General features: G+C 57.1%; 52 protein-coding genes, 1 other RNA gene, 1 pseudogene and 1 other annotated feature (1 of these 55 cut by a window edge). Of the genes and pseudogenes, 31 read left to right on the top strand and 23 right to left on the bottom strand.

The window, feature by feature from the left end:
* Window positions 1-401: the start of a PLP-dependent cysteine synthase family protein gene (locus HMPREF3143_RS01375; protein WP_008503308.1), read on the bottom strand. 646 nt of this gene lie to the left of the window's left edge; 401 of the gene's 1047 nt are visible here — the first part of the coding sequence; it begins with the start codon at window positions 399-401; the stop codon falls past the left edge of the window.
* Between the two features lie 115 nt (window positions 402-516).
* Here HMPREF3143_RS01375 and HMPREF3143_RS01370 point away from each other — a divergent pair, with 115 nt between their 5' ends.
* The 5 genes from HMPREF3143_RS01370 (at window position 517) to amtB (ending at window position 6436) form a co-directional block, all read left to right on the top strand.
* On the top strand, window positions 517-975 hold the full coding sequence (locus HMPREF3143_RS01370; protein WP_008503307.1) for an Lrp/AsnC family transcriptional regulator: 459 nt from the start codon (window positions 517-519) through the stop codon (window positions 973-975).
* A 30-nt stretch (window positions 976-1005) separates the two neighbouring features.
* Window positions 1006-2778 (top strand): SmdA family multidrug ABC transporter permease/ATP-binding protein, encoded by a 1773-nt coding sequence (locus tag HMPREF3143_RS01365; RefSeq protein WP_021241647.1) that lies wholly within the window; start codon window positions 1006-1008, stop codon window positions 2776-2778.
* Window positions 2771-4552, top strand: a complete 1782-nt coding sequence (locus tag HMPREF3143_RS01360; protein WP_032674264.1) for a SmdB family multidrug efflux ABC transporter permease/ATP-binding protein — start codon at window positions 2771-2773, stop codon at window positions 4550-4552. The genes HMPREF3143_RS01365 and HMPREF3143_RS01360 overlap by 8 nt, the downstream gene beginning before the upstream one ends.
* Before the next feature lie 220 nt (window positions 4553-4772).
* The gene (gene glnK, locus HMPREF3143_RS01355; protein WP_008503304.1) at window positions 4773-5111 is read left to right on the top strand and encodes a P-II family nitrogen regulator; all 339 of its coding nucleotides are present in this window, start codon (window positions 4773-4775) and stop codon (window positions 5109-5111) included.
* Window positions 5112-5146: 35 nt separating this feature from the next.
* Window positions 5147-6436 carry an ammonium transporter AmtB gene (gene amtB, locus HMPREF3143_RS01350; RefSeq protein ID WP_008503303.1) on the top strand — a complete coding sequence of 430 codons (1290 nt, stop codon included), beginning with the start codon at window positions 5147-5149 and terminating at the stop codon, window positions 6434-6436.
* 95 nt (window positions 6437-6531) lie between these two features.
* Here the strand turns inward: amtB and tesB are convergent, their stop codons facing one another.
* Entirely contained in the window at window positions 6532-7392 is an 861-nt protein-coding gene (tesB, locus tag HMPREF3143_RS01345) for an acyl-CoA thioesterase II (RefSeq protein WP_023293157.1), read from the bottom strand.
* A 203-nt stretch (window positions 7393-7595) separates the two neighbouring features.
* Between tesB and HMPREF3143_RS01340 the strand changes: the two genes are divergently transcribed.
* Window positions 7596-8123 carry a YbaY family lipoprotein gene (locus HMPREF3143_RS01340; protein WP_008503301.1) on the top strand — a complete coding sequence of 176 codons (528 nt, stop codon included), beginning with the start codon at window positions 7596-7598 and terminating at the stop codon, window positions 8121-8123.
* Window positions 8124-8155: 32 nt separating this feature from the next.
* Here the strand turns inward: HMPREF3143_RS01340 and HMPREF3143_RS01335 are convergent.
* Window positions 8156-8553: pseudogene (locus HMPREF3143_RS01335) on the bottom strand (MGMT family protein).
* A gap of 84 nt (window positions 8554-8637) precedes the next feature.
* Here HMPREF3143_RS01335 and ffs point away from each other — a divergent pair.
* From ffs to HMPREF3143_RS01320, 3 genes are all read left to right on the top strand, one after another.
* Window positions 8638-8734, top strand: an RNA gene (ffs, locus tag HMPREF3143_RS01330) — signal recognition particle sRNA small type.
* Between the two features lie 262 nt (window positions 8735-8996).
* Window positions 8997-9248, top strand: a complete 252-nt coding sequence (locus HMPREF3143_RS01325) for a hypothetical protein (protein ID WP_021241644.1) — start codon at window positions 8997-8999, stop codon at window positions 9246-9248.
* Window positions 9245-9460, top strand: a complete 216-nt coding sequence (locus HMPREF3143_RS01320) for a hypothetical protein (protein WP_023326800.1) — start codon at window positions 9245-9247, stop codon at window positions 9458-9460. The genes HMPREF3143_RS01325 and HMPREF3143_RS01320 overlap by 4 nt, the downstream gene beginning before the upstream one ends.
* 83 nt (window positions 9461-9543) lie before the next feature.
* Here HMPREF3143_RS01320 and HMPREF3143_RS01315 read toward each other — a convergent pair whose 3' ends face one another.
* Window positions 9544-10965 (bottom strand): MocR-like transcription factor YczR, encoded by a 1422-nt coding sequence (locus HMPREF3143_RS01315; RefSeq protein ID WP_059363290.1) that lies wholly within the window; start codon window positions 10963-10965, stop codon window positions 9544-9546.
* Window positions 10966-11051: 86 nt separating this feature from the next.
* On the opposite strand from HMPREF3143_RS01315, the gene HMPREF3143_RS01310 reads away from it, so the two are divergent.
* From HMPREF3143_RS01310 to HMPREF3143_RS01300, 3 genes are all read left to right on the top strand, one after another.
* Window positions 11052-11663 carry a membrane protein YczE gene (locus HMPREF3143_RS01310; RefSeq protein WP_070531483.1) on the top strand — a complete coding sequence of 204 codons (612 nt, stop codon included), beginning with the start codon at window positions 11052-11054 and terminating at the stop codon, window positions 11661-11663.
* A gap of 78 nt (window positions 11664-11741) precedes the next feature.
* Window positions 11742-12812, top strand: a complete 1071-nt coding sequence (locus HMPREF3143_RS01305; RefSeq protein ID WP_032664019.1) for a LacI family DNA-binding transcriptional regulator — start codon at window positions 11742-11744, stop codon at window positions 12810-12812.
* Window positions 12813-12915: 103 nt separating this feature from the next.
* Complete coding sequence (locus HMPREF3143_RS01300) at window positions 12916-16005, top strand: beta-galactosidase (RefSeq protein ID WP_070531480.1); 3090 nt, start codon at window positions 12916-12918, stop codon at window positions 16003-16005.
* A 39-nt stretch (window positions 16006-16044) separates the two neighbouring features.
* Here the strand turns inward: HMPREF3143_RS01300 and HMPREF3143_RS01295 are convergent, their stop codons facing one another.
* Window positions 16045-16872, bottom strand: a complete 828-nt coding sequence (locus HMPREF3143_RS01295; RefSeq protein WP_039265850.1) for a nickel/cobalt efflux protein RcnA — start codon at window positions 16870-16872, stop codon at window positions 16045-16047.
* Window positions 16873-17004: 132 nt separating this feature from the next.
* Here HMPREF3143_RS01295 and HMPREF3143_RS01290 point away from each other — a divergent pair, with 132 nt between their 5' ends.
* On the top strand, window positions 17005-17277 hold the full coding sequence (locus HMPREF3143_RS01290) for a metal-sensing transcriptional repressor (RefSeq protein WP_008499280.1): 273 nt from the start codon (window positions 17005-17007) through the stop codon (window positions 17275-17277).
* On the opposite strand, the gene HMPREF3143_RS01285 is transcribed toward HMPREF3143_RS01290, so the two are convergent.
* A complete protein-coding gene (locus HMPREF3143_RS01285) occupies window positions 17270-18835 on the bottom strand; it encodes an EAL domain-containing protein (RefSeq protein WP_046091588.1) in 1566 nt (521 codons plus the stop codon). The genes HMPREF3143_RS01290 and HMPREF3143_RS01285 overlap by 8 nt on opposite strands.
* Before the next feature lie 219 nt (window positions 18836-19054).
* Here HMPREF3143_RS01285 and HMPREF3143_RS01280 point away from each other — a divergent pair, with 219 nt between their 5' ends.
* The gene (locus HMPREF3143_RS01280) at window positions 19055-19315 is read left to right on the top strand and encodes a type B 50S ribosomal protein L31 (RefSeq protein ID WP_006176933.1); all 261 of its coding nucleotides are present in this window, start codon (window positions 19055-19057) and stop codon (window positions 19313-19315) included.
* A 2-nt stretch (window positions 19316-19317) separates the two neighbouring features.
* Entirely contained in the window at window positions 19318-19458 is a 141-nt protein-coding gene (ykgO, locus tag HMPREF3143_RS01275) for a type B 50S ribosomal protein L36 (RefSeq protein ID WP_003859006.1), read from the top strand.
* Here the strand turns inward: ykgO and HMPREF3143_RS01270 are convergent.
* Complete coding sequence (locus HMPREF3143_RS01270; RefSeq protein WP_065101748.1) at window positions 19455-20165, bottom strand: GNAT family N-acetyltransferase; 711 nt, start codon at window positions 20163-20165, stop codon at window positions 19455-19457. The genes ykgO and HMPREF3143_RS01270 overlap by 4 nt on opposite strands.
* 101 nt (window positions 20166-20266) lie before the next feature.
* On the opposite strand from HMPREF3143_RS01270, the gene HMPREF3143_RS01265 reads away from it, so the two are divergent.
* Window positions 20267-21727: a MocR-like pyridoxine biosynthesis transcription factor PdxR gene (locus HMPREF3143_RS01265; RefSeq protein WP_070531477.1), complete on the top strand. Its 1461-nt coding sequence runs from the start codon at window positions 20267-20269 to the stop codon at window positions 21725-21727.
* Here HMPREF3143_RS01265 and HMPREF3143_RS01260 read toward each other — a convergent pair.
* From HMPREF3143_RS01260 to acrA, 6 genes are all read right to left on the bottom strand, one after another.
* A complete protein-coding gene (locus HMPREF3143_RS01260) occupies window positions 21699-22166 on the bottom strand; it encodes a YlaC family protein (protein ID WP_008499285.1) in 468 nt (155 codons plus the stop codon). The two genes, HMPREF3143_RS01265 and HMPREF3143_RS01260, sit on opposite strands and share 29 nt — an antisense overlap.
* A 117-nt stretch (window positions 22167-22283) precedes the next feature.
* Window positions 22284-22835, bottom strand: a complete 552-nt coding sequence (gene maa / locus HMPREF3143_RS01255) for a maltose O-acetyltransferase (protein WP_008499286.1) — start codon at window positions 22833-22835, stop codon at window positions 22284-22286.
* Window positions 22836-23041: 206 nt separating this feature from the next.
* Complete coding sequence (locus tag HMPREF3143_RS01250) at window positions 23042-23260, bottom strand: HHA domain-containing protein (protein ID WP_008499287.1); 219 nt, start codon at window positions 23258-23260, stop codon at window positions 23042-23044.
* 27 nt (window positions 23261-23287) lie between these two features.
* Entirely contained in the window at window positions 23288-23662 is a 375-nt protein-coding gene (gene tomB / locus HMPREF3143_RS01245; protein WP_008499288.1) for an Hha toxicity modulator TomB, read from the bottom strand.
* Window positions 23663-24171: 509 nt separating this feature from the next.
* Entirely contained in the window at window positions 24172-27318 is a 3147-nt protein-coding gene (gene acrB / locus HMPREF3143_RS01240) for a multidrug efflux RND transporter permease subunit AcrB (protein ID WP_008499289.1), read from the bottom strand.
* A 22-nt stretch (window positions 27319-27340) separates the two neighbouring features.
* A complete protein-coding gene (acrA, locus tag HMPREF3143_RS01235; protein WP_070531474.1) occupies window positions 27341-28534 on the bottom strand; it encodes a multidrug efflux RND transporter periplasmic adaptor subunit AcrA in 1194 nt (397 codons plus the stop codon).
* Window positions 28535-28674: 140 nt separating this feature from the next.
* Here acrA and acrR point away from each other — a divergent pair, with 140 nt between their 5' ends.
* The gene (gene acrR / locus HMPREF3143_RS01230; RefSeq protein WP_070531471.1) at window positions 28675-29328 is read left to right on the top strand and encodes a multidrug efflux transporter transcriptional repressor AcrR; all 654 of its coding nucleotides are present in this window, start codon (window positions 28675-28677) and stop codon (window positions 29326-29328) included.
* 113 nt (window positions 29329-29441) lie between these two features.
* Entirely contained in the window at window positions 29442-32789 is a 3348-nt protein-coding gene (mscK, locus tag HMPREF3143_RS01225) for a mechanosensitive channel MscK (protein WP_023293140.1), read from the top strand.
* On the opposite strand, the gene rsmS is transcribed toward mscK, so the two are convergent.
* Window positions 32786-32968, bottom strand: coding sequence for a pleiotropic regulatory protein RsmS (gene rsmS / locus HMPREF3143_RS01220; RefSeq protein WP_023326812.1), 183 nt, complete (start codon window positions 32966-32968; stop codon window positions 32786-32788). The genes mscK and rsmS overlap by 4 nt on opposite strands.
* 14 nt (window positions 32969-32982) lie before the next feature.
* Entirely contained in the window at window positions 32983-33510 is a 528-nt protein-coding gene (priC, locus tag HMPREF3143_RS01215; protein WP_021241631.1) for a primosomal replication protein N'', read from the bottom strand.
* Between the two features lie 50 nt (window positions 33511-33560).
* On the opposite strand from priC, the gene HMPREF3143_RS01210 reads away from it, so the two are divergent.
* The 9 genes from HMPREF3143_RS01210 (at window position 33561) to HMPREF3143_RS01170 (ending at window position 42929) form a co-directional block, all read left to right on the top strand.
* Window positions 33561-33938: a DUF454 family protein gene (locus HMPREF3143_RS01210; RefSeq protein WP_008499296.1), complete on the top strand. Its 378-nt coding sequence runs from the start codon at window positions 33561-33563 to the stop codon at window positions 33936-33938.
* A gap of 151 nt (window positions 33939-34089) precedes the next feature.
* A complete protein-coding gene (gene apt, locus HMPREF3143_RS01205; protein ID WP_000127359.1) occupies window positions 34090-34641 on the top strand; it encodes an adenine phosphoribosyltransferase in 552 nt (183 codons plus the stop codon).
* Between the two features lie 88 nt (window positions 34642-34729).
* On the top strand, window positions 34730-36658 hold the full coding sequence (dnaX, locus tag HMPREF3143_RS01200) for a DNA polymerase III subunit gamma/tau (protein ID WP_039023754.1): 1929 nt from the start codon (window positions 34730-34732) through the stop codon (window positions 36656-36658).
* Window positions 35988-36052: a sequence feature (DnaX frameshifting element), on the top strand. Its footprint overlaps the gene before it by 65 nt.
* A gap of 54 nt (window positions 36659-36712) precedes the next feature.
* Window positions 36713-37045 (top strand): YbaB/EbfC family nucleoid-associated protein, encoded by a 333-nt coding sequence (locus HMPREF3143_RS01195; protein WP_003858972.1) that lies wholly within the window; start codon window positions 36713-36715, stop codon window positions 37043-37045.
* Window positions 37045-37650: a recombination mediator RecR gene (gene recR / locus HMPREF3143_RS01190; protein WP_008499298.1), complete on the top strand. Its 606-nt coding sequence runs from the start codon at window positions 37045-37047 to the stop codon at window positions 37648-37650. The genes HMPREF3143_RS01195 and recR overlap by 1 nt, the downstream gene beginning before the upstream one ends.
* 110 nt (window positions 37651-37760) lie before the next feature.
* A complete protein-coding gene (htpG, locus tag HMPREF3143_RS01185; protein ID WP_046091591.1) occupies window positions 37761-39635 on the top strand; it encodes a molecular chaperone HtpG in 1875 nt (624 codons plus the stop codon).
* A gap of 195 nt (window positions 39636-39830) precedes the next feature.
* The gene (adk, locus tag HMPREF3143_RS01180) at window positions 39831-40475 is read left to right on the top strand and encodes an adenylate kinase (RefSeq protein WP_006809841.1); all 645 of its coding nucleotides are present in this window, start codon (window positions 39831-39833) and stop codon (window positions 40473-40475) included.
* Window positions 40476-40599: 124 nt separating this feature from the next.
* Entirely contained in the window at window positions 40600-41562 is a 963-nt protein-coding gene (gene hemH, locus HMPREF3143_RS01175; RefSeq protein WP_023343508.1) for a ferrochelatase, read from the top strand.
* 62 nt (window positions 41563-41624) lie between these two features.
* Window positions 41625-42929, top strand: a complete 1305-nt coding sequence (locus HMPREF3143_RS01170) for an inosine/guanosine kinase (protein WP_021241626.1) — start codon at window positions 41625-41627, stop codon at window positions 42927-42929.
* Between the two features lie 93 nt (window positions 42930-43022).
* Here the strand turns inward: HMPREF3143_RS01170 and ybaL are convergent, their stop codons facing one another.
* Both ybaL and HMPREF3143_RS01160 read right to left on the bottom strand, forming a co-directional pair.
* Window positions 43023-44699 carry a YbaL family putative K(+) efflux transporter gene (gene ybaL, locus HMPREF3143_RS01165; protein ID WP_008499303.1) on the bottom strand — a complete coding sequence of 559 codons (1677 nt, stop codon included), beginning with the start codon at window positions 44697-44699 and terminating at the stop codon, window positions 43023-43025.
* A gap of 232 nt (window positions 44700-44931) precedes the next feature.
* Window positions 44932-46140 (bottom strand): MFS transporter, encoded by a 1209-nt coding sequence (locus HMPREF3143_RS01160; RefSeq protein ID WP_070531467.1) that lies wholly within the window; start codon window positions 46138-46140, stop codon window positions 44932-44934.
* A 169-nt stretch (window positions 46141-46309) separates the two neighbouring features.
* Here HMPREF3143_RS01160 and ushA point away from each other — a divergent pair, with 169 nt between their 5' ends.
* Complete coding sequence (gene ushA, locus HMPREF3143_RS01155; RefSeq protein ID WP_023326816.1) at window positions 46310-47962, top strand: bifunctional UDP-sugar hydrolase/5'-nucleotidase UshA; 1653 nt, start codon at window positions 46310-46312, stop codon at window positions 47960-47962.
* 90 nt (window positions 47963-48052) lie between these two features.
* On the opposite strand, the gene ybaK is transcribed toward ushA, so the two are convergent.
* The 3 genes from ybaK to copA all read right to left on the bottom strand — a co-directional run bounded on the left by ybaK (window position 48053) and on the right by copA (window position 52074).
* Entirely contained in the window at window positions 48053-48532 is a 480-nt protein-coding gene (gene ybaK, locus HMPREF3143_RS01150; protein ID WP_008499307.1) for a Cys-tRNA(Pro)/Cys-tRNA(Cys) deacylase YbaK, read from the bottom strand.
* A 198-nt stretch (window positions 48533-48730) separates the two neighbouring features.
* Complete coding sequence (locus tag HMPREF3143_RS01145) at window positions 48731-49525, bottom strand: TraB/GumN family protein (RefSeq protein WP_023293131.1); 795 nt, start codon at window positions 49523-49525, stop codon at window positions 48731-48733.
* Window positions 49526-49575: 50 nt separating this feature from the next.
* Window positions 49576-52074: a copper-exporting P-type ATPase CopA gene (gene copA, locus HMPREF3143_RS01140; protein ID WP_070531463.1), complete on the bottom strand. Its 2499-nt coding sequence runs from the start codon at window positions 52072-52074 to the stop codon at window positions 49576-49578.
* 108 nt (window positions 52075-52182) lie between these two features.
* Here copA and cueR point away from each other — a divergent pair, with 108 nt between their 5' ends.
* The gene (gene cueR, locus HMPREF3143_RS01135; protein ID WP_021241620.1) at window positions 52183-52593 is read left to right on the top strand and encodes a Cu(I)-responsive transcriptional regulator; all 411 of its coding nucleotides are present in this window, start codon (window positions 52183-52185) and stop codon (window positions 52591-52593) included.
* Here the strand turns inward: cueR and HMPREF3143_RS01130 are convergent.
* Genes HMPREF3143_RS01130 through HMPREF3143_RS01120 form a run of 3 tightly spaced genes read right to left on the bottom strand, consistent with a single transcriptional unit; the run spans window position 52590 to window position 54849 of the window.
* Window positions 52590-53042, bottom strand: coding sequence for an NfeD family protein (locus HMPREF3143_RS01130; protein WP_008499311.1), 453 nt, complete (start codon window positions 53040-53042; stop codon window positions 52590-52592). The genes cueR and HMPREF3143_RS01130 overlap by 4 nt on opposite strands.
* Window positions 53039-53953, bottom strand: a complete 915-nt coding sequence (locus HMPREF3143_RS01125; protein ID WP_008499312.1) for an SPFH domain-containing protein — start codon at window positions 53951-53953, stop codon at window positions 53039-53041. Before HMPREF3143_RS01125 ends, HMPREF3143_RS01130 begins: the two co-directional genes overlap by 4 nt.
* Window positions 53954-53997: 44 nt before the next feature.
* Window positions 53998-54849, bottom strand: coding sequence for a hypothetical protein (locus tag HMPREF3143_RS01120; RefSeq protein WP_070531461.1), 852 nt, complete (start codon window positions 54847-54849; stop codon window positions 53998-54000).
* A 143-nt stretch (window positions 54850-54992) separates the two neighbouring features.
* Between HMPREF3143_RS01120 and fetA the strand changes: the two genes are divergently transcribed.
* Together fetA and fetB are read left to right on the top strand one after the other, a co-directional pair.
* On the top strand, window positions 54993-55664 hold the full coding sequence (fetA, locus tag HMPREF3143_RS01115) for an iron efflux ABC transporter ATP-binding subunit FetA (RefSeq protein ID WP_070531458.1): 672 nt from the start codon (window positions 54993-54995) through the stop codon (window positions 55662-55664).
* The gene (gene fetB / locus HMPREF3143_RS01110) at window positions 55657-56439 is read left to right on the top strand and encodes an iron efflux ABC transporter permease subunit FetB (protein ID WP_023293126.1); all 783 of its coding nucleotides are present in this window, start codon (window positions 55657-55659) and stop codon (window positions 56437-56439) included. Before fetA ends, fetB begins: the two co-directional genes overlap by 8 nt.
* The last annotated feature ends 42 nt before the right edge of the window (window positions 56440-56481 follow it).

The raw sequence follows: 56481 nt of genomic DNA, 5'->3' as shown, positions 1-56481 counted from the left end.
GAGGCGGCGTAGATTTCGCAGGCGCTTTCCACAAAGTGGCAGCGACCGCCGTAAAATTCGATCTGTTCGATTTTGCGTTTTGCGGTGCAGGAGGGCATCACCGCAATAAACGGCAGGCCCAGCAGGCGGGCGAAATAGGCTTCGGACACCGCCGTTGAACCGGAAGAGGATTCAATGATGGTGGTGCCTTCTTTAATCCAGCCGTTACATAAACCGTATAAAAACAGCGAGCGCGCCAGGCGATGCTTCAGGCTGCCGGTAGGATGGGTGCTTTCATCTTTCAGATAGAGCTGAATGCCGTCAAATCCCGGCAGGGAAAGGCGAATCAGGTGCGTATCCGCCGAGCGCTGATAGTCGGCATTGATTTCGCTGATCGCATGTTTAACCCAGGTGCTATTCATCGTCGTTATCCGTTTGTCATTTTGTGCCTAGCATAGCGAAAAGCACAGAAAAAATTGTTGCTATCTGGCCTTTAAAATAGAATTAAGGGAGAAAAATTTTCTCTGTGAGGTGGGTATGCTAGATAAAATTGACCGCAAGCTCCTTTCATTGCTGCAAAGTGACTGTACCCTCTCTTTGCAGGCGCTGGCAGATGCCGTTAATCTGACCACCACCCCGTGCTGGAAGCGGCTTAAGAAGCTGGAAGATGACGGTATTCTGCTGGGGCGCGTCGCGCTGTTAGATCCTGAAAAACTGGGGCTTGGGTTGACGGCATTTGTGCTGATAAAAACCCAGCATCACAGCAGCGAGTGGTATTGCCGCTTCGTTACCCAGGTGTCTGAGATGCCCGAAGTGCTCGGTTTCTGGCGTATGGCCGGCGAGTACGATTACCTGATGCGCGTCCAGGTGGCCGACATGAAGCGTTATGATGACTTCTACAAGCGGCTGGTGAACAGCGTGCCGGGGTTATCGGACGTCACCTCAAGCTTCGCTATGGAACAGATTAAATACACCACAGCATTACCCATTGAATAACTTCGTAAAATACCTTCAGGAACAAACCGCGTGCGATTATTTGCCCAATTAAGCTGGTACTTTCGTCGGGAGTGGCAACGCTACCTCGGTGCAGTCGCCCTGCTTATTATCATTGCTATCCTGCAGCTGATCCCGCCGAAAGTGGTGGGCTACGTCGTGGATGGCGTCACCGAACAGCATTACACCACCGCACGGGTGTTGATGTGGGTTGGCACGCTGGTGCTGACGGCGGTCATTGTTTATCTGCTGCGCTACGTCTGGCGTGTGCTGCTGTTTGGTGCGTCCTATCAGCTGGCCGTTGAGCTGCGTGAAGATTTTTATCGCCAGCTGAGTCGACAGCATCCCGAATTTTATCTGCGCCATCGCACCGGGGATCTTATCGCGCGCGCGACTAACGACGTCGATCGCGTGGTCTTTGCCGCCGGGGAAGGGGTGCTGACGCTGGTGGACTCGCTGGTAATGGGCTGCGCGGTGCTGATCGTCATGTCAACGCAGATCAGCTGGCAGCTGACCCTGCTGGCGCTGCTGCCGATGCCGCTCATGGCGCTGGCGATCAATCGCTATGGCGAACAACTGCACGAGCGCTTCAAGCTGGCGCAGGCGGCGTTTTCGTCGCTGAACGATCGCACCCAGGAGAGCATGACCAGCATCCGCATGATCAAAGCGTTTGGTCTGGAAGACCGGCAGTCCGCGCTGTTTGCCGCCGATGCGGCCGACACGGGGGCGAAAAACATGCGCGTCGCGCGTATTGACGCGCGATTTGATCCAACGATTTATATCGCAATCGGCATGGCAAATATGCTGGCGATTGGCGGCGGGAGCTGGATGGTGGTGCAGGGCACGCTCACCCTGGGCCAGTTGACCAGCTTTGCCATGTATCTGGGGCTGATGATCTGGCCGATGCTGGCGCTGGCCTGGATGTTTAACATCGTGGAGCGCGGCAGCGCCGCCTACAGCCGTATTCGCGCCATGCTGGCCGAAGCGCCGGTGGTCAATGACGGCAGCGAAGCGTTGCCGGAAGGACGCGGCGTCATGAAAGTCGACGTCCGCAAGTTTATCTATCCGCAAACGGAACATCCGGTACTGGAGAACGTCAGTTTTACCCTTCAGCCGGGCCAGATGCTCGGCATCTGCGGCCCGACGGGCTCCGGTAAAAGTACCGTACTCTCGCTGCTCCAGCGTCACTTTGACGTCACCGAGGGCGATATTCGCTTCCATGATATTCCATTGACCAGGCTGCTGCTGGATGAGTGGCGTGGTCGCCTGGCGGTCGTCAGCCAGACGCCGTTTCTTTTTTCTGACACCGTGGCGAACAACATCGCGCTTGGGTGCCCTGCGGCAACGCAGGAAGAGATCGAGCATGTGGCGCGTTTAGCCAGCGTGCATGATGACATTTTGCGCCTGCCGCAGGGCTACGAAACGGAAGTCGGGGAACGCGGCGTCATGCTGTCCGGCGGGCAAAAACAGCGTATCTCCATTGCCCGCGCCCTGCTGCTCAATGCGGAAATCCTGATTCTGGACGATGCGCTCTCCGCCGTGGATGGCCGTACCGAGCATCAGATCCTGCATAACCTGCGCCAGTGGGGCGACGGACGCACGATAATTATCAGTGCCCACCGTTTGTCAGCGCTCACCGAAGCCAGCGAAATTCTGGTTTTGCAGCACGGCCATATTGCCCAGCGCGGGCAGCATGAAACGCTTAGCGAGCAGCCGGGCTGGTATCGTGATATGTACCGCTATCAGCAGCTTGAGGCGGCGCTGGACGATGCGCCGGAGCAGGATGAGGAGGCCGCCAATGCGTAAGCTTGGAACGATGTGGCCGACGCTCAAACGTCTGCTGGCCTACGGCTCACCGTGGCGTAAACCGCTCTCCGTTGCTGTGCTTTTACTCTGGATTGCGGCGATTGCCGAAGTGAGCGGACCGCTGCTCATCAGCTATTTCATCGACAATATGGTCGCCAAAAGCTACCTGCCGCTGGGGCTGGTGGCGGGCTTAGGCGTGGCCTACGTTGGGTTGCAGCTGGCGGCGGCAGGGCTGCACTATGCGCAGTCGCTGCTGTTTAACCGTGCCGCCGTGGGCGTGGTTCAGCAGTTGCGTACTGATGTGATGGACGCGGCGCTTCGCCAGCCGCTCAGCGAATTTGATACCCAGCCGGTCGGGCAGGTGATTTCGCGCGTGACCAACGATACCGAGGTGATCCGCGATCTGTACGTCACCGTAGTCGCGACGGTATTACGCAGCGCGGCGCTGATTGGCGCGATGCTGGTGGCGATGTTCAGCCTCGACTGGCGCATGGCGCTGGTGGCGATAACGATCTTCCCGGCGGTGCTGATCGTCATGGTGATTTACCAGCGTTACAGCACGCCGATTGTGCGTCGGGTTCGCGCCTATCTGGCCGACATCAACGATGGCTTCAACGAAGTGATTAACGGCATGAGCGTCATCCAGCAGTTCCGCCAGCAGGCGCGCTTTGGCGAGCGCATGGGCGAAGCCAGCCGTTCACACTATATGGCGCGTATGCAGACGCTGCGCCTGGACGGTTTCCTGCTGCGACCGCTGCTGAGCCTGTTCTCAGCGCTGGTGCTGTGTGGGCTGCTGATGCTCTTTGGCCTGAGCGCAAACGGTACGATTGAAGTGGGCGTGCTGTACGCTTTCATTAGCTATCTTGGACGTCTCAACGAGCCGCTGATCGAACTCACTACGCAGCAATCGATGCTGCAACAGGCGGTTGTCGCCGGTGAGCGCGTCTTTGAGCTGATGGACAGGCCGCGCCAGGCCTACGGCAATGACGAGCGACCTCTGCAAAGCGGGGCTATCACCTTTGATAACGTCTCATTTGCCTATCGCGAAGACCGTCTGGTGTTGCAGGAGATTACGCTCGATGTGCCGTCACGCGGTTTCGTCGCGCTGGTGGGCCATACCGGCAGCGGTAAAAGCACGCTCGCCAGCCTGCTGATGGGCTACTATCCGGTCACGCAAGGCGAAATCCGCCTCGACGGGCGCCCGCTCGCGTCGCTCAGCCACACGGTGTTACGCAAAGGCGTTGCGATGGTGCAGCAGGATCCGGTCGTGCTGGCCGATACCTTCTACGCCAACGTAACCCTGGGACGGGACTATTCAGAAGCGCAGGTTTGGGCTGTACTGGAAACGGTGCAGCTGGCAGAGCTGGCGCGCGGGTTTAGCGACGGGATCAACACCAAGCTGGGCGAGCAGGGCAACAACCTCTCCGTGGGGCAAAAACAGCTCCTGGCGCTGGCGCGCGTCCTGATTGAAACGCCGCAGGTGCTGATTCTGGACGAAGCCACGGCCAGCATAGATTCTGGAACCGAGCAGGCGATTCAGCAGGCGCTGGCCGCCGTACGCGACCACACGACGCTGGTGGTGATTGCTCACCGGCTCTCCACCATCGTCGACGCGGACACGATTCTGGTGCTGCATCGCGGACAGGCCGTGGAGCGCGGTACGCACCGCGAGCTGCTGGAAGCACAAGGGCGCTACTGGCAGATGTACCAGCTGCAGCTGGCGGGCGAAGAGCTGGCCGCCAGCGTGCGTGATGAAGAGTCCCTTAGCGCCTGATGCACTAAAATGAGGCGCCGCGCTAACAGTCATTCCTGTTGGTGCAAAAATGAAACGCACCCTGCACCGGCATGGTGCGTTTTTTTTCACCGGTTCATTTATCAGAACCGTGTAACGCACATCGCGCCGCGATTCCCTCACGTTTTCATTTCTGGCACATCCCTTGCAATACCTTCCGCGTAAGCTGCGGCCATTACCGAATTCTGACTGGAGGGGATCTATGAAGCTGGTTACGGTTGTAATCAAACCATTCAAACTCGAAGACGTGCGTGAAGCATTGTCTTCAATGGGTATTCAGGGACTGACTGTCACCGAAGTGAAAGGCTTTGGTCGTCAGAAGGGTCATGCCGAGCTTTATCGCGGGGCGGAATACAGCGTTAACTTTCTGCCAAAAGTAAAAATTGATGTCGCGATTGCTGACGATCAGCTTGATGAAGTCATTGATGTCATTAGCAAAGCGGCCTACACCGGCAAAATTGGCGACGGCAAAATTTTCGTTGCCGAACTGCAGCGCGTCATTCGCATCCGTACCGGCGAATCTGACGAAGCGGCACTGTAATTAACGCCTGGCACACAGTGATAGGGATCGAGAAAATGAAGATAGCAACACTTAAAACGGGTCTGGGTTCGCTGGCGCTGCTGCCGGGCCTGGCGCTGGCTGCTGCCCCTGCGGTGGCCGACAAAGCCGATAACGCCTTTATGATGATCAGCACCGCGCTGGTGCTGTTTATGTCCATTCCGGGCATTGCGCTGTTCTACGGCGGTCTGATCCGTGGCAAAAACGTTCTCTCCATGCTGACGCAGGTTGCCGTGACGTTTGCACTGGTCTGCGTGCTTTGGGTGGTTTACGGTTACTCTCTGGCGTTCGGCACGGGTAACGCGTTCTTTGGTAACTTCGACTGGGTGATGCTGAAAAACATTGAACTGACCGCGCTGATGGGCAGCTTCTATCAGTATATTCACGTGGCGTTCCAGGGCTCGTTCGCCTGCATTACCGTCGGGCTGATTGTGGGCGCGCTCGCCGAGCGTATTCGTTTCTCTGCGGTCCTGATCTTCGTGGTGGTCTGGCTGACGCTCTCCTATGTGCCGATTGCGCACATGGTCTGGGGCGGTGGTCTGCTGGCCACGCACGGCGCGCTGGACTTCGCGGGCGGTACCGTTGTCCACATTAACGCCGCGGTCGCGGGTCTGGTGGGCGCTTATCTGATTGGCAAACGTGTCGGCTTCGGTAAAGAGGCGTTCAAACCGCACAACCTGCCGATGGTCTTTACCGGTACTGCGATCCTCTACTTTGGCTGGTTTGGCTTCAACGCCGGCTCAGCAAGTGCGGCCAACGAAATCGCCGCGCTGGCCTTCGTGAACACCGTTGTGGCCACGGCGGGTGCAATCCTCTCCTGGGTGTTTGGCGAGTGGGCGGTGCGCGGTAAACCTTCCCTGCTGGGTGCCTGTTCAGGTGCGATTGCCGGTCTGGTTGGTATCACCCCTGCGTGTGGTTATGTCGGTGTCGGCGGCGCGCTGCTGGTCGGCCTGGTGTCCGGTCTGGCGGGTCTGTGGGGCGTCACCGCACTGAAACGAGTTCTGCGCGTGGATGACCCTTGCGATGTGTTCGGCGTGCACGGCGTGTGCGGGATTGTCGGCTGTATCATGACCGGTATCTTCGCGGCGAAATCGCTCGGTGGCGTGGGCTACGCAGAAGGCGTCACTATGGTTCATCAGGTGCTGGTGCAGCTGGAAAGCATCGCTATCACCGTGGTGTGGTCTGCGGTCGTCGCTTTCATCGGCTACAAGCTGGCGGACATGACGGTCGGCCTGCGCGTACCGGAAGAGCAGGAGCGCGAAGGTCTGGATGTGAACAGCCACGGCGAGAATGCGTATAACGCATGATCTGAGTGGCTTGCCGGGTGGCGGCTTCGCCTTACCCGGCCTACAACAGCACAAAACGTAGGCCCGGTAAGCGTCGCGCCACCGGGCTTTTTACATCAACCTCTGTTACGCATCACCCCTTCCTGCACCGTTGAAGCGACCAGCACGCCGTCCTGAGTATAAAACTCCCCACGTACAAACCCGCGGGCGCTGGATGCCGACGTACTCTCCACGCTGTAGAGCAGCCACTCGTTCATGTTGAAGGGACGGTGGAACCACATCGAGTGATCGATCGTCGCGACCTGCATCCCTTTTTCGAGGAAGCCGACGCCGTGCGGCTGCAGCGCCACCGGCAGGAAGTTGAAGTCAGACGCATAGCCCAGCAGATACTGATGGACGCGGAAATCTTCCGGCACGGTGCCGTTGGCGCGGATCCACACCTGACGCTTTGGCTCGGCGGTGTGGCCCTTCATCGGGTTGTGGAACTCGACGGGGCGGATCTCAAGCGGCTTATCGCAGAGAAACTTCTCTTTAACCTGCGGCGGCAGCAGATGCGCCAATGCGCGAGCGATATCCGTTTCCGATTTAAGATCGTCCGGCGAGGGGGCAGGGGGCATGACCTTCTGATGCTCGTAGCCCGGCTCCGGTGCCTGGAAAGAGGCGGTCATGTAAAAGATCGGCTTACCGTTCTGGATGGCCGCGACGCGGCGCGCGCTGAAGCTGTTGCCGTCTCGCAGAACTTCAACGTCATACACGATGGGTTTCGCGCTATCGCCAGGGCGTAAAAAGTAGCTGTGGAATGAATGCACCAGACGGTCTGCCGGGACAGTCTCCTTTGCAGCGTACAGCGCTTGTCCAACGACTTGCCCACCGAAGACCTGGCGTAAGCCTAAATCTTCGCTCTGTCCGCGAAAGAGTCCTTCCTCAATTTTTTCCAGATTCAGTAATGTCAGCAGATTGTTCAGTGCCTGACTCATAGTTGTCCTCAATAAACGCCGTAGCGAAAGATAGGCAGAGTATAACGCAGAAATGAAAGTGGTCCGATGGGTAGAATAATCTGAATATCGGGATGATTTCAGGCATTAATCAGTGAGTTGTGCCACACTTAACTACGTTATGTGATTGAAACGACATCGGATGGGATCGATCCCGCTGGTGCATTGATGATAAGGAGACTTCAATGAAACTCGTGCCTATGCTAAGTGGTGTAGCGATTGCGGTGGCGTTGTCCGCCTGTGCCGGTAAGAGCGCCCAGGTGCCAGTGCCAGCAGCTGACCCGAACGGGATTAATACCCTTTCGCAGCAGTCCATTCAGCAGCCTAACGTTTCCGGTACCATCTGGATTAAACAGAAAGTTGCGTTGCCGCCGGATGCGGTATTAACGGTGACGCTGTCTGATGCTTCCCTGGCCGACGCGCCGTCGAAAGTCGTGGCCCAGCGTGCCGTCCGTACTGAAGGCAAGCAGGCGCCGTTTAGCTTCGTGTTGCCGTATAACCCGTCGGATGTGCAGCCTAATGCCCGTATTCTGCTGAGCGCAGCGGTCACCATTAACGGTAAGCTGGTGTTTATCACCGATACGGTCCAGGAAGCGATTAACAACGGTGGAACCAAAATCGACCTGAACCTGGTGCCAGTACAGCAGACCGAAGTGCCGGTCGCACCGCAAACCAATCAGCCGTCTCTGCCAACCCCACCGACGCAGATGTAATGTGGTTATTCCCCTCTCCTTCGGGAGAGGGGTCAGTACACCCACCGGTACTTCTGTAAATCGATCTGACCCGACCCTGACACCTGCACCCCTTCTGAAAGTAACGCCTGACGCTGACGCTGGAGATCCGGCCCGGTGAGTGAGATGGCGCCATGACGGTTCACCACTCGATGCCAGGGCAGCGTACTGCCTTCCGGCAGCCGTTTCAGGACGCCTCCAACCTGTCGCGCCGCGCGCGGGGAACCGGCCAGGCGCGCGACATCACCATAGGTGGTGACATAGCCTTCCGGGATTGAAGCCACGATTTGCCATACGCGCTGTGGAAAAGAGTCCTGCTCGTCCATACCTTCACCTGCGGGGAGTTTCTGGAGAGCCATGGTAAACGAAGATCGCCTTGATTGCTGCGCCTGTTTGCGCAAGAAACCAGCATCCGGTTCCTGGCGGCTTGCAATTGGGCCTTCGCACAGGGATAATGCGCCAGCGCGTTGGTTATCAACGCTCTCAATGGGGGCTCTGTTGGTTCTCCCGCAACGCTACTCTGTTCACCAGGTCAGGTCCGGAAGGAAGCAGCCAGGGCAGACGACGTGTGTGCCGGGATGTAGCTGGCAGGGCCCCCACCCATTTCTGAGCCTCTGCGTTCTTCCCTGATTTTTGCCTCTTCCCTGGACGTTATTCCCTAATAAGATTATGCCTATAGCATGTAATATATATTTCATCGTGCTGAAATATTATTGTCATAAACTTGTAATAATAGTCGGGCATTTTATCGTTGGCCGTCTATTTTCTGGCATAACTCAAAAAAATATATATCTGGATAACATTGTTAACTTCGTGTATTAAATAAAGTACTTATTCCGAAGGGAAGTGATAAACATGGCTACAGCGGTATTAAACGTTAAGATTGATGACGCGCTAAAAGAAAGGCTTCGCCACTATGCGGAAGTGAATAACGAGAATTTAAGCGTGACGACAGAGAAACTGCTGCTGCTGGCGTTCGAGGCAGTAGAAGAGGCGGGAGTATCGGAAGAGGATATTGATAATCAGCATACGGAAGAAGAGAATGTTTCTCCATTTACTCCTAAAGAAATCAAGGCTCTACGTAAACTTCTGAAGAAGCGAAAATGAAACAACAACTGTCTACTGCCAGTGACTACAAAGAGGCCTGCGATTTGTTGCGTTCAGGCTACGTGAAGCATGTACGTCTTGGCTGGAATGTCGGAAGTGATGAGTTCTTTCGTATTGCGTCTGACTGGTGTGATACTGGCGCAAAAATAAAGAAAGACGGTGATAACTTCGTTATTTCACTGAAAGGGTTTCCTATTCCTGCTCAGCATTAATTCCGGACTGGTGAAAACTGCTGACTGTATCCATGACAGTCAGCAGTTTTTATTTTTTATGATCGGCTTCAAACTTTTTGCTATTAAATCACGCTGCGTTTTACAGGTGGCACGTTTTTATTCAGGGCGAGCCATAACGGTTTAATCCTCAGCAGCGCCTGTTCAAGTTCTGTCGGCTCGAGCGAGAAGGGCATCCGCAAATAGCGGTCAAACGCACCCGATAAACCAAACCGCGTACCGGTCCCCAGATTTATCCCCAGAATCTCAGCCCGCGCGGCAAGCTGCGTCGCCAGCATGCCGGGGAGCTCAATCCAGTATGAGAGCCCGCCCTCTGCTTCATGGAATGTCCACTCCGGGAAATGTTCACGCAGCAGTTCACCGCATCGATCGCGTCGTTCCGCCAGCATTTTGCGGCGTGCGGGTAGAAACGTCTCGCTGTTGTTGATGAGCCACAGCGCCGCTAGCTGTTCCAGCAGCGGCGAGCCTAAATCCAGCGTATCGCGCGTCTGGGCAAGCGTGGCGATCGTGCGCGAGGACGCGCGGATCCAGCCGAGACGCAGCCCGCCCCAGAAGCTTTTTCCGGCAGAACCTAAGGTGATGACGGTGGCCTGCGGGTTAAAGGAGGCCAGCGGGGGCGGAGGAGGGGCGTCAAACCAGAGATCCACCATCGTTTCATCCACCACCAGCGTCGTACGGGTTTGCGCAGCAATATCGGTAATGGCCTGACGGGTCGCGACATCCATGCAGCGCCCGGTGGGGTTATGAAAATCAGGCATCAGGTACGCCAGGCGCGGCGCGGTTTGGGCAAGCGTGGCGGCGAAACCGTCCGTATCCCAGCCCGTTTCCGGCAGCGACACCCCCACGGGCCGACACTGCGCGCCCTGAATGGCGGCAATCGCCAGCGGATAGGTGGGGTGATCGACCACGACGCGATCTCCCGGCCCGGTCATCATCCGCAGGACCAGCGCGAAGCCGCTGACGGCGCCATTGACCACCATTACTTCGTCCGCGCGGGTGGGAAGACCCCGCGCGGTGTAGCGCGCAGCGATGGCCTCCCGCAGCGTCGGGAGCCCTAGCTGATCGTAACCCGTCAGCGCCAGGTGCTGCGTAATGGCCGTGAGCGCGTGGGTATACGCCTGGTGGATTTCCGGCCCGGCATTGAGGGCGGCAGTGGAGAGATCCAGTGCGGCACTCGCCGCGGAAAGCGTGGGAACGGCGCGCGTATCCGGGAGGATCACGCGTGACCCGCTGCCGTGGCGGCTTTCAAGATATCCCTCCTCGCGCAGATGGGCGAGGGCGCTGCTGATGGTGGTCCGGCTCACGTCCAGCGCCGTGGCCAGCTCGCGCTCCCCCGGTAGCCGTGTATTCAATGCCAGACGACCGTCAAGGATTAACAGGCGCAGCGCATTGGCCAGCTGCCGCCAGAGCGGCGTGCGGGATGAGGTTTGCTGCCAGTGGCCTAAAAGGCGTACCAGCGACTGGCTTCCGAAGCGACGTGACGACATATGCAGTCCACTATTTGAAAACTGGACATTAATCATAGTGCCATTTTAGGCCAGGATGAAAGCCTGGTTCACTGGAGAAGATAAAAATGGTACGTCGTCTGCTACAACTCTATGTCGGTTTAGGGCTGTATGGCCTGTCCACCGCGATGTTTATTCGTTCCGATTTGGGTGTCGATCCCTGGGATGTTTTTCACCTTGGGGTGGGGATACAGCTGGGGATGACTATCGGAATGGTGATCATTTTAACCGGTGCTGCGGTGCTGCTGCTGTGGATCCCCCTGCGCCAGATGCCGGGCCTGGGCACCATCAGCAACGTGATTTGTATCGGTCTGGCGGCGGACGCCAGTATGGCGCTTCTCCCGGAACTGGATTCATTGGCCGTTCGCATCGCTTTCCTGGTGTCGGGCATCGTGATGAACGCGATTGCGACCAGCATGTACATCGGCGCCGGTTTTGGGCCAGGCCCGCGCGACGGCCTGATGACCGGCATTCATGCCCGGCTGGGATGGTCCATTCGCAGCGTGCGTACTTCCATTGAGGTGTCCGTCCTGCTGATTGGGTGCGTGCTGGGCGGCACGTTTGGGGTGGGAACGGTAGTGTACGCCCTGACCATTGGCCCACTTATCCAGCTCTGTCTGCCCTGGTTCCGCCAGAAGCCGAGCGTTGCTGAAATCGCGCAGCCGGAGCGGGTTGTTTAATTTTGCGAAGCGCTCACATGTTTTAACGGCGTCGCTGTGCCACAATAGTGGGCCCCGACTCACGCGATGCCACAATGCATGAAAGCTATCACTCTCTATGATGTCGCCCTCCTTGCGGGGGTTTCTTATCAGACCGTCTCTCGCGTCATTAACGACGCGGAGCATGTGTCTGCCCGTACCCGGGAAAAGGTTCAGCAGGCGATGGCGGAGCTGCACTACGTGCCTAACCTGCGGGCACAGCAGCTGGCGGGTAAACGCACCCGCACGCTGGGACTCATCACCACCGATCTGGCCCTGCATGCGCCCTCGCAGATTGTGTCGGCGGTAAAATCCCGCGCGGCGGAACAGGGGGCGAGCGTCCTTATCTCCATGGTGGAGCAACCGCAGCAGTGTCAGGCCGCGCTACAGGCGCTGCTGGCACAGCGGGTGGACGCGCTGCTGGTGAATGTTCCGCTTGATGATGAACACGCCGAACAGCTGAGGGCGCTGGCGTCGCCCGTACCGGTGCTTTTTCTTGATGTCTCGCCTTCAGCACAGGTAAACAGCCTCGTGTTTAACGCCGGGCAGGGCGCGCATCTGGGCGTTGAGCATCTGCTTTCGCTGGGGCATCAGCATATTGCTCTGCTGAGCGGGCCGGAAAGCTCGGTCTCTGCTCGGGCGCGTCTGGCGGGGTGGAAAGCGGCTCTGGCCCGCGCGGGGCATGAAGCCGCTGCGGTGGCCTACGGAGACTGGAGCGCGGCCAGCGGTTATGAGAAAGGACATGTGCTGCTGTCGGGTACCGCATTGCCGGATGCCATTCTGGTGGCGAACGATCAAATGGCGCTCGGGGTGATGCGCGCCTGCGCGGAAAAGGGGATCGCGATCCCGGGCCAGATGTCGGTGGTCGGGTTCGACGATACGGCTGACAGCGCCTGGTTTTCCCCGCCGCTGACGACCATTCGCCAGGCATTTCGCGAGGCGGGCGAGCGCAGCGTGGAGTGGCTGCTGGCCCCCACCGAAGGCGAGACGTGCTGGCAGGTTCAGCTGCCGGTGACGCTGGTTACCCGCCATTCCAGCGCGCGCCGCGCGCCGCAGCAGGCTGAACGCGAGGATCTGGCGCAGCAGCTCAGAAGCCTGGCTCTCCTGGCCGAGCAGCTTGTCCGCAAATAAGACTTTTGTGATCGGACTCGCTACCCTGCGATTGAATGCTTTACCGTCGCAGAATGCCAGGGCATGTTAACCAAAATTGTGAGCGCTTCGCAAAGAGGTTACTATGTCCAACACATCCTCGCTGACCCTCAGCGACATTCTGGCCCGTCGGGACTGGGAAAACCCCGGCGTTACCCAGTGGAACCGCCTGCCCGCACACGCGCCGTTAGACAGCTGGCGTAATGAATCTTCCGCCAGAGATGACGCTGGATCTATCAGCAGGCGCTCTCTTAACGGGATGTGGCGATTTAGCTACTTTTCTGCACCCGAGCGGGTTCCTGAGGCATGGGTCAGCGAAGATTGCGCGGATGCCGTCGCGATGCCCGTGCCGTCGAACTGGCAGATGCAGGGGTTCGACACGCCTATCTACACCAATGTCACCTATCCCATCCCCGTTAACCCGCCTTTTGTGCCGCAGGAAAACCCGACAGGTTGTTACTCGCTCACATTTGACGTTGATGACGCCTGGCTTCAGCGTGGGCAAACCCGAATTATTTTTGACGGCGTGAACTCGGCGTTCCATCTGTGGTGCAACGGGCAGTGGATAGGCTATTCCCAGGACAGTCGATTGCCCGCCGAGTTTGACCTCTCAGCGGCATTACGCCCCGGGCAGAACCGCCTGGCGGTCATGGTCTTGCGCTGGTGCGACGGCAGCTATCTGGAAGATCAGGACATGTGGCGCATGAGCGGCATTTTCCGCGATGTCTCCCTGCTGCATAAGCCGGAGACGCACATCGCGGATTATCACGTGGTCACCGATCTGAATGCGGAGCTGGACCGCGCGGTGCTGAAAGTCGACATCGCGCTGGCAGGCACTGACTACCCGGAATGCGAGGTGGCGATCACGCTGTGGCGCAACGGCGAGCGGTGTGGCAGTACTACCCAACGGCCCGGATCTGCCATTGTGGACGAGCGCGGCAACTGGGCCGAGCGGTTAACGGCGGCGATCCCGGTTACAGCCCCGGTGTTATGGAGTGCAGAAACCCCGGAACTCTATCGTCTGACGATCGCGCTTTTGGATGCGCAGGGCAACGTGCTGGAGACGGAGGCCTGCGATGTCGGCTTCCGCCGGATTGAAATCAGCAACGGCCTGCTGAAGCTCAACGGTAAACCGCTGCTGATCCGCGGGGTTAACCGGCACGAGCATCACCCGGAAAACGGCCAGGTGATGGACGAAGCGACGATGCGCCGCGATATCGAGATCATGAAGCAGCACAACTTCAACGCCGTTCGCTGCTCGCACTATCCGAACCATCCGCTGTGGTACCGGCTTTGCGATCGCTACGGGCTGTACGTTGTTGACGAAGCCAACATCGAAACCCACGGCATGGTGCCGATGAGCCGCCTTGCTGACGATCCGCGCTGGCTGCCCGCCATGAGCGAGCGCGTGACCCGTATGGTGCAGCGCGATCGTCATCATCCCTCAATTATCATCTGGTCGCTGGGCAATGAGTCCGGCCACGGTGCAAACCACGACGCGCTGTACCGCTGGGTGAAATCCACGGATCCGACGCGTCCGGTGCAGTATGAAGGCGGCGGCGCGAACACGGCGGCGACCGATATTGTCTGTCCGATGTATGACCGGGTCGATCAGGATCAACCCTTCCCGGCGGTGCCTAAATGGTCAATCAAGAAATGGATCGGCATGCCGGATGAAACGCGTCCGCTGATCCTCTGCGAATACGCCCACGCGATGGGAAACAGCTTCGGCGGATTCGCGAAATACTGGCAGGCGTTTCGCAGCCATCCTCGCCTGCAGGGGGGATTTGTCTGGGACTGGGTCGATCAGGCATTAACGAAGAAAGACGAAAATGGCAACGCGTTCTGGGCGTACGGCGGGGACTTTGGCGATAAGCCAAACGATCGGCAGTTCTGCCTCAACGGCCTGGTCTTCCCCGATCGCACGCCGCACCCGGCGCTGTTCGAGGCGCAGCGCGCGCAGCAGTTCTTCACCTTTACGCGGGTCAGCACTTCTCCGCTGGTGATTGAGGTGCAAAGCGGGTACCTGTTCCGCCATACCGATAACGAAGTGCTGAGCTGGACGGTTGCCCGGGATGGGAAGGTACTGGCTTCGGGCGAGGTGACGCTGGCGATAGCCCCTGAAGGCGTTCAGCGTCTGGAGATCGCTCTGCCGGAATTGAAAGCCGAGCCGGGAGAAGTCTGGCTGAATGTTGAAGTGCGCCAGCCGCGGGCAACGCCGTGGTCACCGACTGACCATCGCTGCGCGTGGGAGCAGTGGCTGCTTCCGTCTCCGCTGTTTGTCGCACCGCCAGCCTCTGCGGGCGAGCCGCCGGTTTTGACGCAAAACGACCGCATCCTTGAGATCGCGCATGGTCAACAGCGCTGGCAGTTCGATCGCGCAACCGGAAACCTGGCTCAATGGTGGCGAAATGGCGTGAAAACGCTGATATCACCTCTGACGGATAACGTCAGCCGTGCGCCGCTGGATAATGATATTGGGGTGAGTGAAGCGACGAAGATCGATCCGAATGCCTGGGTTGAGCGCTGGAAAGCGGCGGGCATGTACGATCTCACCTCGCGCGTTCTTTACTGTGAGGCAGCGCAGCACGCAGACGAGGTGGTGGTCACAACCCAGCACGTCCTTGCGTATCGCGGCAACGCGCTGTTTCTGAGTCGTAAAACCTGGCGGGTGGACGATCGGGGAGTACTCCACGGCGACATTCAGGTGGATATTGCGTCTGATCTCCCGGAACCCGCGCGCGTTGGCCTGAGCGTTCATCTCGCCGAAACGCCGGAAAACGTGTCCTGGCTGGGGCTGGGGCCGCATGAAAACTATCCGGACAGAAAGCTGGCGGCACAGCAGGGGCGCTGGACATTACCCCTGGCGGAGATGCATACGCCGTATATCTTCCCGACGGAAAATGGTTTGCGCTGTGATACGCGGGAGCTGGCGCTGGGAACGCATCAGCTGAACGGCCGGTTCCATTTCTCGGTGAGCCGCTACGGCCAGCAGCAGCTGCGGGAGACAACCCATCACCATCTGCTGCGCGAAGAGCCGGGATGCTGGCTCAATCTCGATGCGTTCCATATGGGCGTGGGCGGCGACGACTCCTGGAGCCCCAGCGTCTCGCCGGAATTCCTCCTGCAGACACGCCAGCTTCGCTATACCTTCAGCTGGCAGCAGAACCCTTAACTGACCCTGGAGATGCGGCCACAGAGTGTGGCCGCAGGCTTACGCCAGAATGCCGCTCAGGCCATGCAGGCTCATATAAATCCCTACCACGGTAATCAGCGCAGCGGAGATCCACGGTGCTTTACGGGAGAATTCGCTAAACCCGGGCCAGCGTTTGGTCGCGTGCTTGAGGCTCAAGGCGGCAATCGCGCCGGAAGCGACAAGCGTTAACGCCAGACCAATGCTAAAGCTGAACACCAGCGTCGCGCCGAGGGCGAAATGCTTCAGCTGCAGGCAGATCAGCAGAACGGTAATGGACGCCGGGCAGGGGATAAGCCCGCCGGTCAGGCCAAACATTACGATCTGTCCGGTGGTGACGTTTTGGCCGCTGAAGCGCCGGTTAATATCCTGCGCGTGCGCGCGCTGGTGGGCGTCCTGCCACTCTTCTTCAACCAGCGGGTGTTCGTGGTGGTGATGTTCATGATGATGGTCATGGTCATGGTCATGGTGGTGGTGATGATCATGGTCGTGATGATGATCGTGTGGCTGGCTCTCTTTCCAGGTTCGCCACGCCATCCACAGGGCGATCGCAACGATCAATACCCCTGAGATCAGCTGGAACCAGGGTTCAGACGTATGCGCATCCCATCCCCGACCAAACCATAAACCCGCCATGGCGATAATCCAGACTACTGCCGTATGCGAAAGCGTAGCGGCCAGGCCGAGCAGGACCGCCTGTTTCAGCGTGCCGCGGATAGCCACGATAAAGGCGGCCATCATGGTTTTTGAGTGACCCGGCTCCAGGCCATGTAGTGCACCGAGCAGGATAGCGCTGGGAACAAACAGCCAGGCATTACCCTGCTGCAGGAGTGAGGCGAAATCGTTCATTGAAATTTCCGGAATGGAAGCGTGCGCAAATAGTACTCCCCCCCAGTAGCTTAATACTACCCCCCAGTAGAAAAATACTCAGGGGGAGTAGAGCGTGATATGCTCTAAAAGCCAAAACTGAGGGAGACAGAGATGTCACATACCGTTCGCGACAAGAAGATGTTACTGACTCGCCTGAAGAAAATTCAGGGGCAGAGCACCGCGCTCGAAAAAATGCTCAACAGCGAACACGAATGCGCCGAGGTGTTACAGCAGCTGGCGGCGATCCGTGGAGCGGTCAACGGCATGATGATGCAGGTGATTGAAGGGCACCTTACCGATCACGTGGTGAAAGAGCCCGAAGAGGCGCAGCGTGAAGCCGATCTTGGCGTGGTGCTACAGGTGATGAAATCCTACCTTAAGTAGCGTGCGTGCCGAGGTTATTTTCTGCCCAAAGAATAAATTCCGTCTTTGGTAGCGCTTTGCTGTAGTACCAGCCCTGTCCGTACTGCACGCCGTGCTGGTGCAGCCAGGCGAGCTGCCCGGCGGTCTCGACGCCTTCCGCCACCATCGCCAGCTTCAGCGACTTCGCCATTTCAATAATGTGCGGCGTCACGTTTTTATACTCCAGCGCATCCACGAACGATTTATCAATTTTTAGCGTGTCGACATCCAGATCCTGCAGATAGCTCAGGCTGGAATAGCCCGTACCAAAATCATCAATATAGACAGGGTGCCCCGAACGGCGGAATGCGGCGATAGCCGGCGCGCTGATTTTGGGATCGGCAAAGCCGCGCTCGGTGACCTCAAGGGCGATTTGGCCTGGGTGGACCTTCCATTTGTTCAGCAAGTGACTCAGCAGCGGCGGCAGCGTGCCGGAGGTCAAATCGGCGGGCGCGAGGTTGATGGAGATATGCTGATCGGGGTGAAGATGCAGCCAGCTGCCCATATCCTCGAACACCTTTTCGATAACGAGCTGCGTCAGCTGGGAGATAAGCCCGGTTTGTTCAGCAAGAGGGATAAAAATATCAGGCGAGAGGCTGCTTCCGTCCGGCTGCGGCCAGCGCGTCAGCGCCTCTGCGCCGACAATTTTTCCGCTACAGAGCGCCACGATGGGCTGATAGTGAACCACAAAATCGCGGCTGTTAATGGCGTCGAGCAGGCGGTTGCGCGGCGACTGGATGCGACGCAGTATCCGCAGGACAAAGAGCGCGGCAAGCAGGCTTATCAGGATGCCGAAGGGCAGCCACAAAAGCAGCTGCCGGTGCCATGTTTCAGCCAGCGGTTTGAGCGTAGCCCATGCAACGACGGTAAACCCCAGTTCAGGGACGGGCTTCATAACGTACATTGAACCGTCGTACTGTATGCTGGTCATCTCCTGACCCATGATCGTGTCACGGATATGCGGATCGAGCGTATTGCTGCTGGCAAAGATGCGGCGTGTGGTATTTCCTACCAGGGCAGCATCAATCGCTATCTCGCCGAAGGGGATCACATCCACAAGCGAGGCCGGATCGACCAGGACAAGGTAATGACCTTGCCCCAGTACGGCCATGTAGCGATGAAACCCCAGATCGTTTTGCGTGGTCAGCCATGCGCTGTAACCATCTTCGGTAACGCGCATCGGCGGGGGGAAAGGGGCGGCATGGCTGGTTTGTTCAAGAGAGGAGCAGAGTGGCCTGAGGTTGTCGATATAAATCACTTCCTGCACATATCGCCACGAGAAAGCGACCCGTCGCATCTCCCTTAACTGCAGGGGGCTGCACGGCACCCCCTCAAAGGCCTGCAGATGATTGAGCGCTTCCTTCGCCTGCCCCACGACCTTGTCGGTACGTATCAGCACGCGTGAGGCATAGTTATCCAGCGCATCGACAAATTTATCTTCCGCCTGACGATGAGCCAGCCAGATGCTCAGGCAAATGGGGACCAGCACGGAAAAGATAAGTATGCCAGTCACCAGACTGACCAGATGTCGGGTTTTCATGCTGTCGTTTCCTTCCTCGTATACCCGTTCCTGAGCACTGAGTTCCCTGCCTGAAGAGAAAGATTTTACCGCGAAATGATATAGTTATAGCACGTGGGTGGCGTGGTTTTCATTTTATCTCAGGTAAACCAGAAAATATCGTCAGAAGGAAGGGGTTGTTTTTTTAACCTGGCCTGGATATTATTTTGTTATGTTATAACAAAACATAAGGGGTTTACGATGAAACCAAACATCCATCCAGCGTATCGCACCGTGGTATTCCACGACACCAGCGCGAATGAATACTTCAAAGTGGGTTCAACCATTAAGACCGACCGCGAAATTGAACTCGACGGTGAAACGTATCCGTACATTACCATCGAGGTTTCTTCAAAATCGCACCCGTTTTATACCGGTAAGCAGAAAACGTTCTCCACGGACGGCAGCGCAGCGCGCTTCCGCAAGCGTTTTGGCGGTTTTCTCAATGCGAAGCGGGGCTAACCATGCAGGTACTTAACTCATTGCGCAGTGCAAAACAGCGTCACCCGGATTGCCAGATAGTCAAACGCAAGGGACGCCTGTACGTGATTTGCAAATCCAATCCGCGCTTTAAGGCGGTGCAGGGCCGTAAAAAAAGACGCTAAACGCGCGTTTCTCGCCAGCTTTCCAGGGATCTTTTCTGTTTGCCATCGGCAGTAAAATTGTCGGTGGCAAGCCAGCTTTCAAAGGCGTTTGCCAGCGCCGGCCACTCTTTGTCGAGAATCGAAAACCAGTCGGTATCCCGGTTATGACCTTTTATGACCAGCGCCTGACGAAAACGCCCCTCAAACTGAAAACCCAGACGCAGGGCCGCTTTGCGGGAAGGCTCGTTCAAACTATTGCACTTCCACTCATAACGCCGGTAGCCCAGGGTATCGAACACATACCGCATCAGCAGATATTGCGCCTCTGTTGACATGGGCGTGCGGCTTAAAAGAGGCGAGAAGTGAACGTGCCCCACCTCCACAACTCCGTTTTTAGGATCGATCCGCATCAGGGACAGCGTCCCGACCGGAGACCGGGTCTGGTTATCGATAACGGTAAAGTGTATGGGGTCGGATAACTCGCTTACGCTCGCCACCCATTCGGCAAATTCCTCTGCGGTAGCGTCGGGTTCACGCAGCAGCCACGTCCAGCTGCGCGTATCTTCAGCGAGGGAATAGGCGGAAAACAGCGCGTTGGCATGCTCCACGCGCAGCGGTTCAAGCCGACAATAGCGTCCCTGAAGCACGACCCGGGACGGGTGCTGACGAGGCTGCCAGTTGCTAAGCGCTTCGCCTACTGGCTGTCCGAACTGATTGAATGTCTTCATCTTAATTTCCGTGACGTTGAAAAGAGTTCCAGACTAGTGAATTGCTGGTTCCTTAAAAAGAACCACTGCGCTATGTTTTGATGGTGCCACGAGGAGGCGAGATGAATATACCGGGTGATGAATTTTATACCTTGCTCAATGCTGCCCTGCAAAAACGTGGGAAAGAGACGCGCCAACGCGCGCTTTATCTTGCGTTACGGGAGGCCATACTGTGCGGAAGGCTACTGTCCGGCAGCCAGCTTCCCGGTTCGCGAACGCTGGCTCAGCAGCTCTCCCTTTCCCGCAATACCGTCAATGCGGCGCTGGACCAGCTCACGCTGGAAGGGTATTTGCAGCGTAACCGCCAGGGAACGCGGGTGGCACAGCTCGCTCACCGCTCTGTCGCCCGGACATTGCCGGACCCTGCCATCAGGCTCGCCCGGCGGGTCGGCCTGCTGCCAGCGCCCGTGCCCCGGGACACGCCGGTGCTGGCGTTTACCCCGGGAACCCCGGCTATCAACTATTTTCCGCTACCGCTGTGGCGGCGATTGTACGATCGCGTGATGCGCGAGGAGGGAAGTGCCCTGCTAGGGTATGGCGACCCGGCCGGTGAACCGTCGCTGCGGGCAGCAATTGCCCGACACCTCGCCCTGTCCCGCGGTATCGACTGCGACGCCGGCCAGATAGTGATAACGGAAGGGGCGCTTGAGGGGGTTAACCTGTGCACCATGCTGTTGAGTGAGCCTGGCGATGTCGCGTGGGTGGAAAACCCCGGCTATAGCGGGGCAAAGAGCGCGTTTGTTAAAACAGGCCTGACCATGACGGGAATCCCTGTTGATGACGAGGGAATGTGCTGGGAAGGACGGGATGCGCCTGCTCCCTCGCTGATTTTTACCTCACCTTCACACCAGTTCCCCTACGGAAGCGTGCTCAGTGCCCGGCGACGTCTGGCGCTGCTGGAACTGGCCCGGCAGCACAACGCGTGGATCATTGAAGACGATTACGACAGCGAATTCCGTTATGCCGGTGAGCCTGTTCCGGCGATGCTGGGGATGGTCAACAACGCGCCCGTGGTTTATCTGGGAACATTCAGTAAAACGCTGTTTCCGTCGCTCAGAATGGGGTTCATGGTCTTGCCGCCAGCGCTGGCGAAAGCGGCTCGCCCGGCCATCGGCTCGCTGTTGCGGGGCGGGCATCGTGCCGAACAGCGTACGCTGGCGCTGTTCATTGAAGAAGGCCACTATGCCCGTCATCTTGCCGCCATGCGTCGGCTCTATCGTAAGCGATACCGCCAGCTGCGGGAGGTGCTGGGGGCAGAGCTTCACACGCCGCACCGTATACTGGCCGGTGAAGGCGGGATGCATCTGACGCTGGCGATATACGATATTGACGACCAGACGCTGGTGGCGCAGGCGAGGGCGTTTCAGCTGGCACCCGCTGCACTGAGCGGGTATTACCTGGAGGCGAAGCAGGGGCAAACCGGTCTGGTTTTAGGTTACGGCAACACCTCTGCTTCGCAGTTTGCGCCGGGGATCCGGCGTCTGCAGGCGTTAATTACGCAGCAGCAGGGCGCGAAAGGGTAAAGACATCATAGAAAGAGAGCTGGCCTTTGGTGGAGACCATTTTCTGCAGCTTCTCTTTTTGCGCTGTTTCAACGGCCGGAGAGTGCATGATGCTGTCGATCAGCTCCGTGGGCACGAAACGTGTGTTATACCATTCACCGTTGTAGCAGACCCGAAAATCGAGAACGTCGATATCTTCGTAACGGTAGCGCGGATTCACGTCGAAAAAGAAAAAGGCGTTAAAGACCACAAACAGCACAACCAGCAGCCAGACGGAGTCCACCAGCGTTTCGGACTTCAGCATCACAATCAGCGTCGCCAGCCAGGCGGCATACATGGCGACAAACAGTCCAGGATGTTTGCGAATAAAGCTAATGCTAAAGCGCGGGCGATTGTCGCGCTTTTCGCGGAGGTTAAGATCGTCGATGGTGGCGGTAAGCAGGCGCTGTATCTCGGTCATTTTTTGCCTTCATAAGAGTTGACAATACAGGGTGTCTGCCAATTTTAGGGGAGCCATCGGGCTGAAAAAAGTAACAGTCAGGCGCTAAAAGACCATAACAGTTGGCTCCCCGCGCCCTTATAAAGTTTTGATGATTTTTGCCGGATTGCCGCCCACGACGACGTTAGCCGGGACGTCTTTTGTCACCACGGCGCCGGAGGCCACCACCACATTATCACCGATCGTGACGCCAGGGTTAATGACCGCCCGGCCACCAATCCAGACATTATTCCCAATGTTGACCGGTTTCCCAAACTCCACGCCGCTGTTCCGTTCCTCTGCATCCAGCGGGTGGGTGGCCGTATAAATGTGCACACCCGGCGCGAGCATGCAGTTATCGCCGATGCGAACAGGGCAGACATCCAGCATCACGCAGTCGAAGTTCGCGTAAAAGTTTTTGCCAAGATAAATATTGTATCCGTAGTCGCAGCGGAAGCTCGGTTCTATATAAGCGCCTTCGCTTTGCCCCAGAAGTTCCGCCAGGATATTCTGGCGTTCTGTCTTTTCATCGGGCGCGGTGTGGTTATAGCGGTAAACCAGATGGCGGGCCCGCAGTCGGTCGGCCCGTAACGTCTCATCGCCGGGGCGATAATGTTCACCGGCAATCATCTTCTGTTTTTCTACGCTCATAGGAAACCTCTCTGGAAATGATTACCGCAGGGTAATCGGAACAGGTCGAGAGGGGAACGTTCCCGAAAAGCCGATGTGACTGTCGTCACAACATTGTTGCTGATGAACACGTTTTACACGGAGACCTGGCCTGGGCACAGGGAACATAACGGGATAGGTAAAAAACTCAGAACGTGGCGTAGAACTCTACAGACACCCTTCAAAGATTAACGGACAAATTTCCATACAGAAGTAGGGATTTTGTCATACAACTTATTCATGGTCAGCTCAGCAAGACGATGGTCAGCGGCTGAATAAAATACGGCCAGTTCATTATCAGAAAGCTCGTATTTATTCTTTTCAATCACGCGTTCGAGGGTGTCAATTGACTGACAACGTCGTAAGCGCATCAAATAATCGATTTTAGTGAGTGGTTTATCAGACATAAATTCACCTTAGTAATTGTAATAATTTTAACAGGAAAGGCTAACCGGGTTAGCTCTGCTCACGTTGACGAAACAGCGGAATAGCCGGTTTCCCGATTTACGCCATTTTTGCAAATCCTGGGCGTTAATGCCGTAACTACTGAACAACATAAAGGTGTCGTCCAGGTATTCATCAATTTGCTCAATGAGCTTATTATCTTCATTGTACTTAATTTTATAATTAAGTGCGAAGGTTGCGATATGCTCTATCAGCTCATTCAACTGTAAATTGATGGCAGACGTTGGGTCGTTTACCCAGCCATGGTTGCTTTCATCAAGGTTGGCAAGGCAGTCATGGTACAAGGATTCGCAGAGAAATTTCAACTGCGCGATATCATGCCTTTTTGGCGAGTACTCGTCCATAGCGCATCCCCTTCTGAGTGATTTCTTACTCACCGAACATCATTGTCGGGATGGATACAACTGACTTAGCTACATGAGTGCTGTGTTCCTGATAACCTAACTATAAGCCACTCCTTCCTGGATTTCATCGCGCTATTACGAAAAATTACAAATAAAACCGTAGACTGCGAGCATGTACGCAATGTTCCACCCTGGACACCCCTTTTTTATCCAAATTAACGCGCTGTTTTATCGCTTCCTTACGTTTCATTGGCTTAGCAAAAATGGCGAGAAAAGTTCAGATTCGAACTCCACGTTGTCAGAACTTCTTATTAGGAATATTCCTAATAGCTTAAGCGGGGAAATGAAATTAAAAAAATCCTGAATTCACCGATTAAGTTATCAGTTAATTATGATATGTCTAATTAAGATGGCAGAAAATAAATTGAATCACAATAAGCGTAATTTATGATTTTTTCTGAAAATGAAAAAGGCCGCTAATGCGGCCTTTTTATCATGTGAAACCGGTATCAGTGAGGTTCTACCGAATGCGCGTGTTCAACATCTTCATTCTTACGGCTGAAGCGGCGGCGAACCACCACGAAGAACACCGGTACGAAGAAGATAGCGAGTACGGTTGCGGTGATCATACCCCCCATAACGCCCGTACCGACCGCGTTCTGCGCACCGGAGCCCGCACCGGAGCTGATAACCAGCGGCAGTACGCCGAGGATAAACGCCAGTGACGTCATCAGGATTGGGCGCAGACGCATACGAACAGCCTCAAGCGTCGCCTCAATAAGACCTTTGCCTTCTTTCTCCATCAGATCTTTGGCGAATTCAACGATAAGTATCGCGTTCTTCGCCGACAAGCCAATGGTTGTCAGCAGGCCTACCTGGAAGTACACGTCGTTGGTCAGTCCGCGGAACGTTGCCGCAAGCAGCGCACCGATAACCCCGAGCGGTACCACCAGCATAACAGAGAACGGAATTGACCAGCTCTCGTACAGCGCTGCCAGACACAGGAAGACGACGATCAGTGAAATCGCGTACAGGGCAGGGGCCTGGTTACCGGACAGACGTTCCTGATAGGACATCCCGGTCCAGTCGTAGCCAACACCCGAAGGCAGTTTGCTCGCCAGCTCTTCCATCAGGTTCATGGCTTCACCGGTGCTTCGGCCCGGCGCAGCCTGACCCAGGATCTCCATTGATGGCAGACCGTTATAGCGTTCCAGACGCGGCGAACCGTATTCCCAGCGTGACGTTGAGAATGCCGAGAACGGTACCATCTGACCATTGCTGCCGCGCACGAACCAGCTGTTGATATCGTTTGGCAACATACGGTACTGCGCCTCGGACATCACGTACACTTTCTTCACGCGACCGCGGTCGATGAAGTCGTTAACGTAGCTACCGCCCCAGGCGGCGCCCAGCGTGGTATTGATGTCACTGATGGACACGCCCAGCGCCTGAGCTTTCTCCTGGTCGATGTCGATTTTGTACTGCGGCGTATCTTCCAGGCCGTTTGGACGCACGCCGACCAGCAGGTCAGGGTGCTTAGCCACTTCGCCAAACAGCTGGTTACGCGCCTGCGTCAGTTTTTCGTGACCCAGACCGCCCTGGTCAATCAGCTGGAAGTCGAAGCCGGTCGCGGTACCCAGTTCAACAATCGCCGGCAGGTTGAAGGCGAACACCATCGCATCTTTAATCTGCGAGAAGGTGCCCATCGCACGGCCTGTAATGGCTTCAACCTTGTTCTCTTTGCCCGGACGTTCAGACCAGTCTTTCAGAGAAACGAAGGCGATACCGGTGTTCTGACCACGACCCGCAAAGCCAAAGCCGTTAACCGCAAACACGGATTCAACGTTGTCTTTCTCTTTGGTGAGGTAGTAGTCCGTCACTTCGTCCAGCACTTTCTGGGTACGCTCTTGCGACGCACCTGCAGGAAGCTGTGCCATCGTCAGGAACACGCCCTGGTCTTCATCCGGCAGGAACGAGCTTGGCAGACGAACGAACAGGATCGCCATCCCCGCCACGATGATGATATAGAGCAGCAGGTAACGACCGGTGCTGCGCAGGATGTTGCCCACGCTGTCGGTGTAGTGGTGCGTGCTCTTATCAAACATGCGGTTAAACCAGCCGAAGAACCCTTTATGCTCCCCATGACCGCCTTTCTGAATCGGCTTCAGCATGGTGGCACACAGCGCAGGCGTCAGGATCAATGCGACCAGTACCGACAGCGCCATCGCGGAAACGATGGTGATCGAGAACTGACGGTAAATCGCACCGGTAGAGCCGCCGAAGAAGGCCATCGGGATAAATACCGCAGACAGTACCATCGCGATACCCACCAGCGCGCCCTGGATCTGACCCATTGATTTACGGGTCGCTTCCTTCGGCGGTAGACCTTCTTCCGCCATCACGCGCTCGACGTTCTCTACCACGACGATGGCGTCATCCACCAGCAGGCCGATGGCAAGCACCATCCCGAACATCGTCAGGGTGTTTATCGAGAAGCCAAAGGCCGCGAGGATGGCAAAGGTCCCCAGCAGAACGACCGGAACGGCGATGGTTGGGATCAGCGTCGCGCGGAAGTTTTGCAGGAACAGATACATGACCAGGAACACCAGGATGATCGCTTCTGCCAGCGTTTTAACCACTTCGTGAATCGAAATTTTAACGAATGGCGTGGTGTCGTACGGATAAACGATCTTCAGGCCTGACGGGAAGTACGGTTCCATTTTCTTCAGTTCTGCACGGATCGCCGTGGCGGTATCCAGGGCGTTCGCGCCTGTCGCCAGTTTGATACCCAGACCGGAAGCCGGCTTACCGTTGAACTTCGCGATGATGTCGTAGTTCTCACCGCCCAGCTCGACTTTCGCCACGTCGCGCAGGCGAACCTGCGAGCCGTCCTGATTCACTTTCAGCAGAATTTTGCTGAACTCATCCGCGGAGGTCAGACGGGTTTGCGCGATGATCGAGGCGTTAAGCTGCTGGCCCTTCACCGGCGGCGTACCGCCTAGCTGACCGGCTGCCACCTGGGCGTTCTGCGCTTTAATGGCGTTAATCACGTCAACCGGCGTCAGCTGGAAGTTGTTCAGCTTGTTCGGATCCATCCAGATACGCATTGCGTACTGAGAACCGAACAGCTGCACGTCACCCACACCGGACGTACGGCTGATGGCGTCCTTCATGTTGGCGCCCACGTAGTCGGAAATATCCTCCTGCGTCATGGTGCCGTTGGTGTTGATAACGCCGACAACCATCAGGAAGCTACTGGACGATTTCTCGACGCTCACGCCCTGCTGTTGTACTTCCTGCGGCAGCAGCGGCATCGCCAGCTGCAGTTTGTTCTGCACCTGAACCTGCGCAATGTCAGCATCCGTACCTGACTCGAAGGTCAGGGTGATCTGAACTGTACCGGTAGAGTCACTGTTTGAGGACATGTACATCAGGTTATCGATACCGTTCATGTTCTGTTCGATAACCTGAGTGACGGTGTCCTGCACCGTTTTTGCATCAGCCCCTGGGTAGGTCGCGGAAATCGTCACCGCCGGTGGCGCAATCGTTGGATATTGCGCGACAGGCAGCTTCAGGATCGCAAGTCCCCCGGCCAGCATGATGATAATGGCGATCACCCACGCAAATATGGGGCGATCGATAAAGAAATTAGGCATGTCTTAACGGCTCCTGTTTAAGTTAAGACTTGGTTTGTTCTGACTGGCCAGCGGCCGAAGGTTGTTGTTTATCGTCAGATGTCACTTCCTGTGCTTTAACCTGCGCGCCAGGACGAACTTTTTGCAAACCAGTAACAATCACGCGATCGCCATCTTTCAGACCTTCCGTCACCAGCCATTTATCCCCAATCGCCTGGGTGGCGGTGATATTGCGCATTTCGACTTTGTTATCAGCCCCAACAACCAGTGCGCTCGCATCGCCGCGTGGCGTACGGGTCACACCCTGCTGTGGAACCAGAAGGGCGGTTGGATTCGTTCCTTCTTCCAGACGTGCGCGAACGAACATACCTGGCAGCAGATTTTTGTCAGGGTTCGGGAAAATCGCACGTAAGGTGATGGAACCGGTGGTCTGGTCGACCGTCACGTCAGAGAATTCCAGCGTCCCTTCCTGCGGGAACTTGATACCGTCGTTGGTAATCAGCTCCACTTTGGCTTTGCCGTTTTCCTGTTTCAGGGTGCCGTTAGCCAGCTCCTGCTTCAGGCGCAGGAAATCATTGCTGGACTGCGTGACGTCAACATAGATCGGATCGAGCTGCTGCACGGTTGCCAGCGCAGTGGTCTGACCGTTCTGTACCAGGGCCCCTTCCGTGACGGAAGATTTACCAATACGACCGCTGATAGGGGAGGTCACTTTGGTATAGGCCAGGTTAATGCGCGCGGTTTCGACGGCCGCTTTGGCTGCCACCACGGCGGCGTTAGCCTGCTGGGCATCCGCCAGGGCGGTATCGTAATCCTGCTGACTGATGTACTTGGTACCGAGCAGTTTTTGATAGCGGTTCAGCGTCAGCTGGGCAATTTTAGCCGCGGCCTGTGCTTTAGCCAGATCGCCTTTCGCGCTTTCATAAGACGCCTGATAGGTTGCGGGATCAATCTGATACAGAGACTCACCGGCCTGCACATCACCGCCTTCGGTGAAGTTGCGTTTCAGGATAATGCCGCTAACCTGAGGACGCACTTCCGCAATGCGGTAAGCATTTGTACGGCCGGGTAATTCGGTGGTGATTTGTAGAGGTTCAGATTTGAGCGTCACAACGCCTACTTCTGGCGCCTGCTGAGCTCCTTGTTGAGCCGGTTTGTCGTCACATCCTGTTAGCGCTAAGCTGCCTGAAAGCATCAGAACGACCGCCAGAGGCGTTAACCCTCTGTTTTTGTTCATATGTAAACCTCGAGTGTCCGATTTCAAATTGATCAAGGGTCCTGAGTCTAAAACCCATTGCTGCGTTTATATTATCGTCATGCTATGGTACATACATTCACAAATGTATGTAAATCTGACTCCTGTAAATTCACTCACCTATGGCACGAAAAACTAAACAACAAGCGCTGGAAACCCGACAACATATTCTGGATGTGGCGATACGTTTGTTCTCGCAGCAAGGTGTTTCAGCAACCTCGCTGGCGCAAATTGCTCAGGCCGCCGGTGTGACGCGAGGAGCGATTTACTGGCATTTTAAAAACAAGTCAGATCTGTTCAGTGAAATCTGGGAGCTTTCAGAGTCCAGCATTAGCGATCTCGAGAGTGAGTATCGGGCAAAATTCCCAGACGATCCACTCTCAGTATTGAGAGAAATATTAGTATATATCCTTGAAGCAACGGTAGTTGAAGAACGTCGCAGATTAATGATGGAGATTATTTTTCATAAATGCGAGTTCGTGGGCGAGATGGCGGTCGTGCAGCAGGCGCAACGAAGCCTCAGTCTGGAAAGCTATGACCGTATTGAGCACAACCTGAACCTCTGTATGGAGGCAAAACTGCTACCTTCCAATCTGTTGACCCGTCGGGCGGCGATTCTGATGCGCAGCTACATTTCTGGTCTGATGGAAAACTGGCTTTTTGCACCGCAATCGTTTGATCTTAAAGCGGAAGCTCGCAGCTACGTGGCGATTTTACTGGAAATGCTACAGCTTAGCCCGACGCTGCGCAGCGACGCGCCTTCGCTAACGGCCTGACCCCTTTCCAGGATTTATCTCAGAGGCTTACGTTCGCGCTATTCTGCATCTGACGAGCGTGATATTCTTCACGCCGGACTATTTTCGGTCATCTTCTGACATCATTCACAACTATGCTGCCCATCAATCGCTCGCAACATCCTGTTTTTGCATTGCTCTTTGCGATGCTGTTTTTCTTCGCCACGGCGCCGCTGACCTGGGCCCGCGCCGATAACAGCAACGATATTCCCACGCGTGCTGACGTTCAGTCGCAGCTCGACACGCTGAACAAACAAAAAGAACTCTCTCCTCAGGAAAAACTGACGCAGCAGGATCTGACGGAAACGCTGGAGACGCTGGATAAAATTGAACGCGTTAAGGCTGAAACCGCCCAGCTTCGTCAGAAGGTGGCGCAGGCCCCTGAAAACATGCGCAAAGCGACGGAGTCGCTGAATGCCCTGAGTGACGTTGATAACGACAACGAAACGCGCAAAACGCTCGCCACGCTCTCCTTACGCCAGCTGGAATCGCGCGTCGCCCAGTTGCTCGACGATCTGCAAACCGCGCAGTCCGATCTCGCGACCTACAACAGCCAGCTTGTCTCCCTGCAAACCCAGCCCGAGCGCGTGCAAAATGCGATGTATACCGCGTCTCAGCAGCTGCAGCAGATCCGCAACCGCCTGAACGGCACGACGGTGGGCGAAGGCACGCTGCGCCCGACGCAGCAAACCCTGCTGCTGGTTCAGCAGTCGTTGCTCAATGCGCAGATCGAACAGCAGCGTAAAAGCCTGGAAGGGAATACGGTGCTGCAGGACACTCTGCAGAAACAGCGTGATTACGTCACCGCGAACATTAATCGTCTGGAGCATCAGCTTCAGCTTCTGCAGGAGGCGGTTAACAGCAAGCGCCTGACCCTGACGGAAAAAACCGCCCAGGAGGCCGTATCCCCTGACGAAACCGCCCGTATTCAGGCCAACCCGCTGGTAAAACAGGAGCTTGAGGCTAACCATCAGCTCAGTCAGCGCCTGATACTGGCGACGGAAAACGGCAACTCGCTGGTTCAGCAAAATATCAAGGTGAAGAACTGGCTGGATCGCGCCCTGCAGGCGGAACGCAACATCAAAGAGCAGATCGCGGTCCTGAAGGGCAGCCTCCTGCTGTCGCGTATTCTCTACCAGCAGCAGCAGACGCTTCCGTCCGCCGACGAGCTGGAGGACATGACCAACCGCATTGCGGATTTACGTCTGGAGCAGTTTGACGTCAACCAGCAGCGCGATGCCCTTTTCCAGAGCGATACCTTTGTCGCCAAAATTGAAGAGGGGCATTCCAGCGACGTGAATCCGGAAGTGCACGACGCGCTGCTCCAGGTCGTGGATATGCGTCGCGAGCTGCTGGACCAGCTCAATAAACAGCTGGGTAACCAGCTGATGATGGCCATTAATCTGCAAATCAACCAGCAGCAGCTGGTGAGCGTCTCGAAAAGTCTGCAGGAGATCCTGACCCAGCAGATTTTCTGGGTAAACAGCAACAAGCCGATGGACTGGGACTGGGTTAAATCCTTCCCTGAGACGCTGAAAACGCAGATTAAGAGCATGAAGATCACCGTAAACTGGGAGAAAGCCTGGCCTGCGGTAATGATTGCTTTCCTGGCCGGTTTGCCGCTGTTGCTGATTGCCGGTCTCATCCGCTGGCGTCTGGGCTGGCTGAAAAAATACCAGGCGAAACTGGCCTCCGAAGTAGGGCAGCTGCGCAACGATAGCCAGCTCCATACGCCAAAAGCGATTCTGATTGACCTTATTCGCGCCCTGCCGGTGTGCCTGATTATTCTGGCCGTGGGTCTGATTCTGCTCACTATGCAGCTCAACGTCAGCGATCTGCTGTGGGCGTTCAGTAAAAAACTGGCGCTGTTCTGGCTGGTGTTTGGCCTGTGCTGGAAGGTACTGGAAAAAGACGGCGTGGCGGTGCGTCATTTCAACATGCCAGCGCAGCTGACCAGCCACTGGCGTCGTCAGATCGTGCGCATCAGCCTGGCGCTGCTGCCGCTGCACTTCTGGTCGGTTGTCTCTGAGCTTTCCCCGCTGCATCTGATGGATGACGTGCTGGGCCAGCTGGTCATCCTGCTGAACCTGCTGCTGATTGCGATCCTGATGTGGCCGATGTGTCGCGACAGCTGGCGTGATAAAGAGTCCCACAATATTCGTCTGGCCACCGTGACGGTGCTGGCGATCATTCCGCTGGCGCTGATGGTGCTGACGGCGACGGGCTACTTCTATACCACGCTGCGCCTGTCCGGGCGCTGGATTGAAACGGTCTATCTGGTGATCGTCTGGAACCTGCTCTATCAGACCGTACTGCGCGGCCTGAGCGTGGCGGCGCGCCGCATCGCCTATCGCCGTGCCATCGCGCGTCGTCAGCATCAGGTGAAAGAGGGGGCCGAAGGCGCTGAGCCGCAGGAAGAGCCGACCATCGCGCTGGAGCAGGTTAACCAGCAGACGCTGCGTATCACCATGCTGGTGATGATCGCCCTGTTTGCGGTGATGTTCTGGGCGATCTGGTCCGATCTTATTACCGTTTTCGCCTATCTCGACAGTATTACCCTCTGGCAATACAACGGAACCGAAGCTGGCGCGGCGGTCATGAAAAGCGTGACCATGGGCAGCCTGCTGTTTGCGCTGGTGTCGTCGGTGGTGGCCTGGGCGCTGATCCGCAACCTGCCAGGCCTGCTCGAAGTGCTGCTCCTGTCACGTCTGAATCTTCGCCAGGGTGCGTCGTACGCCATTACCACGATCCTCAACTACGTCATCATCATTGTCGGAGCGATGACGGTCTTTGGCTCGCTTGGCGTCTCGTGGGATAAACTGCAGTGGCTGGCGGCGGCCCTCTCGGTCGGTCTTGGGTTTGGCCTGCAGGAGATCTTCGGTAACTTTGTCTCCGGCCTGATCATCCTGTTCGAACGTCCGGTACGTATCGGCGATACCGTCACCATCGGCACGTTCTCGGGAACGGTCAGCAAGATCCGCATTCGTGCCACCACCATCACCGACTTCGATCGCAAAGAGGTGATCATCCCGAACAAAGCGTTCGTGACCGAGCGTCTGATCAACTGGTCGCTTTCCGATACGGTGACGCGCGTGGTGATCCGCCTGGGCGTGGCCTATGGATCGGATCTGGATAAGGTGAAAGAGGTGCTGCTGAAGGCGGCGTCTGAACATCCGAAAGTGATGCACGATCCGGCCCCGGCGGTCTTCTTCACCACCTTTGGGCCGAGTACGCTGGATCACGAGTTGCGTTTATACGTGCGTGAACTGCGTGACCGCAGCTACACGGTGGATGAGCTTAACCGCTCTATCGATCGTCTGTGCCGTGAAAACGATATTAATATCGCCTTTAACCAGCTTGAGGTTCACCTGCGTAACGAGAAAGGTGATGAGCATACGGAAGTGAAGCGCGACATTAAGGGTGACGACCCGACTCCGGCTTAATCTATTTTCCCTCTCCCCTCTCGGGAGAGGGCAGGGTGAGGGGGAAGTTTCCCCTCAAAATCCCGCCGCACAATCTCCAGCGCCTTAAGCACCGTCTCGGCGGGGATCTCATGATTCTCCAGCAGCATAATCAAATCGACGGCCAGCTTGACCTCATCGGGTGCATTTTCCAGTGACATGGGTGTGGCTCCTGTTAACGGGTCAAACGTTCTATGACGCGTTCAATGTCATCCAGCGCCTGACGGCAGCGGACGATGCGTCCTTCCAGCGCGCTAATCTCGCGCATCAATAGCTGCTGCTCTTCCAGCGTTTCGCTGTTGTTCAGACGCACCTCGCGTTCACGCTTCATCTCAAACAGCCGGCGCTCAAACTCCTGGTTCTCGAGCCGCTTGCGCTGCCATTTGCCGAGCCCCGGCGAGGCGCTGTCCCAGGCGCGCAGCGGCCAGGCGGCGATTTCGCGATGCAGTGCGGTGATCTGCTCGGTGAGATGCTCTGCAAGCCACGCCACCTGTTCCTGTTGTTCATTCTCAACCGCATGGCGAAGCTCGTCGAGGTTCGTCTGCGCTTCAGACAGGTAATCCTGAATGACGGTGCTGCGGGTACGAAAAAGCTGCCGGTCAAAGCGCGGCTTCAGCGTGGCGTGCCCCATCAGCGGCGTGGCCTGCGCCCGCAGAGCGATCAGCTGATTTTGCAGCCTCTCAAGAAGCAGTGCTGTTTTCAAGGCGCTCTCCAGTGGTAAAGTAGCCGTTCAGTTTGATAACGATTCGCATTATGCAGCGTACTATTTTAATCATCATTGGCTGGCTTGCGGTAGTGCTGGGCACGCTGGGTGTAGTATTACCCCTGCTGCCGACCACGCCGTTTATCCTGCTGGCGGCCTGGTGTTTCGCCCGCTCGTCGCCGCGTTTTCACCACTGGCTGCTCTACCGCTCATGGTTTGGCGGGTACTTACGCCACTGGCAAAAACACCGTGCCATGCCGCCCGGCGCCAAGCCGCGCGCGATCGCGGTGATCCTCATTACCTTCGCCATTTCATTATGGCTGGTGAAAATGATGTGGGTGCGGATCCTGCTGCTGATCATTCTCTCCTGTCTGCTTATCTTTATGTGGCGGATCCCCGTGGTTGATGAAAAGCAACAAAAGCACTGAAGCCTCATCATGGCTGTTGCAATTATCACGCGCAGCCAGTAAATTCGACCGTTTTCGAGCACAGGTGCGCCTGGTCAAAGGTTAAACAATTGTTGCCTTGGCCGACTCGTTGCGCGCTGTGAGTAACACTGTTTCATTTAGGCACAAACCGATGACCGCAACTGCACAGCAGCTTGAATATCTGAAAAACAGCATCAAAAGCATCCAGGACTACCCAAAGCCTGGCATTCTTTTCCGTGATGTCACCAGCTTGCTGGAAGACCCGAAAGCGTACGCACTCAGCATTGAACTGCTGGTCGAGCGTTACAAAAACGCCGGGATCACCAAAGTAGTAGGTACCGAAGCCCGTGGCTTCCTGTTTGGCGCACCGGTTGCGCTGGCAATGGGCGTGGGTTTTGTGCCGGTGCGTAAGCCGCGCAAACTGCCGCGTGAAACCATCGCAGAAAGCTACGAGCTGGAGTACGGCACCGATCAGCTGGAGATCCACGTTGACGCGATCAAGCCTGGCGACAAAGTGCTGGTGGTCGACGATCTGCTGGCAACCGGCGGCACCATTGAAGCGACCGTGAAGCTGATCCGCCGTCTGGGTGGGGAAGTGACCGACGCGGCCTTCATCATCAACCTGTTCGATCTCGGCGGTGAACAGCGCCTGGAAAAACAGGGTATTACCAGCTACAGCCTGGTACCTTTCCCGGGTCACTAATCCCGGTTTTCACAACCTCGCTCAATGGGTGAGGTTGTGATAGCATTCCCCTCCATAAATTCACCTTCCAGCGTTGCAGAGCCTGCCCATGAGTTATCAGGTGTTAGCCCGTAAATGGCGACCACAAACCTTTGCTGACGTTGTCGGTCAGGAACATGTGCTGACGGCCCTGGCGAACGGCTTGTCGCTAGGTCGCATCCATCACGCCTATCTTTTTTCCGGCACCCGCGGCGTCGGTAAGACCTCTATTGCCCGTTTGCTGGCAAAAGGTCTCAACTGCGAAACCGGGATCACCGCCACGCCGTGCGGCGTGTGTGATAACTGCCGGGAGATCGAACAGGGGCGTTTTGTCGATCTGATCGAGATCGACGCCGCTTCGCGCACCAAAGTTGAAGATACCCGCGACCTGCTGGACAACGTCCAGTACGCCCCGGCGCGCGGCCGCTTCAAGGTCTACCTGATCGATGAAGTGCACATGCTCTCGCGCCACAGCTTCAACGCCCTGCTGAAGACGCTGGAAGAGCCGCCCGCGCACGTGAAGTTCCTGCTGGCGACCACCGATCCGCAAAAGCTGCCGGTCACGATTTTATCGCGCTGCCTGCAGTTCCACCTGAAGGCGCTGGACGTTGAGCAGATCCGCGCGCAGCTCGAGCACATTCTCGATGAAGAGAACATTGTCCACGAACCGCGCGCCCTGCAGCTGCTGGCCCGCGCGGCGGACGGCAGCCTGCGCGATGCGCTCAGTCTGACCGATCAGGCGATTGCCAGCGGTGACGGCAAACTCTCCACCGAGGCGGTCAGCACCATGCTCGGCACGCTGGATGACGATCAGGCGCTGTCGCTTATCGAAGCGATGATTGCCGCTAACGGCGAACGCGTGATGTCGCTGGTGAACGCGGCCGCTGCCCGCGGTATTGAGTGGGAAGGGCTGCTGGTTGAGATGCTCAGCCTGCTGCACCGGGTGGCAATGCTGCAGCTTTCTCCCTCCGCCATTGGTGCGGATATGGCCGCCATTGAACAGCGGATGCGTGAGCTTGCCCGCACCGTGCCGCCTGCCGACGTGCAGCTTTATTACCAGACGCTGCTGATTGGTCGCAAAGAGCTACCGTTTGCGCCGGATCCGCGGATGGGCGTTGAAATGACGCTGCTGCGCGCGCTGGCGTTCCACCCGCGCATGCCGCTGCCGGAGCCGGACGTGCCCCGACAGTCTTTCGCCCCGGTTGCGCCGACGGCGGTGATGTCACCGCAGCAGGTGCCGCCGCAGCCGACGCCGCCACCGCAGCAGAACGTACCGCTGTCGGATGCCACCAGTTCGGTGCTTGCCGCGCGCAGCCAGCTGCAGCGTGCGCAGGGAGTAACCAAACCAAAAAAGAGTGAACCGGCAGCGCCAGGAAGAGCGCGGCCGGTGAACAACGCCGCGCTTGAACGACTGGCCTCGGTAACGGAGCGCGTACAGTCGCGTCCGGCACCGTCCGCGCTCGAGCAGAAAGCCCCGGTGAAAGAAGAGGCTTACCGCTGGAAGGCAACCACCATCACCGAAACGGTGAAGGAAGAGGTTGCCACGCCGAAAGCGCTGAAAAAGGCGCTGGAGCATGAAAAAACGCCGGAGCTGGCCGCGAAGCTTGCCGAAGAGTCCATTGCGCGCGACGCCTGGGCCGCCGAGGTCAGCAAACTCCAGCTGCCGAAGCTGGTCGAGCAGGTCGCGCTGAACGCCTGGAAAGAGCAGGACGGCAATCAGGTGCGTCTGCACCTGCGTCCGGGCCAGCGGCACCTCAATTCCCCTGGCGCGCAAAAGGCGCTGGCCGAGGCGCTCGCCACATTACAGGGTGCGCCGGTTGAATTGACTATCATTGAAGATGATAATCCGGCAGTGAAAACGCCGCTCGAGTGGCGCCAGGCCATTTATGAAGAGAAGCTCGCGCAGGCGCGCGAGGCGATTATTGCGGATAACAACATTCAGACCCTGCGCCGGTTCTTCGACGCCGATCTGGATGAAGAGAGTATTCGCCCCATTTGATCGTGAGTCTGACTTACGGTTGTAATCCTTAAACGTGAAAGAAGAGAGAAGCCTATGTTTGGTGGAAAAGGCGGTCTGGGTGGCCTGATGAAGCAGGCTCAGCAGATGCAGGAAAAAATGCAGAAGATGCAGGAAGAGATCGCTCAGCTGGAAGTCACGGGTGAGTCCGGTGCCGGTCTGGTCAAGGTGACCATCAACGGTGCGCACAACTGCCGTCGCGTGGAAATCGACCCGAGCCTGCTCGAAGACGACAAAGAGATGCTGGAAGATCTGGTTGCAGCCGCGTTTAACGATGCCGCTCGCCGTATCGACGAAACCCAGAAAGAGAAAATGGCCTCCGTTTCCAGCGGCATGCAGCTGCCGCCTGGCTTCAAGATGCCGTTCTGATGCAAACCAGTCCGCTGCTCACGCAGTTAATGGAAGCACTGCGCTGCCTGCCGGGCGTTGGCCCGAAGTCGGCGCAGCGCATGGCGTTTACGCTATTGCAGCGCGACCGCAGCGGCGGGATGCGCCTGGCGCAGGCTCTGACCCGCGCCATGTCAGAAATTGGTCACTGTGCGGATTGCCGCACCTTTACCGAGCAGGACGTGTGTAACATCTGTACGAACCCGCGTCGTCAGGAAAACGGTCAGATTTGCGTGGTGGAGAGTCCGGCGGACATCTACGCCATCGAACAAACCGGGCAGTTTTCCGGGCGCTACTTCGTGCTGATGGGGCATCTCTCCCCGCTGGACGGCATCGGCCCGGACGATATCGGTCTTGACCGCCTTGAACAGCGTCTCGAGTCCGAAACCATCAAAGAGGTGATCCTCGCCACCAACCCCACGGTGGAAGGGGAGGCAACCGCCAACTACATCGCCGAACTGTGCTCGCAGTATGGCGTTGACGCCAGCCGCATCGCCCACGGCGTGCCGGTCGGCGGCGAGCTGGAGATGGTCGACGGCACCACGCTGTCGCACTCTCTGGCCGGACGTCACAAGATTATTTTCTGACCAAACGGAGGCTGCGCGCGCCGCCTCCGCTTGAAAATTTCCCCCCGTATCCCCATCTCTCCCTCAACGTTTTAAAACCCCATTAAATGGCATTGTTGAGGTCGACTTAGATGAAAGGACAAGAAACCCGTGGTTTCCAGTCAGAAGTAAAACAGCTTCTGCACCTGATGATCCATTCCCTGTATTCCAACAAAGAAATTTTCCTGCGTGAGCTGATTTCCAACGCCTCGGATGCGGCGGACAAGCTGCGCTTCCGCGCGCTGTCTAACCCGGATCTGTACGAAGGCGACGGCGATCTGCGCGTACGCGTCTCGTTTAATAAAGAGAACCGCACCCTGACCATCGCCGATAATGGCATCGGGATGAACCGCGACGAGGTGATCGACCACCTCGGGACCATCGCGAAATCCGGCACCAAGGCGTTCCTGGAGTCCATGGGCTCTGACCAGGCGAAAGACAGCCAGCTGATCGGCCAGTTCGGCGTCGGTTTCTACTCGGCGTTCATCGTGGCGGACAAAGTCACCGTGCGCACCCGTGCGGCGGGCGACAGCGCCGAGAACGGCGTGCTGTGGGAATCCAAAGGGGAAGGCGAATACACCGTTGATGACATCACCAAAGCGGACCGCGGCACCGAAATCACCCTGCACCTGCGTGAAGGGGAAGATGATTTCCTGAACGACTGGCGCGTGCGCTCCATCATCAGCAAGTACTCCGATCACATCGCGCTGCCGGTAGAGATTGAAAAACAGGAAGAGAAAGACGGTGAAACCGTGGTTTCCTGGGAGAAAATCAACAAGGCGCAGGCGCTGTGGACGCGCAACAAGTCTGAGATTAAAGACGACGAGTACAACGAATTCTACAAGCACATCGCCCACGACTTTACCGACCCGCTGACCTGGAGCCACAACCGTGTGGAAGGTAAGCAGGAGTACACCAGCCTGCTGTACATCCCGGCGCAGGCGCCGTGGGACATGTGGAACCGCGATCACAAGCACGGCCTGAAGCTGTACGTGCAGCGCGTGTTCATCATGGACGACGCCGAGCAGTTCATGCCGAACTATCTGCGCTTTGTGCGCGGCCTGATCGATTCCAACGATCTGCCGCTGAACGTCTCCCGCGAAATTCTGCAGGACAGCACCGTCACCCGTAACCTGCGCAACGCCCTGACCAAACGTGCGCTGCAGATGCTGGAAAAACTGGCGAAAGACGATGCGGAAAAATACCAGACCTTCTGGAAACAGTTCGGTCTGGTGCTGAAAGAAGGCCCGGCTGAAGACATGGCGAACGTTGAAACCATCGCCAAACTGCTGCGCTTTGCTTCTACGCACACCGACTCCTCCGCGCAGACCGTGTCGCTGGAAGAGTACATCTCCCGCATGAAAGAAGGGCAGGAGAAGATCTACTACATCACCGCCGACAGCTACGCCGCGGCGAAGAGCAGCCCGCACCTGGAGCTGCTGCGTAAGAAAGGCATCGAAGTGCTGCTGCTTTCCGACCGCATCGACGAGTGGATGATGAACTACCTGACCGAGTTCGACGGTAAGGCGTTCCAGTCCGTTGCCAAAGCCGATGAGTCCATCGACAAGCTGGCAGATGAAGTGGATGAAAATGCGAAAGAAGCCGAGAAGGCGCTGGAGCCGTTCATTGAGCGCGTGAAAACCCTGCTGGGCGACCGCGTGAAAGAGGTGCGCTTCACGCATCGTCTGACCGACACTCCGGCCATTGTCACCACCGATGCCGACGAAATGAGCACCCAGATGGCGAAGCTGTTCGCCGCGGCGGGCCAGGCAGTGCCGGAAGTGAAATATATCTTTGAGCTTAATCCGGATCATCCGCTGGTGAAACGCGCGGCGGATACCCAGGACGACGCCCGCTTTGCCGAGTGGGTTGAACTCCTGCTGGATCAGTCCCTGCTGGCCGAGCGAGGCACGCTGGAAGATCCTAACCTCTTCATTAAACGTGTGAATGCGCTGCTGTTGGCGTAATTGACCACGCCTCTCCTGGTCTTCTCCCTCTCCCCGAGGGAGAGGGCCAGGGTGAGGGCACCAGACCGCACTATCCCAAATTATCTCCCCCCATTAACCGTTTCAGCCTTCCTGCCTTCCTTGAGCGATGCCCGTTCTGGTGGTATTGTTTAGCGCTTTTGAAAAATTGAAACGACTTTTGAGGGGATTTTCGCAATGCGTATTATTCTGCTTGGCGCTCCGGGCGCGGGTAAAGGAACTCAGGCTCAGTTCATCATGGAGAAATACGGTATTCCGCAAATCTCCACCGGTGATATGCTGCGCGCCGCTGTTAAATCTGGCTCCGAGCTGGGTAAACAGGCGAAAGACATCATGGACGCAGGCAAGCTGGTGACCGACGAGCTGGTCATTGCTCTGGTCAAAGAGCGCATTGCTCAGGAAGACTGCCGTAACGGTTTCCTGCTGGACGGCTTCCCACGCACCATTCCTCAGGCTGACGCCATGAAGGAAGCGGGCATCAACGTGGACTACGTTCTGGAGTTCGACGTACCGGACGAGCTGATCGTTGACCGCATCGTTGGCCGTCGCGTACACGCTGCCTCTGGCCGCGTTTACCACATCAAATTCAACCCACCTAAGGTTGAAGGCAAAGACGACGTGACCGGCGAAGAGCTGACCACCCGTAAAGACGATCAGGAAGAGACCGTGCGCAAGCGCCTGGTGGAATACCATCAGATGACTGCGCCGCTGATCGGCTACTACACCAAAGAAGCGCAGGCGGGTAACACCAAATACGCCAAAGTTGACGGCACCAAAGCCGTGGCTGACGTGCGTGCTGAGCTGGAAAAAATCCTCGGCTAATTGCATCTCTCTCACCCGGGCCACCGGGTGAGAAAAATTCTCATCTTACCTATTACAGCAATGGGTTTCGTTTAAACGCATTTCCGCTACAATTGACAACCATTCAAATGGTTAAGAGGCGTGAATGAGTCAGGCGAAAACCGGCATCCTGCTTGCCAATCTGGGCACTCCAGAAGCACCTACATCAGACGCGGTAAAACGCTACCTGCGACAATTTTTAAGCGACACGCGCGTCGTGGATTTTCCGCGACTGCTGTGGTGGCCGCTGCTGCGTGGCGTCATTCTGCCGATCCGTTCTCCGCGCGTCGCCAAACTCTATCAGTCCGTCTGGATGGAAGAGGGCTCGCCGCTGATGGTCTACAGTCGTCGTCAGGAGAAGGCGCTGGCCGCCCGCCTGCCGGAGATGCCCGTCGCGCTCGGCATGAGCTACGGCAAACCGTCACTGGAAAGCGCGGTGGACTCGCTGCTGGCGCAGGGCGTGGACCATATCGTCGTGCTGGCGCTCTACCCGCAGTACTCCTGCTCGACGGTGGCCGCCGTCTGGGACGAGCTGGCGCGCATTCTGGCGACCCGCCGCCGCATTCCGGGCGTGACCTTTATTCGCGACTACGCGGATAACGAGCTGTACATCAAGGCGCTCGCCAACAGCGCGCGCGCGTCGTTTGAAAAACACGGCGAGCCGGATCTGCTGCTGCTCTCCTATCACGGCATCCCGCAGCGTTTCGCCAATGAAGGGGATGATTACCCGCAGCGCTGCCGCGATACCACCCGCGAGCTGGTTTCCGCCCTCGGCCTGCCGCCGGAGAAGGTGATGATGACCTTCCAGTCGCGCTTCGGCCGCGAGCCGTGGCTGACGCCGTACACCGATGAAACCCTCAAAATGCTCGGCGAGAAGGGCGTGAAGCATATTCAGGTGATGTCGCCGGGCTTCTCGGCAGACTGTCTGGAGACGCTGGAGGAGATCGCGGTGCAAAACCGGGAATTTTTCCTGGAGGCTGGCGGCGAAAAGTACGAGTACATTCCGGCGCTTAACGACTCCCCTGAGCATATCGACATGATGGTCTCGCTGGTAACGAACGGTCGCTGATCGCACTCCGGGCCGGGTTTGTGCTACCATTCCCGGCCCATATTCTTCGTACAGTTCAGACCATGAAATTTCCCGGTAAACGCAAATCCAAACACTACTTCCCCGTGGATGCCCGCGATCCGCTCCTGCAGCAAATCCAGCCAGAAAATGAAACTAGCGCGGCGTGGGTCGTCGGTATCGACCAGACGCTGGTGGACATTGAAGCGAAAGTGGATGATGCGTTTGTCGCCCGTTACGGTCTGAGCGCCGGTCACTCGCTGGTCATTGAGGACGACGTTGCCGAAGCGCTGTACCAGGAGCTGGTGCGCGAAAACCTGATTACCCATCAGTTCGCCGGTGGCACCATCGGCAACACCATGCACAACTACTCCGTGCTGGCGGACGACCGCTCTGTCCTGCTCGGCGTAATGTGCAGCAACATTGAAATCGGTGGCTACGCCTATCGCTACCTGTGCAACACCTCCAGCCGTACCGATCTGAACTATCTCCAGGGCGTCGACGGCCCGATTGGCCGCTGCTTTACGCTGATCGGTGAATCCGGCGAGCGTACCTTTGCCATCAGCCCGGGCCACATGAACAAGCTGCGCGCGGACAGCATTCCCGAAGAGGTGATCGCGGGAGCCTCGGCGCTGGTGCTGACCTCCTACCTGGTGCGCTGCAAGCCGGGCGAGCCGATGCCGGAAGCGACCATGAAGGCGATTGAGTACGCCAAAAAGTACGATGTGCCGGTGGTGTTAACGCTGGGCACCAAATTCGTGATTGCCGATAACCCGGAATGGTGGCAGGCGTTCCTGAAGGAGCACGTCTCGATTCTGGCGATGAACGAAGAAGAGGCCGAAGCGCTGACCGGTGAAAGCGATCCGCTGCTGGCGTCTGACAAAGCGCTGGACTGGGTGGATCTGGTACTCTGCACCGCGGGTCCGGTTGGGCTGTATATGGCGGGCTTCACCGAAGAAGAGAGCAAACGCAAAACCCAGCACCCGCTGCTGCCCGGCGCGATTGCCGAGTTCAACCAGTACGAGTTCAGCCGCGGCATGCGTTTTAAAGACTGTGTTAATCCGCTGCGTATCTACTCGCACATCGCCCCTTACATGGGCGGGCCGGAGAAGATCATGAACACCAACGGCGCGGGCGACGGCGCGCTGGCCGCGCTGCTGCACGACATCACCGCTAACGCCTACCACAAAACCAACGTGCCAAATTCCAGCAAGCACAAGTTCAGCTGGCTGACCTATTCGTCGCTGGCGCAGGTATGCAAGTACGCCAACCGCGTAAGCTATCAGGTGCTGAACCAGCACTCCCCGCGCTTAACGCGTGGCCTGCCGGAACGGGAAGACAGCCTCGAAGAGGCTTATTGGGACAGGTAAAAGCAAAACGGCAACCTGTGGTTGCCGTTTTTAGTGTTTGTTCCCTCTCCCTGTGGGAGAGGGCCAGGGTGAGGGCATCAGGCCGCACAAAACTTACCCCGTCACCGCCTCTTCAACCGGCGGTTTTTCCAGCAGCGTCAGCATCGTATTCGCAATCTCGCGCTCGCCCATCACCACCTTATCCGCACCGCGCTCGGTAATGTAATCCACCTCGTCGTCGTAGTGCGCCCGGGCGATAATCTCAATGTTTGGACACTTCGCGCGCGCGGAGGCGACAATCTCACCCGCCTCATAGCCGTTGGGAATGGTCAGCAGCAGCCAGCGGGCGCAGTCCAGATGCGCCAGCTCCATGATCTCTTCGTTCGCCGCATTGCCCAGCACCGCACGAATACCGCGCTCGCGCAGCTCGTCAACGCGGGTGCGTGACGTTTCAATTACCACCAGCGGAATGCCCTGCGCCATCAGCTTCTCGCCAAGCAGGCTGCCGACGCGGCCAAAGCCGACCAGCAGGGCGTGATTGCAAATATCGACCGGGATCTGCTTCTCTTCTTCGATGGCCTCTTCCAGCGTCTGCTCTTCCAGCGTTTCGGTTTTATCGAGGTATTTTTCCAGCAGGGCAAACAGCACCGGGTTCAGCATAATTGACAGGATCGCCCCCGCCAGCACCAGGTTTTGTCCGGCCTGCGGCAGCAGGTTCAGGGCCATGCCCAGACCGGCCAGAATAAAGGCGAATTCACCAATCTGCGCCAGGCTGGCGGCAATGGTCAGCGCCGTCCGCGGAGAGTGGCCGAACATCCGCACCAGGAAGAAGGCGGCGAGCGACTTACCAAAGATAATGATCGCCAGCGTGCCCAGCACGGCCAGCGGCTGCTGGATCAGAATAAGCGGGTCAAACAGCATCCCGACGGAGACGAAGAACAGCACGGCAAAGGCGTCGCGCAGCGGCAGGGTGTCGTGTGCGGCGCGGTGGCTCAGCTCGGATTCGTTCAGCACCATCCCGGCAAAGAACGCGCCCAGCGCGAAGGAGACGTCAAACAGCTCAACTGCGCCAAAGGCGATACCGAGCGCCAGCGCCAGCACGGAGAGGGTAAACAGCTCGCGGGATCCGGTCGCCGCACTGCGGGACATGATCCACGGCACCAGACGGCGACCCACCAGCATCATGATGGCGATAAACGCCACCACCTTCCCGATGGTGATGCTCATATCCAGCGCCAGCGAGGCGAAGCCGATATTGTCTTTTTCCATCATGCCGGCGACGGCGGGCAGCAGCACCAGCGTCAGAACCATCACCAGATCTTCCACAATCAGCCAGCCTATCGCGATCTGCCCGCGCTGGCTGTCTATCAGCTGTCTCTCCTCAAGCGCGCGCAGCAGCACCACGGTACTGGCGGTTGAGAGACACAGCCCAAATACGATGCCGGTCATCAGCGACCAGCCCAGCACGGCCGAAAGCGCCATCCCAAGCAGCGTCGCCACCCCTATCTGGGCGATCGCTCCCGGTATGGCAATCGACTTTACCGCCATCAAATCCTTCAGGGAGAAGTGCAGGCCGACGCCGAACATCAGCAGAATCACGCCCAATTCCGCCAGCTCAGGGGCCAGTTTGGTATCCGCAACAAAACCTGGCGTAAACGGTCCCGCCAGCACACCTGCCAGCAGATAGCCGACAAGAGGAGAAATACGCAGCTTATTGGCAATCATGCCGAGAATAAAAGCGAGCACAAGTCCACCAACAATGGTGGTGATAAGCGGTGTGGCGTGGTGCATTCCGTCTCCTTTCGTGGTGAGTGTTCCATTTTTGGCGTGAATACCAAAAAACCAGGTAATAGTTTATGACAATTTTTACCCTTATGTTTATGAATAATTGTTGAAGTTTGAATAAAACAGCAATATGCACGTAAAAAAGCGCATTTTGATAAATTCAGCGCGGGGATGAAGAGGAAACCCTTATGGTATAAGGGTATCAGGTAGCTAAAGCATAAGTTTAGCTACCCGTAATTCACGCTTTATGGCGGTTATCAGGCAGGAATATGGTCAACATGCCAAGAAGTGGCAGGAAAGCGCAGATTTTATAAACCAGGTAGATGCTGGTGTGATCCGCAACCATCCCTAACACCGCTGCACCCAGCCCGCCCATGCCGAAGGCGAAACCGAAAAACAGTCCGGAAACCATACCGATACGTCCGGGCAGCAGCTCCTGGGCATAAACCAGAATGGCGGAAAACGCGGAGGCGAGAATAAAACCAATAATCACGGTCAAAATCCCCGTCCATTCAAGGCTGGCGTACGGCAAAATGAGGGTAAAAGGCGCTACGCCGAGGATAGAGCCCCAAATGACATATTTACGGCCAATCTTATCGCCCACCGGCCCGCCAATTACCGTCCCTGCGGCCACCGCGAACAGGAAGGCAAACAGGTGGATCTGCGCGTTTTGTACCGATAATCCGAATTTTTGCATCAGATAAAAGGTGTAATAGCTGCTGATGCTCGCCATATAGAAGTATTTCGAGAAAATCAGCACCAGCAGGACGGCAACCGCGAGGATAACCTTATTGCGCGGCAGGGGGTTGATAACCTTCGCTTTAGGTTTTCCTTTATTCACCCGATGCTGAGCGGCATACCAGCGGCTAATCTGCGCCAGCACGATAATCGCCAGCAGCGCGGCCAGCACAAACCACGCCACGTTGCCTTTACCGTAAGGGGCAATAATAACCGCGGCCAACAGCGGGCCGAGGGAACTGCCAAAGTTACCGCCTACCTGGAACAGGGACTGCGCCAGGCCATGACGACCGCCGGACGCCATACGCGCCACGCGGGAAGACTCCGGATGGAAAACGGACGAGCCGGTGCCTACCAGCGCGGCGGCAATCAGCACGGCTTCAAAACTTCCGGCAATGGCCAGCAGCACCAGCCCGCTTAGGGTAAAGCACATGCCGATGGGCAGCGACCACGGCATAGGATATTTATCCGTCCAGTAGCCCACCACCGGCTGCAGCAGCGAGGAAGCCAGCTGGAAGGTCAGGGTGATCATCCCAATCTGCACGAAGGTGAGTGAAAACTCGGACTGCAGCAGCGGATAAATAGCCAGAATCAACGACTGGATCATGTCGTTGAGCAGGTGCGAGAGACTGATTGCGCCTAAGACTTTAAAGGAGGTGCGCGACGTCGGCGCACCCGGAACGGGCTGGGTTGAGTCACTGATTGCCATAGAGAGAATTACCACGTCTTGAGTTATTAGCGATGCAGGGTGTAATTATTATCCGACTAACATACCCGCCCGGGACATTTGAAGAAAGTCGCAATTCTGAAAACTTATTTGTCTATTCTTATTAGTCACTGTAATTTCTGCCTTTGTCTATTGGTCAGGGAGAGAGAAGATGAAGTTAATGAAGCGGGGCGTCGCGCTGGCGCTCATCGCGGCGTGGGGGCTGGTAAGCCTGCCCGTGCAGGCGTATGAAAAAGACAAAACCTATAAAATCACCATTCTGCATACCAACGATCACCACGGTCATTTCTGGCGCAGTGAATACGGCGAATATGGCCTGTCGGCGCAAAAAACGCTGGTGGACGGCATTCGTAAAGAGGTGGCAGCCCAGGGTGGCAGCGTGCTGTTGCTCTCAGGCGGCGATATCAATACCGGCGTGCCGGAATCCGATTTGCAGGACGCCGAGCCCGACTTTCGCGGCATGAACCTGATTGGCTACGACGCGATGGCCGTCGGTAACCATGAGTTTGATAATCCGCTGAGCGTCCTGCGTCAGCAGGAGAAATGGGCCAAATTCCCGTTCCTCTCCGCCAACATTTACCAGAAAAGCACCGGCGAACGCCTGTTCAAGCCGTGGGCGCTGTTTAAGCGTCAGGATCTGAAGATCGCGGTCATCGGCTTAACCACCGACGACACGGCGAAAATTGGCAACCCTGAGTTCTTCACCGATATCGAATTCCGCAAACCGGCAGACGAAGCGAAGCTGGTGATTCAGGAGCTGCAGCAAAACGAAAAGCCGGACGTGATTATTGCCACCACGCACATGGGGCACTACGACAACGGTGAGCACGGCTCCAATGCGCCGGGCGACGTGGAGATGGCGCGCAGCCTGCCGGCGGGCTCGCTGGCGATGATTGTGGGTGGTCACTCACAGGATCCGGTCTGCATGGCATCCGAGAATAAAAAGCAGGTGGACTACGTGCCGGGCACGCCGTGTGCGCCAGACCGTCAGAACGGTATCTGGATTGTGCAGGCGCACGAGTGGGGCAAATACGTAGGCCGGGCGGACTTCGAGTTCCGTAACGGCGAGATGAAGCTGGTGCACTATCAGCTCATTCCGGTCAACCTGAAGAAGAAAGTCACTTACCCGGACGGGAAAAGCGAGCGCGTACTTTACACCCCAGAGATTCCAGAAAACCAGCAGATGCTCTCCCTGCTGACGCCGTTCCAGAACAAAGGCAAGGCGCAGCTGGATGTGAAAATCGGCACGCTGAACGGACGTCTGGAGGGGGACCGCAGCAAAGTTCGCTTCGTGCAGACCAACATGGGCCACCTGGTGCTGGCGGCGCAAATGGCGCGCACCGGGGCTGATTTTGGCGTGATGAGCGGCGGCGGCATTCGTGATTCCATCGAAGGTGGAAACATCACCTATAAAGACGTTCTGAAGGTGCAGCCGTTCGGCAACGTGGTGGTTTATGCCGACATGAGCGGGAAAGAGGTCATTGACTACCTGACCGCCGTGGCGCAGATGAAGCCGGATTCCGGGGCCTATCCGCAGTTTGCCAACGTGAGCTTCGTAGCGAAAGACGGCAAGCTTAACGACCTGAAGATCAAAGGCGAACCGGTTGACCCGGCGAAAACCTACCGTCTGGCGACGTTAAGCTTTAACGCCACCGGCGGCGACGGCTATCCGCATATTGATAATAAACCGGGCTACGTGAACACCGGCTTTATCGATGCAGAAGTGCTGAAGCAGTATATCGAGCAGAATTCGCCGATTGACGTGAATGCGTATGAGCCGAAAGGCGAGGTGAGCTGGCAGTAGTGCGGCTGGGTTGCCCGGTGGCGCTGCGCTTACCGGGCCTACGGGTGCAAAATGTAGGCCGGGTAAGGCGTAGCCGCCACCCGGCTTTTTTTACTCCCTGCGCGCAATATCCGCAAACTTCGCATCCAGCATTTTCGCCAGGTCGCCCGCGGCCAGCTCAATATCCAGCCCGCGCTTGCCGCCGGAAATATAGATGGTCTCAAATTCCTGTGAAGGGGCATCGATCAGCGTCGGCAGGCGTTTTTTCTGCCCGAGCGGGCTGATGCCGCCCACCAGGTAGCCCGTGGTGCGCTGCGCCACCATCGGATCCGCCATATCCACCTTCTTCGCCCCCAGCGCTTTAGCGACCTTCTTAAGATCCAGCTGTCCCGCCACGGGAGTCACCGCCACGGCGAGGTGCTTCATATCGCCATTCACCGCCACCAGCAGCGTTTTATAGACCTGGTCCGCGTTCAGCCCCAGCTTGCGCACCACTTCATCACCAAAGTTGGTTTCATTCGGATCGTGATCGTAGGTGTGGATCCGGAAAGAAATGTTGTTTTTTTCGAGCAATTTAACGGCGGGAGTCATAGCTATCCTTCTTACGACAGACAATTCATGCAGCCAGCATACGCCTGACGTTTGTCTAAAAAATAGCACCATCTTGCGCAATAGTGTTGGCAGTGATGGTCACTTTGAGCGACAATCGGCTCAGCCGAAGGTCACTTCGGTATAATAAAAACGATGAAATTCCTCTTTGACGGGCCAATAGAGATATTGGCCATTTTTTTATTTCAGCAACGACGGCAAATTCCCTTCGCCGTATAAATGTAACGCCCCAACCGCCACCACGTATTCCCCCGCTGGCAGAGCATGCAGCGTCTCTCGCCAGGCTTTGTTACGCGCATTCATCAGCACATCATACAGCGATTCACTGAACGTCGACGGTAGCGCCAGCCTGCCGTCCGCGGGCGGTGCATCCAGCCACCAGCCAATCATGGTCTGCAGCAGGCGTGCGTTGGTGTGCCAGTGGGTGAGGGTATCATCCAGCAGCATCAGACCGTCGTCGGGAAGCTCTCGCAGGAGCGCAATCTGGCTGTCCGTACCTTCCAGTTCGATGATAGGCATACGGCGCGCCCGCGCCACGTTCAGCAGCTGGTAATCAATGCCGTAATCACCCCGCAGCCCCAGACGCTGGGCCTGCGTGGCCTGTAATACCATTGCGATTTGCCACAGCGGCAGGGTGTCAATCATGGAGAGCGATACGCCGGTTTCCTCGGCGACGCGCGTCAGCTCCGCGAGCTGGGCCTCATTCAGACGTTCCGCCAGCGGGAGATCGCTTTCAAGCCCGGCAAACGGTGACTCATGGCCCGAGATGTCTGCCTCGACGACCAGCGCGTCGGCGCGCTTCAGGCGCTTTATCAGACCGGGCGGCAGAGGTGACATACCCTGCGTGCCCATATGGATACTGCCGACCAGGTGCAGGTGTTGCCCGCCGGGAAGCGAGATATCCAGACCGGGCCAGGCGTAACGGCGAGGGAAAAGGGCGCGAAACGATGTTTTTATACGATGAAACAGACCCATACGCGCTCCATAAACGGAAAGGTTCATGCTAGCGCGTACGGGTACAAGGTTCAATCCTTCGGTTTAAACCGCAACAGCCGGTTGGCGTTGCTGACCACGGTGATGGAGGAGAGCGCCATCGCCGCGCCCGCGACCACCGGGTTCAGCAGCATACCGGTCAGCGGCCACAAAATACCGGCCGCGATTGGGATCCCGAGGGTGTTATAGACGAACGCCCCCAGCAGGTTCTGCTTCATGTTGCGCAGCGTGGCTTTCGAAATGGCCAGCGCATCGGCCACGCCCATCAGGCTGTGGCGCATCAGCGTGATGGCGGCGGTTTCGATGGCCACGTCGCTGCCGCCGCCCATCGCGATCCCCACATCCGCCTGGGCCAGCGCCGGGGCATCGTTGATGCCGTCGCCGACCATTGCCACCTGACGGCCCTGGCGTTGCAGGTTTTTAATGGCGTCCGCTTTGCCGTCCGGCAGTACGCCCGCAATCACCTCATCAATACCGGCTTCTTTCGCGATGGCGTTGGCGGTGGTCGGGTTATCCCCGGTCAGCATCACCAGACGGTAGCCCGCACGGTGCAGGCGCTGTAAGGCGTCCACGCTGTCCTGGCGAAGCGGATCGCGCACGGCCAGCAGCGCGGCGGCTTTGCCGTCCACCGCCAGCAGAACCGGGGTAGCGCCCTGAGACGCCTGCGCCTTCAGCTCGTTTTCCAGCGCGGCGGTATCAATACCGTTTTCATTGAGCAACGCCTGGTTGCCCAGCAGCAGCGCATGGCCTTCTGCCTCACCGCTCACGCCGAGCCCGCGCAGGGTGCGGAAGTTGCTCACCTGCGGCAGGGCAGACGCATTGGCTTTATCGAGAATAGCGCGCGCCAGCGGATGGCTTGAGCCTTGCTCCAGCGCGGCGGCGAGACGCAGCGCGTCCGCTTCGGCAATGCCTGCGGTCGTGACGGCGACCACCTGCGGTTTACCTTCCGTCAGCGTGCCGGTTTTATCAAACACCAGCGTGTCCAGGGTACTGGCCCGCTGCAGCGCGTCCGCGTCCCGCACCAGTACGCCAAATTCGGCCGCGCGCCCTACGCCGGAGATAATCGACATCGGCGTCGCCAGGCCAAGGGCGCAAGGACAGGCGATGATCAGCACCGTGGTGGCGATCACCAGGGTATACACAATCTGCGGCGCGGGGCCGAAGAAGTACCAGATCGCCGCGCTTAGCAGGGCAATGCCGACCACCACCGGCACAAAAATGGCCGAGATTTTGTCAGCAAGCTGGCCAATCTCCGGCTTGCTGCTCTGCGCCTGGCGCACCATGCGGATAATACGCGACAGCGTCGTGTGGCTGCCGACGGCGCTGGCGGTGAACAGCACGCTGCCGTCCTGCACGACCGTACCGGCATGCACGGCGTCGCCGTCGGATTTCTGCTGGGGAATAGGCTCCCCGGTCAGCATCGCTTCATCCAGCCAGGCTTCGCCCTGGGTTATCTTACCGTCAACGGGAACGCGGTCTCCGGTGGTCAGACGGAGCGTCATGCCGGGCTGAACCTCGGCCAATGGAACGCTCTTTTCCCCCTCGTCCGTGACCACGCGGGCCGTCGGCGGGGTTAAATCAAGCAATCTTTCCAGCGCTTTCGAGGAACGCTGACGGGCGCGGGCTTCCAGCATATGGCCTAAGTTGATCAGGCCGATAATCATTGCGCTCGCTTCATAATAGAGATGCCGCGCTTCCATCGGGAACCACTGGGGCCAGACGTTCACGCTCATGGAATAGAGCCACGCCGCGCCGGTCCCGAGGGCGACCAGGGTATCCATCGTCGCGGTGCGGTTTTTCAGGCTCTTCCAGGCGCTGGTATAGAAATGCCCGCCTGCAAACACCATCACCGCAAGGGTAATCAGACCAATCACCAGCCACAGCGTGCGGTTGTCGTCGGTGACCATCATGTTGTCACCCATCATGCCCCACACCATCACCGGAATACCCACCAGCAGGGCAACGATGGCCTGCCAGCGGAAGCGCTTCATGGCGGCGATAGCCGTTTCCTGCTGGCGCTCGCGGCGTTCGGCATCATCTTCGATGGCCTCCGCGCCGTAGCCCGCTTTTTCAACGGCCTGCACTAACTCTGCGGCGGAGGCGCTGCCCATCACCAGCGCAGTACGCTCCGCAAGATTCACCCGTGCCTGCGCGACGCCCGGGACCGCCTGCAGGGCGTTTTGTACCCGGGAGACGCAGCTGGCGCAGCTCATGCCGTTGATCAGCAGCTGTTGGCTGTCATCAATATCATCAGCTGCCGGAAGCTCAGGAGTGGCCGCTGTCAGTGCTTCCGACGGGGATGATGACTCTGCCAGCGGTTTAGCCTTTGGGTGGCTTAACTCCGCCCCGTAACCGGCCTGTTTGATGGTATCAATCAGCGCGTCCGCGCTGGCGCTGCCGGTCACGGCGGCATGGTCGATAGTCACTTCAGCGCTTTCAACGTCAGGACGCTGTTCCAGGCTTTCTTTAACGCGTTTGACGCAGTGGCCGCAGGAGAGGCCGTCCAGCGTCAGGTCGATAGTGTGAGACATAACAAAACTCCCGTATAATATATTGGTCAGTTGTTGACCAGAGTAACGCTTTTCGCTAACTGTTATGAAGGTTAAACCTTCCATCAAGGGGAAGGTCAAGGGGGAAATGTGAATATCAGTGACGTGGCAAAAAAAACCGGCTTAACCAGCAAAGCGATCCGCTTTTATGAAGAGAAGGGGCTGGTAACGCCGCCGCTGCGCAGTGAAAATGGCTACCGCAGCTACACGCAGCTGCATCTCGATGAGCTGACGCTGCTGCGCCAGGCAAGACAGGTCGGGTTTAATCTGGAAGAGTGCGGCGAGCTGGTTAACCTGTTCAACGATCCTAAGCGTCACAGCGCGGACGTGAAAAAACGCACCCTGGAAAAGGTGGCCGAAATTGAACGCCACATCGTCGAACTGCAGGCGATGCGCGAACAGCTGCTGCAGCTCGCGGACTCCTGTCCGGGGGATGACAGCGCCGACTGCCCGATTATTGATAATCTTGCCGGCTGCTGCCACCGCAAAACCCACGCTTAACAGGCTTTTACCCGCAGGGTAATGCCTTCCACCGCAATGACTTCAACCCGCGTGCCGGCGCTGAGGTCATCGTCGGCCACCACCGGCCACGAGCTGTCGCCTACGCGCATATGTCCGCGTCCGTTCACCAGCGCGGTGTCGAGGGTAAAACGCTTGCCGACAATCTGCTGTCCGCGCTGGTTAAGGTGGGCGTCCACCGGTTTCTGCTCGTTAACCCGCCGGTTAAGCCAGCGCCACCACAGCCAGGCGGCCACCAGCGTCAGCGCGGCAAACAGCGCCCCCTGCCACGCCCAGTCCAGGGGAAGGATCCAGACCAGAAGACCGGTAATGACGGCGGCCACACCGCTCCAGAGCAGGTAGCCGTTGCCGCCCAGCATTTCCGCTGCCAGCAATAAGCCACCGAGACTTAGCCAGAAGGCATGAGGATGTGCAACGATGAGCTCAATCATTTTTTACGCTCGTTTCCGCTGTCCTTGATCAGTTCGGCGATCCCCGCGATAGAGCCCATCAGGCTGCTGGCATCCAGCGGCATCATCACCACTTTGCTGTTGTTCGCCGAGCCGATCTCTTTCAGCGCGTCGGTATATTTTTGCGCAACGAAGTAGTTCACGGCCTGAATATCACCGGCGGCAATTGCCTCGGACACCATCTGGGTCGCGCGGGCTTCCGCTTCGGCGGAACGTTCACGCGCTTCCGCCTGTAAGAACGCGGACTGACGGTCACCTTCCGCTTTCAGGATCTGCGACTGTTTTTCCCCTTCCGCTTTGAGGATCTCCGCCTGGCGTACCCCTTCGGCTTCCAGAATGTAGGCGCGCTTGGTTCGCTCGGCTTTCATCTGGGCGTTCATGGAGGCAATCAGCTCCGCCGGCGGGCGCACGTCGCGGATCTCGATGCGGGTAACTTTGATCCCCCACGGGTTGGTGGCCTCATCGACAATGTGCAGCAGGCGGGTGTTGATGCTGTCGCGCTGGGAAAGCATCTCGTCCAGCTCCATCGAGCCGAGTACGGTACGGATGTTGGTCATCGTCAGGTTGACGATCGCCAGCTCCAGGTTGCTGACCTCATAGGCCGCTTTTGGCGCATCAATCACCTGAATAAAACAGACGGCGTCGATGGTGACGTTGGCGTTATCCTTGGAGATCACTTCCTGGGACGGAATGTCCAGAACCTGCTCCATCATGTTGATCTTGCGGCCGATTCTGTCCATGAACGGGACAATCAGGCTTAAGCCGGGCTGGAGCGTGTTGGTGTAACGGCCGAAACGCTCGACGGTCCACTGATAACCCTGAGGGACAATTTTGACGCCAGCGCCCACGATAACCAGCGCAACGAAAATAAGGACGGGAACAACGATAAGCATAAAAACCTCCTGTTTTGCATGCCGTGATGAGTGAAAGTGTGTGTTTATTGCTCGTAAGTATAGGTAAAGTCAGAGATGAAGCCATCACCCGCTTCGGCAATGGCTTTGGATAATCCCTGGTAGTAATGCTCCAGCCCCAGCGCTTCGATACGCTGGATCTGTTCGCGAAGGGGGGCGCAGAACAGAACGGCATTCCCCGCCTCAACGCGTTTGTTATTCGGTGGAAGGTCGCCCGCGATGGCTTTAAACCAGGTTCTGATGCCCTGCTTTAAATTATGCGGCGCTTTTGCCAGGTTATCCATGCCCGTCAGGATCTGCAGAGTAGGGAACTCATCGGCCTGCACGGCGGTTTTCATGCGCGCAAAGAACTGGCTGAACAGCTCGAACGATCCCAGATCGGTGACGCGGGGCTTGGGGGTTTTACCGTTTTTATTGCCGATTTTACCTGCCGCTGACGCCGTGGCCGGAACCGCGTTGACTTTTTCCAGCTCCAGCCCGAATAACAAATTGCAGTGCGCGCGGCGCGCTTTCAGCGGGTAGGACATCAGGACGTCAATGAACTGTGTGGCTTTCACATCCGCAAGATTGTGGTTGATAAGCCACTGGGTGCGCGAAAATTCCGCCGGAGAGACGAACCAGTCCGGCACCTCATTGAAGCGTTTTGATTTGCCTTTACCGTCAAATTCAAGGAAGTGTGTCCCGTTGTCGAAGGCAAAATAGCAATTTTTGAAGCTGCCGATCGTGGTGTTCACGATGAGCGCCTTCTTAACAAAATCGACCACCTCTTCACCCATCACAAAACGCGTGCGTTCCGACGATTTGATGACGTCCATTAATGTTTCGACATCAGGAACACCAGGCTTCAGGGAGGGAAACTCATAAAAAATATGTGCCATGCTGCATACTTCCTGTAGTGATGGTGGTGACAATTGACAAACAAAAAGCTTAACACTTGCTTCAGCGTGAGGCTATTCGCGCTGCGCGGGCGAAAGGATTATGCTACAGACGGTTATGACAAAAAGCGGTCAACGGAAGCGCAATGAACGATAAAAAAAACGTATTACTGCTCAGGGATGTCGGATTTCGAGTCGGGGAAAACACGATCCTGCAGCACGTCGGGTTTAGCCTGTCGCCGGGCGAGTTTAAATTAATCACGGGTCCCTCAGGCTGTGGGAAAAGCACGCTGCTGAAGATTGTGGCGTCACTCCTCAGCCCGACGGAGGGCGCCATTCTGTTTGAAGGCGAAAATATCGCCTCGCTTTCCCCGGAAAGCTATCGCCAGCAGGTCTCGTACTGCGTGCAAACGCCCGTGCTTTTTGGCGATACGGTCTATGACAACCTGATTTTTCCGTGGCAAATCCGCAATAAAACGCCGGAGCCGGAAAAGTTTATCCACGATCTGGCCCGCTTTGGTCTGGCGCAGGAGACGCTGAGCAAATCCATCAACGCGCTGTCGGGCGGCGAAAAGCAGCGGGTCTCGCTGATCCGCAACCTGCAGTTTTTACCGAAGGTGTTGTTGCTGGACGAAATTACCAGCGCGCTCGATGACGTCAACAAGCGCAACGTTAACGAGATTATTCATCGTTACGCCCGGGAGCAGAACATTGCCGTGCTGTGGGTGACGCACGACGCTAACGAAATAACCCATGCGGATGACGTAATTACGCTCCAGCCGCACGGCGGGAAAATGCAGGAGGCAAACCGTGGGTGAGCATAACATTACGAACGAATCGCTGGCCTTTTCGATGGTGCTGGTGCTGATTGCGATTGTGGTCAGCTACCGGGAAAAGCTGGGGCTGGAAAAAGATATCGTGTGGAGTATCTGCCGCGCGGTGATTCAGCTCATCATCGTCGGCTATGTGCTGAAGTATATTTTCAACGTTAACCACGCGGTGCTGACGCTGCTGATGGTGCTCTTTATCTGCTTTAACGCGGCGTGGAATGCACAAAAGCGCAGTAAATACATTGATAAGGCGTTTGTCTCATCGTTTATTGCGATTACCACCGGAACGGCGCTCACGCTGGCGGTGCTGGTGCTCTCCGGCTCGATTGAGTTTACGCCGATGCAGGTCATCCCTATCTCGGGGATGATCGCGGGGAACGCGATGGTGGCCGTTGGGCTCTGTTATAACAACCTCGGCCAGCGTTTCAGCAGCGAACAGCAGCAGCTGCAGGAGAAACTAAGCCTGGGGGCAACGCCAAAAGTGGCCTCGGCGCGGCTGATTCGCGAGAGCATTCGCTCATCGCTGATCCCTACGGTAGATTCCGCCAAAACGGTGGGGCTGGTGAGCCTGCCGGGCATGATGTCGGGGCTGATTTTTGCCGGTATCGATCCGGTAAAAGCGATTAAGTATCAGATCATGGTGACGTTTATGCTGCTTTCCACGGCAAGCCTGTCGACCATCATTGCCTGCTACCTGACCTATCGGAAGTTCTACAACGCGCGCCACCAGCTGGTGGTGACGCAGTTGAAAAAGACGGGGTAACATCGTCTTTGTAGGCCCGGTAAGGCGAAGCCGCCACCGGGC

Source organism: Enterobacter sp. HMSC16D10, from assembly GCF_001807145.1.
Classification (GTDB): Bacteria; Pseudomonadota; Gammaproteobacteria; order Enterobacterales; family Enterobacteriaceae; genus Enterobacter; species Enterobacter roggenkampii.
Note: the sequence above shows the minus strand (reverse complement) of the source record. Positions and strands in the feature narration are given on the sequence as shown.

Excerpts from the sequence above, each read along its gene's own strand:
- HMPREF3143_RS01370 (WP_008503307.1), top strand. The coding sequence starts at position 517 with ATGCTAGATAAAATTGACCGCAAGCTCCTTTCATTGCTGCAAAGTGAC.
- HMPREF3143_RS01360 (WP_032674264.1), top strand. The coding sequence starts at position 2,771 with ATGCGTAAGCTTGGAACGATGTGGCCGACGCTCAAACGTCTGCTGGCC.
- glnK (WP_008503304.1), top strand. The coding sequence starts at position 4,773 with ATGAAGCTGGTTACGGTTGTAATCAAACCATTCAAACTCGAAGACGTG.
- amtB (WP_008503303.1), top strand. The coding sequence starts at position 5,147 with ATGAAGATAGCAACACTTAAAACGGGTCTGGGTTCGCTGGCGCTGCTG.
- tesB (WP_023293157.1), bottom strand. The coding sequence starts at position 7,392 with ATGAGTCAGGCACTGAACAATCTGCTGACATTACTGAATCTGGAAAAA.
- HMPREF3143_RS01340 (WP_008503301.1), top strand. The coding sequence starts at position 7,596 with ATGAAACTCGTGCCTATGCTAAGTGGTGTAGCGATTGCGGTGGCGTTG.
- HMPREF3143_RS01325 (WP_021241644.1), top strand. The coding sequence starts at position 8,997 with ATGGCTACAGCGGTATTAAACGTTAAGATTGATGACGCGCTAAAAGAA.
- HMPREF3143_RS01320 (WP_023326800.1), top strand. The coding sequence starts at position 9,245 with ATGAAACAACAACTGTCTACTGCCAGTGACTACAAAGAGGCCTGCGAT.
- HMPREF3143_RS01315 (WP_059363290.1), bottom strand. The coding sequence starts at position 10,965 with ATGTCGTCACGTCGCTTCGGAAGCCAGTCGCTGGTACGCCTTTTAGGC.
- HMPREF3143_RS01310 (WP_070531483.1), top strand. The coding sequence starts at position 11,052 with ATGGTACGTCGTCTGCTACAACTCTATGTCGGTTTAGGGCTGTATGGC.
- HMPREF3143_RS01305 (WP_032664019.1), top strand. The coding sequence starts at position 11,742 with ATGAAAGCTATCACTCTCTATGATGTCGCCCTCCTTGCGGGGGTTTCT.
- HMPREF3143_RS01300 (WP_070531480.1), top strand. The coding sequence starts at position 12,916 with ATGTCCAACACATCCTCGCTGACCCTCAGCGACATTCTGGCCCGTCGG.
- HMPREF3143_RS01295 (WP_039265850.1), bottom strand. The coding sequence starts at position 16,872 with ATGAACGATTTCGCCTCACTCCTGCAGCAGGGTAATGCCTGGCTGTTT.
- HMPREF3143_RS01290 (WP_008499280.1), top strand. The coding sequence starts at position 17,005 with ATGTCACATACCGTTCGCGACAAGAAGATGTTACTGACTCGCCTGAAG.
- HMPREF3143_RS01285 (WP_046091588.1), bottom strand. The coding sequence starts at position 18,835 with ATGAAAACCCGACATCTGGTCAGTCTGGTGACTGGCATACTTATCTTT.
- HMPREF3143_RS01280 (WP_006176933.1), top strand. The coding sequence starts at position 19,055 with ATGAAACCAAACATCCATCCAGCGTATCGCACCGTGGTATTCCACGAC.
- ykgO (WP_003859006.1), top strand. The coding sequence starts at position 19,318 with ATGCAGGTACTTAACTCATTGCGCAGTGCAAAACAGCGTCACCCGGAT.
- HMPREF3143_RS01270 (WP_065101748.1), bottom strand. The coding sequence starts at position 20,165 with ATGAAGACATTCAATCAGTTCGGACAGCCAGTAGGCGAAGCGCTTAGC.
- HMPREF3143_RS01265 (WP_070531477.1), top strand. The coding sequence starts at position 20,267 with ATGAATATACCGGGTGATGAATTTTATACCTTGCTCAATGCTGCCCTG.
- HMPREF3143_RS01260 (WP_008499285.1), bottom strand. The coding sequence starts at position 22,166 with ATGACCGAGATACAGCGCCTGCTTACCGCCACCATCGACGATCTTAAC.
- maa (WP_008499286.1), bottom strand. The coding sequence starts at position 22,835 with ATGAGCGTAGAAAAACAGAAGATGATTGCCGGTGAACATTATCGCCCC.
- HMPREF3143_RS01250 (WP_008499287.1), bottom strand. The coding sequence starts at position 23,260 with ATGTCTGATAAACCACTCACTAAAATCGATTATTTGATGCGCTTACGA.
- tomB (WP_008499288.1), bottom strand. The coding sequence starts at position 23,662 with ATGGACGAGTACTCGCCAAAAAGGCATGATATCGCGCAGTTGAAATTT.
- acrB (WP_008499289.1), bottom strand. The coding sequence starts at position 27,318 with ATGCCTAATTTCTTTATCGATCGCCCCATATTTGCGTGGGTGATCGCC.
- acrA (WP_070531474.1), bottom strand. The coding sequence starts at position 28,534 with ATGAACAAAAACAGAGGGTTAACGCCTCTGGCGGTCGTTCTGATGCTT.
- acrR (WP_070531471.1), top strand. The coding sequence starts at position 28,675 with ATGGCACGAAAAACTAAACAACAAGCGCTGGAAACCCGACAACATATT.
- mscK (WP_023293140.1), top strand. The coding sequence starts at position 29,442 with ATGCTGCCCATCAATCGCTCGCAACATCCTGTTTTTGCATTGCTCTTT.
- rsmS (WP_023326812.1), bottom strand. The coding sequence starts at position 32,968 with ATGTCACTGGAAAATGCACCCGATGAGGTCAAGCTGGCCGTCGATTTG.
- HMPREF3143_RS01210 (WP_008499296.1), top strand. The coding sequence starts at position 33,561 with ATGCAGCGTACTATTTTAATCATCATTGGCTGGCTTGCGGTAGTGCTG.
- apt (WP_000127359.1), top strand. The coding sequence starts at position 34,090 with ATGACCGCAACTGCACAGCAGCTTGAATATCTGAAAAACAGCATCAAA.
- dnaX (WP_039023754.1), top strand. The coding sequence starts at position 34,730 with ATGAGTTATCAGGTGTTAGCCCGTAAATGGCGACCACAAACCTTTGCT.
- HMPREF3143_RS01195 (WP_003858972.1), top strand. The coding sequence starts at position 36,713 with ATGTTTGGTGGAAAAGGCGGTCTGGGTGGCCTGATGAAGCAGGCTCAG.
- recR (WP_008499298.1), top strand. The coding sequence starts at position 37,045 with ATGCAAACCAGTCCGCTGCTCACGCAGTTAATGGAAGCACTGCGCTGC.
- htpG (WP_046091591.1), top strand. The coding sequence starts at position 37,761 with ATGAAAGGACAAGAAACCCGTGGTTTCCAGTCAGAAGTAAAACAGCTT.
- adk (WP_006809841.1), top strand. The coding sequence starts at position 39,831 with ATGCGTATTATTCTGCTTGGCGCTCCGGGCGCGGGTAAAGGAACTCAG.
- hemH (WP_023343508.1), top strand. The coding sequence starts at position 40,600 with ATGAGTCAGGCGAAAACCGGCATCCTGCTTGCCAATCTGGGCACTCCA.
- HMPREF3143_RS01170 (WP_021241626.1), top strand. The coding sequence starts at position 41,625 with ATGAAATTTCCCGGTAAACGCAAATCCAAACACTACTTCCCCGTGGAT.
- ybaL (WP_008499303.1), bottom strand. The coding sequence starts at position 44,699 with ATGCACCACGCCACACCGCTTATCACCACCATTGTTGGTGGACTTGTG.
- HMPREF3143_RS01160 (WP_070531467.1), bottom strand. The coding sequence starts at position 46,140 with ATGGCAATCAGTGACTCAACCCAGCCCGTTCCGGGTGCGCCGACGTCG.
- ushA (WP_023326816.1), top strand. The coding sequence starts at position 46,310 with ATGAAGTTAATGAAGCGGGGCGTCGCGCTGGCGCTCATCGCGGCGTGG.
- ybaK (WP_008499307.1), bottom strand. The coding sequence starts at position 48,532 with ATGACTCCCGCCGTTAAATTGCTCGAAAAAAACAACATTTCTTTCCGG.
- HMPREF3143_RS01145 (WP_023293131.1), bottom strand. The coding sequence starts at position 49,525 with ATGGGTCTGTTTCATCGTATAAAAACATCGTTTCGCGCCCTTTTCCCT.
- copA (WP_070531463.1), bottom strand. The coding sequence starts at position 52,074 with ATGTCTCACACTATCGACCTGACGCTGGACGGCCTCTCCTGCGGCCAC.
- HMPREF3143_RS01130 (WP_008499311.1), bottom strand. The coding sequence starts at position 53,042 with ATGATTGAGCTCATCGTTGCACATCCTCATGCCTTCTGGCTAAGTCTC.
- HMPREF3143_RS01125 (WP_008499312.1), bottom strand. The coding sequence starts at position 53,953 with ATGCTTATCGTTGTTCCCGTCCTTATTTTCGTTGCGCTGGTTATCGTG.
- HMPREF3143_RS01120 (WP_070531461.1), bottom strand. The coding sequence starts at position 54,849 with ATGGCACATATTTTTTATGAGTTTCCCTCCCTGAAGCCTGGTGTTCCT.
- fetA (WP_070531458.1), top strand. The coding sequence starts at position 54,993 with ATGAACGATAAAAAAAACGTATTACTGCTCAGGGATGTCGGATTTCGA.